The organism is Ruegeria sp. HKCCD6604 (assembly GCF_013110635.1).
GTDB lineage: Bacteria > Pseudomonadota > Alphaproteobacteria > Rhodobacterales > Rhodobacteraceae > Ruegeria.
In genome coordinates, this window is sequence record NZ_WVQW01000001.1 from 911,284 (window position 1) to 968,954 (window position 57,671).

The following is a 57,671-nucleotide window of genomic DNA, read 5'->3' on the forward strand; positions in this document are numbered from 1 at the left end:
CAACGCACAACGTCTGGGAGGACAATATGAAAATAGTCAAGACAGCGGCCGTGGCGGCCGTAGCCACGACAATGGCAGCCGGTTTCGCAATGGCTGAAACAACGAAGCTTAGAATTCAAACCCATTTTTCGCCCGAAACTCTGTCTGGCCAGATGGCTGCAAAATTCGTTGAAGACATTCAGGAAATGTCGAACGGCGAAATCGAAGTTGAAATGTTCTATTCCTCTTCGGTGGTCAAATCGGTTGAAACCTTCGATGCCGCAGCTACGGGAATTCTGGATTGCGACATGACGGGCGGCGGCTATCAGACCGGGAAAAACCCGGCCTTCCAGTTTGCGGGTGACCTGCTCGGCGGATATCAGAACCCATACCAGCAAATGGCTTGGCTTCTTCATGGCGGCGGAAGAGAAGCTGTAAACGATCTATACAACGGCTACGACATGGAGTTCATCGGATGGTGGATTCCCGGGCCGGAGTCGCTTTCTTCGACCAAGCCGATTGCAAAAGTTGAAGACTTCAAGGATTGGAAATTCCGCTCGCCTCCAGGCCTTGCAACCAAAGTGTTCGCGGAACTTGGTGCTTCTCCGATCGTGATGGACTTCAACGAAATCTTTACGGCCTTGGAAACCGGCATCATTGATGGTGCGGATGCTGCGAACCTGACTAACAACGTGGGCCTCGGTCTGTACGAGATCGCAGGTCATACAAACTATCCCGGTTTCCACTCGATGCCCGCAGATCACCTAGCCTGTCGCAAAGACGTCTGGGAAGCGATGCCTGCGCACCACAAGAAGATCATGGAAGTCGCAATGGATAGCTTGGCATTGCACAATGCCACAATCAATGAAGTGCAGAACGCTCAGACTGCAAAAGACCTGAAGGCAAAAGGTGTTCAGTTGTACGAATGGTCGCCTGAAGACCTGGCAGCGTATCGCGCGGCCGTTCAGGTTGGTTGGACTGAATTCGCAACGACTCCTGAGGCACAGGCGCTTTTGGAAAGCCACATCAACTTCCTGCGTGACCTGGGCGCAATGCAGTAATCAGGCTTCGACCGAATTAGGACACTCGGAAAGGCCGCACCAGCGGCCTCTCCGCATCTGCGCCAGGATTCAGAACTTCATGAAAATCACCAGAATTATAAGTCATGTACTGCAGTACGACATGCCGGAAGTTCTGGGCTATTCGCAACAGTATTATGACAGGCGCACAACCCATCTGGTCGAGATTCAGACAGATGAAGGGGTAACCGGTTGGGGCGAGTGCTTTGGTCCCGGAAACGTAGCCATAGCCAACAAGTCCATCGTCGAAAAGGTCATCCAACCAATGGTCCTCGGCTTGGACCCTTTGGACAAAGACGTGATCTGGCACAAGGTGTACAACCTTTTGCGAGACCATGGCCAAGGCGGAATGCCAATACAGGCTTTGTCCGGGGTGGACATCGCACTTTGGGACATCACCGGAAAAATCTCTGGCCTCCCCCTCCATAAACTTGTCGGGGGCGCGCATCGCAAAAGCGTTCCTTGCTACGGCTACGGCATGATGCTCCGGGATGAACCGATTTCTCATCTGGCCAGCCGTTTTGAGGATGAAGCCGCAAAGATCAAGGCAATGGGATTTACCGCCACCAAAATGAAAACGGGCTTTGGCCCGAAGCCTGATGTGAAGCTGTGCGAAGCAGTTCGACGCGGAGTTGGTGACGACTTTCCTTTTATGGTCGATGCGAACCATGCCTATACGACTTCGGACGCGTTTTTTGTCGGTCGGGCGCTGGAAGAGCTGGACGCATATTGGTTCGAAGAACCGGTCGCGCCAGAAGACATTGACGGGTACCGCGAACTGCGCAGTTCGCTTAAAGTCAACATCTCGGGCGGAGAGGCGGTTTTCAATCGCTGGGCCTGGCGCAATCTTCTTGAAAATCGCGGCATTGATATAGCGCAGCCAGAAGTATGCGCTTTGGGCGGTGTTTCAGAGTATCTCAGGGTACTGGCTCTATGCCACGCACATTTCACTCCGGTCGTAAATCACGTCTGGGGCAGCGCCATCGCCGTCGCAACCAATCTGCACCTACTGGCGGCCATGCCATCAATTCCGGGCGGTTTGCATCCATGGGAGCCGATGCTGGAGTTCGACACAACGGACAACAAGTTTCGGGACGATCTGCTGACCGTACCGCTGGAAATTCAAAATCAGGTCAAGGCCAATAATGGTCGTGTCATGATCCCGACTGGCCCCGGACTGGGTGTCGAGCCGGATCGAGACTTTATCGATCACTACAGGATCGAAGGATAGGGACGAGGGTTACGCGATGCACAAGAATTCAGGCGGACCAATTGAATGGCTCATACCGTTGGCCTTCGTCGCGACTGCCAGTTGGCTTGTTTGGCATCTTCCAGCATTCCTGTTGGATTGGCTGCCTTACACCTCTGAATCCCTCAAAAATCAGGTAACGGAAATATATCTACGCAGCGACGTCACGCCAGAATTGCCGGGTGTGTTCGGGGGGTTTGTCGACATCATCGACGTGGCTGCGCTCGTCCTTCTGCCATTTCTTGCAGTGATTGGTACAAAGACCGTGCGCCCGGCGACGATGGAGTTCGAAGGCTCGACGGTTATGGATCGTTTCGCCCTGTTCATCGGCCGAGTTACGATGATGATGATAGCAATCATGACTGTCGTCATGCTCTACGAAGTCTTCATGCGCTATATCCTTGAAAAGCCGACCGAGTGGGCCAACGAAATGACACTGTGGTTCGCCAGCTTTGTGTTTTTGATGTCTGGCTACTATGCCATGCAGCAACGCAGTCACATACGAATATTCCTGCTTTACGACGCAGTTCCACGTTGGCTTCAGCGCGTTTTTGACACGGTTTCAACAATACTGATCGTCCTGTTTGCCTTCTTTCTGGTCTACGGCAGTTACAAACAGGTGTTCGTCAACAAGCTCTATAAATGGGAGCTTTACGGCTCCGCCTTCAATCCTCCGATCCCGGCGACGTTGCAGCCGATGGTACTGATCGTGATTACGCTCGTCGCAATGCAGGCAATTTTGAACTTGGTTGCGGATTGGAACAAAGAACCGGAAATCCACACAGATGAACCGGACGAAGACGAAATTGAAATGATCAAACGGGCGGTGGGACAAGACTGATGGATATTGGAACAATCTCACTCATCCTGATGGTCGCCCTGATCATTCTCCTGGCGATCGGGATGCCCCTGGGTCTGGCCTCGGCTTCGCTTGCGGTTCTGGTTCTTGTCCTGAAGTTCGAACCGACACTTCTTTTGAACCCGTTTTCATTCGGCGACGGGATTCTCACCGGGCGGCCAGGCACTGGGCCACTCTATATTCTGGCGCAAAAGATATACGGGCTCTTAACGGACTACGTGCTTATTTCCGTGCCTTTGTTCATCTTCATGGCGTCGCTGCTAGAGCGGTCCGGGATCGCGCGCGACATGTATTCGTCGCTGAATGTCTGGCTGTCCAGAACGCGTGGCGGTATCGCGATCGTGACCTCGATTATGGCAGTGATCATGGCGGCCATGTCCGGCATCATCGGCGGTGAGGTTGTCCTGCTGGGCCTGATCGCCCTGCCCCAGATGCTGCGCCTCGGCTATGATCAGAACCTCGCAATCGGCGTCATCTGCGCCTCGGGGTCGCTGGGTACCATGATCCCGCCCTCGATCGTTCTGATCATCTATGGGCTGATCACCGAAACCTCGATCAAGTCGCTGTTCACCGCATCTTTCATTCCCGGCTTCATGCTGGCCTCGATGATCATCCTGTACATCATCATTCGCACGCGGCTGAATCCTCACCACGCGCCGCTGCCGGAACCGGACCCGAGCGACCCCGAACCGGCTGAAAAGCGCAAACTGTTTGCGGCCTTCATGAGCATCGTCGTCGCTGGGTTCTCTACTGTTCTTTTTATCCGGGCTGCGTTTTTTGAGCTTTCCGGCTCGAACGCTGCCAGCCAGGGCGAGCCCGCACGGCTGGGTACGGCTGACTACCTGCCTTGGTTTGCCGGCATCACCATCGTCGCCCTACTGCTGATCTTCTTTGTCTTTGGGAGACAGCGCGCAAAAATCGGCTGGGAAATGGGCAAAGGCCTCGTCGCGCCGCTGGTCGTCATCGGCGTCGTACTCGGCTCGATCTATGGCGGGATCACCGGCATCACCGAGGCTGCAGGCATGGGCGCCTTCGCTGTTCTGATCATCGCCATTCTGCGGGGCGAAGGATCATTCGAGCTGGTTTGGGACAGCTTGATGCGGACGCTGAAATCAACAGGCACCATCATCTGGGTCACCATCGGGGCCGCCGCGTTGGCGGGTGCCTACACCATTGCCGGCGGACCTCAATACGTGGCCGACCTGATCGTCGGGCAAGACCTGCCGACCATGCTGGTCATTCTGGTTATGATGCTGATCCTGCTGTTCATGGGCGCGTTCATGGATTGGGTCGGCATCGTGCTGCTAATTATTCCAGTCTTTCTGCCGATCGTCCTGCGCCTTCCTATCGAGGAAATCGGTCTCATTGGCGAGTTGCAACCGAGTCATGTCGCGATCTGGTTTGGTGTCGTGTTCTGTATGAACATGCAGGTCAGCTTCCTGTCCCCCCCGTTCGGCCCGGCTGCGTTCTACCTGAAGTCGGTAGCCCCGCCGCATATCAGCTTGACGGATATCTTCCGCGGCTTCCTGCCATTCATCGGGATCCAGTTGCTGGCACTTTCCGTTCTTCTGATCTGGCCGGGCATCATCGCGCTGCTTTTGTGAGGTTGCACACATGCTGACACAAGATCAGATTGGCAAGTTCCAGACCGATGGATACCTCGTGGTCGAGGATGTAATTCCCGGCAATGTCCTGGATCGGGTGCAGTCCGAATACTCGGATGTCCTGAACCGGCTATATGACGGTTGGTACGATAAAGGGCTGGTCAAGGACGAACCGTCCGGGATGTCCTTCTGGGACAAACTCCTGTCCGCCTATCAGGCCGGTTGCGACTATTTTCAGCCATTGGACATCTCATTGCCCGGCGACCGGATCATGGCGGACACACCTTTCCATATTGGGCCCGCCGTGTTCGACTTGCTGACGGCCCAACCCATGCTGGACATCGTTGAGCAGTTGATCGGGCCAGAGTTGGTCAGCAATCCGATCCAGCACGTTCGGCTGAAGCCCCCTGCCCTCAAGCTGTCCAAGGACGAGGTGCGGGCGCATATCACCGCAACGGACTGGCATCAGGACCGGGCAGTTGCGTTGGAGGATGCGGACCAGACCGACATGGTCACGGTCTGGATTGCCGTCAACGATGCAACGGTCGAAAACGGCTGCCTGCAAGTGCTGCCTAAGGCAAAGGACCAATCCATCCTGCCGCATTGCGCGCGGACTCAGACAGGCATTGCCGACGGGTTCATTGACGAAGACCGCGCCCTGCCCCTGCCTGTCAAGGCGGGCGGGATCATCCTGTTTCACCCTCTGACACCACATGCGTCGCTGGTCAATGAAACGGACCGGTTCCGCTGGTCGTTCGACATCCGCTTCAGTGCAGCAGGCCAACCCACCGGTCGAGACCATTTCCCAAGCTTCATCGCGAGGTCCAGATCGCGCCCCGAAACCGAGCTGCGGGATTGGCGTGTCTGCAAGTCAAATTGGGAGGCGGCGCGGGCAAGGCTGTCCGGGCAACCGCACATAGATATTCACCGGTGGACATCGGACTCGCCCTTTTGCGCTTAGATTCGGCTGCCAGGAAAGCTGATTATGACTTTTGTACGTTTAGATCGAATGGATAGCGTGGTGGTTGCAACTCGGCCCCTGGAGGTCGGCAGTTTGGTCGAGGATGTCACGACCAATGCGCGCATCCCGTCGGGCCACAAGGTCGCCACGCAGATGATTGTACCGGGCGATCCGGTGAGAAAATATGCCCAGATCATCGGTTACGCGACCCAAATGATCCACCCCGGCGATCATGTGCATACCCACAATATCGAGTTCCGCAACACCAGCGTGGACTATGAGTTTGCGACGGATCACAGGCCTATGAGACCCGCCGCTTCGGTCGATACGTTCATGGGCTACCACCGGGACAGTGGTCGGGTCGGTACGCGGAATTACATCGCGGTTCTGACCACCGTGAACTGTTCGGCGACGGCGGCTCGCATGATCGCCAATCACTTCACGCCGGACAAGCTGGCCGAGTATCCAAATGTCGACGGCGTGGTGGCTTTTGTCCACGGAACAGGCTGCGGAATGGCCGATTCAGGCGACGGTTTCGAAGCTCTTCAACGGGTCATGTGGGGGTTTGCGAAACATCCCAACCACGCTGCCGTTCTGATGGTCGGTCTGGGCTGTGAGATGAACCAGATCGACTGGCTGCTGGACGCGTATGGGCTGAAGCAGAACCCCACTTTCCAGACGATGAACATCCAGAACATCGCCGGACTGCGCCGGACCGTGGAAATGGGCATCACCAAGATTAATCAGATGCTTCCCATTGCCAATGAGGCGCGGCGCAGCGAAGCCCCTGCGTCCGAATTGATGGTTGCGCTACAATGCGGTGGATCGGACGCCTGGTCCGGAGTGACCGCGAACCCGGCGCTCGGACGCGCCTGCGATCTGTTGGTCGCCCAAGGCGGCACGGGTGTCTTGGCGGAGACGCCCGAGATTTACGGAGCCGAACACCTTTTGACCCGCCGTGCCCTTGATCGCGCAACCGGGGAAAGGCTGATCGGACTGATCGATTGGTGGCAGGACTACACCGCCCGCAATCACGGTTCGATGGACAACAACCCAAGCCCCGGCAACAAACAAGGGGGGCTGACGACCATCCTTGAGAAATCGCTGGGGGCGGCGGCGAAGGGCGGAACCAGCCCTTTGACCGGTGTGTTCAAGTACGCCGAACCCATCACCGCCAAGGGCTTCACCTTTATGGACAGCCCCGGATATGACCCAGCCTCGGTGACAGGGCAGATCGCGGCCGGGTGCAACCTTGTGTGCTTCACCACGGGGCGCGGCTCTGCATTTGGATCGAAACCGGCGCCCACGCTCAAAATCGCCACCAATTCGGAATTGGCAGCGCGCATGCCTGAAGACATGGACGTTGATGCGGGCGACATCCTGACCAAAGGCGTCAGCGTCGAAGAAAAAGGACAGGAAATATACCGACGACTGCTCCAAGTCGCCTCGGGTGAGCAAACCAAGTCCGAGGCGCAGGGCTTGGGTGATTACGAATTCGTTCCCTGGCAGATCGGAGCGGTGATGTGAAACGGATCCTTGTAGCCGGCGGCGGATTGATAGGTATCCGTCACGTGTGCGCCGTGATCGAGCATCCCGGCTGCATGTTGGTCGGGTTGGCCGATCCAGACGGCTCGATCCAGATCGACGCGCCGCGTTTTGCCAGCATGGACGAGGTGCAGGACCCGGTGGATGGCGTCATCATTGCAACGCCGACCCGCCTGCATGCCGAACATGGCATTCTGGCCGCATCCCGCGGTTGGCACATGCTGATCGAAAAGCCGGTTGCCGCGTCGGTCGATGATGCCCTGCGCCTGAAGACGGCCGTTCGTCAAGCCGAAGTCCGCAGCCTGGTGGGGCACCACCGGCGGTATCACAGCACCTTGCAGCACCTGAAAAAAGTGATCGAGAAAGGTGCGATCGGACAAGTCATCAACGTCTCGTTGTTGTGGGCCATGCGCAAGCCCGAAAGCTATTTTGAACAGAACTGGCGGACTTCGGATGGCAGCCCGGTCCTGATCAACCTGGTGCATGATATCGATGTCCTGCGCTTTGTGATCGGAGAAATCTCGGATGTCGTCGCACTCCCCGGCGCGTCGATCCGCGGATCGGATCGGATAGAAAGCGGCGCGGTCGCGATTGCGTTCGAAAACGGCGCGACGGGCGCCATCAGCTTTGCTGACACCGCGCCCAGTCCCTGGGGGTTTGAAGCCGGAACCGGCGAAAATCCGAACATCGGCACGACCCACCAGGACATGATGTGGATCACGGGAACCAGCGGCGCTGTCAGTTTTCCCTCCATGACCCTGTGGCGCGGAAATGATTGGAGCACTGCGGCCCAAAAAAACCAACTTACACGACCGGAACAGCAACGCGCACCGCTGGAGGCGCAACTGGATCACTTTCTTGACGTGATCGACGGCGCGTCTCCACTGATCGACGTCGAGGATGCGGCCCGGACGCTCGAAGTCACATCAAGGATCGAAATGGGGCTTAAGGCGCGATCAGCTCGAGTGCGGGCGCCGGCCTGATGTACATACGGTCCGGCAATATACCTGCCACTCAAGAACCAGCGATTGTCCTCCGGGCGAATTAGCATCCAAACCGCGAAACCGCACACGCCAGACACAAGAATGAAAACCACACACATTCACGGAAAGGGAAACCAATGAGCAAACCATCAATCGGGTTTATCGGCCTGGGTCTCATGGGCGGAGCCATGGTGAGCCGGCTGTTGGACCAGGGATACTCGGTCACCGTGTTGGGAAACCGAGACCGCACACATCTGGACGCCGCCATTGACCGGGGCGCCCGCGAGGCGCAAAACGCCCGGGAACTGGCTCAGGTCTGCGACATCGTGATGCTGTGCATGGGAACCTCTGAACAGGTCGAGGGCCGTATGCGTGGTGCTGATGGAGTGATCGCGGGACTGAAACCCGGGGCGATCGTCATCGACTTTGGCACCTCGCTTCCGGGCAGCACGCGCGCCCTGGCCAAGGAGGTTGCCGCAGCCGGCGGAAGCTATCTTGATGCGCCGCTTGGCCGGACGCCCTCGCACGCGCTGGAAGGCAATCTCAACATCATGACTTCCGGCGACAAGGCGGCCTTTGACAAGGCCGAGCCGACACTGAAGGATCTGGGCGAGAACGTCTTTTACCTTGGCCCGGTCGGATCGGGACACACCATCAAACTGATCAACAACTTCTTCGGAATGACCGTTGCGAACGCGATGGCCGAAGCCTTTGCCATTGCCGACATCACCGGTGTTGACCGCAAGCAGCTGTACGACGTGATGGCCGCAGGGCCGCTGCATTCCGGAATGATGGATTTCGTGAAGGCCTACGGTGTCGAGAATGATCCAAACCAGCTGGCCTTTGCCATCAAGAACGCTGCAAAAGACCTTGGGTACTATGATCGAATGGCGCGCGAGGCAGGCGTTTCAAGCGTGATGTCGCAGGGTGCGCTTTCGGCGCTGAAGGACGCGCGCGACCACGGTCAGGCGGATGACATGGTCAGCCAGATGGTTGACTACTACGTCAAGCGTTTCAACACCTAATCGATGGGCGTCACCGCCAACCCCACTGCGGACTTGCCGCGCCTTGGCATCGTGCTGATGCTGATGGCGTGGCTGATCTTTTCGCTGGTGGACCTTGGGGCCAAGTGGTTGGCGTTGGCCGGCGTGCCGGCATTTCAGTTGGCGTTCATGCGCTATGCGGGGCACTTCGTGATCTCGGTGGGCGTGATCGCCAAAGGTGGGATTGAGGCCGGCCGGTTCAAAACGGACCATCCATGGCAAGTCATAAGCCGGGCCTTGTTGCTGATCTCGGCGACCGTTTTTAATTTCTATGCCCTGCGGTTTTTGCCTCTGACCGTCGTATCGGCAATCATGTTTTCCAGCCCTGTCATCGTGTGTTTTCTGTCCGTCTTTGTATTGAAAGAAAGCGTGGGCCCATGGCGTTGGGCGGCCATCATCCTGGGCTTTCTGGGAGTGTTGGTTGTCGTGCGGCCGTTTGGTTCGGCCTTTCATCCAACTATGCTGCTGATCGTCTACAACGCCACCGCGTTGGCCTTGTACTCGATCATGACGCGCAGGCTGTCCGGGGTTGTTGCGGTGGACACCATGCAATTCTACCTCGGGCTTACCGGGACTGTGGTTCTGTTGCCCTTCGCCCTCTGGTTCTGGGTCCAACCGGAAAACACCTGGAGCCTGATTGTCCTGATCGGCCTTGGCGTCTTTGGCTGGGGCGGGCATCAACTGCTGACGAACGCGCATCGGTTCGGAACGGCCAACCAGTTGATGCCATTCACCTATTCGTTCCTAGTCTATGTTGCGATTTGGGGCTATCTGTTCTTTAACACGGTACCGGATGCATTCACGTTGGCAGGAGCTGCGCTGATCATGGTCGCCGGGCTCATCATCTGGAAAAGAGAAAAGAAATGACGCGAATTGCCTGCATCGGCGAAGCAATGATCGAATTGTCCATGCTGGAAACCGGCGCACAGGTAGGCGTAGCGGGGGATACGCTGAACACAGCCATCTACATGCGCCGCGCAGCGCCTGACCTGCAGGTGGAATATGTGACATGTCTGGGTGACGACCCGTTTTCGGGGCGCATCGCGGACTTCATCGACAGCCATCGCATCGGGACATCCGGCATCCGCATCATTCCGAACGCCTCTCCTGGATTATACGCAATCACTACATCCGCGGACGGTGAACGCAGCTTTACCTATTGGCGCAGTGAGGCGGCCGCCCGTCAGCTTTTTGCCGATCACAATTTCAGCCCGCTAAATGGTTACGACGTGCTCTACTTGTCAGGTATTTCCGTGGCCATTCTTCCGCATGCGGTTCGGCTTGCACTTCTGGACTGGCTCGAAGGCTCTTCCGTCCGGTTGGTCTATGACAGCAACTTTCGTCCGCGTCTTTGGGACAGCGTTGAACACGCCCGGCAGATCAACCAGCGGCTTTGGCGGCGTGCTGACATTGCCCTGCCATCCATCGACGACGAGATGGCACTGTTCGGGGAAAGCGCGGATCAGGTGGCAGCACGCTTTGCCGTCCATCACGGCATCGGTGCGTTGAAACGCGGTGAGAATGGCCCTCTGTCCATCGGTCAGAACATTGAACAAACCTATGAGCCTGCCGAGAGCGTACTGGATACCACAGCGGCGGGCGACAGTTTCAACGGTGGGTACCTCGCGGCCTTGCTGACCGGGAAATCACAGGCCGTGGCCCTGATGGCTGGACACAATCTGGCATCCACCGTTGTTCAGTTCCGCGGCGCGATCATTCCCGGATAAGTGGCGCGAGGTCTTCGGCCCCGACAAGACGCAAAAGCGGTACTAGCGGATCTGGCTGCTTGGCAGCCAAAGCGATTTCCGACGCGCAAGGATCGTTCAGCGCCCTGCCTTTGGCGGTCTCAGACGTGCAATAGGAAATCCAGGCCCGCACCCCCGTGATCGCCGCCTGAGACCCGGTTTCACGGAGTGTGGGAATAAACCGATAGGGCAGCTTTTGGCTGCCATCCATCGCTATTTGGTCCAAACGGTGCGCCAGCTCGGGGTTTTCAAACCGGCGCAACAGAGCCTCGGCATAGTCCATGACCTGCGCTTGCAGCGCAGCGGGCAGCGTTGCACCCGCATCCTTCATCAACCCGGAAACCAGCGGGCGCAAGACCGGGTCTCGAACCGCTTCGTGAACGTAGGTCAGGCCCCGCTCCAAACCTGCATAAGCCAACAGGGAATGGGCACCGTTCAACATGCGCAGCTTTCGCATCTCGTGCGGTGCCACATCATCGACCAGTTGCACGCCAGGCCATTCCGGGTGCGGACCGGCGAAATTGTCTTCTATCACCCACTCCGAGAACGCTTCGGTCGGTACGGCCATAGGATCGCCGCAGATTGCGCGAACGGCGTCCGTAGTGGCCGGGGTGATCCGGTCGACCATCGCGTTGGGAAAGCGAACGGCATCCCAATTGACGTCCAGACCGGCTGCATTCGCAAAATCGGAAACGGCCATCTCGAGCGTTTTTCCGTTTTCCATGCGGTTGTCGCAACTCAGCACCGTCACTGGCTTGCGCCGTTCCGCAAGGCCAAAAGCCAGAAACCCGATCAGCGTCGCAGGCCCTTGCCCCGCCAGATCGGCGGCAATCGCCGAATCTTGAAGGTTCAGCTTGCCCGCGGCATCCAAATGATAACCTTTCTCGGTCACGGTCGCCGAGATAATTTCGGCATCCGCCATCGCGTCAAAAACCGCTGCACGATCCTTGGGCGCGACCAGAACATCCCGCAGGGCCTTGATGCGCCGGACGCCCTGCCCCTGTACGCACAGGTCGTACTCGAAACCCTGACGGGTCAATCCATCCCGAACCGAGGATGAACGCAGGCTGACGCCGACAACGTCCCATCCGCCCGCTTGATCGGTGTAGTCCAGCAAATGCGCCCGGGCAAAATTTCCGAGGCCGAAATGAAGAATTGTACCCATCTAACTCTGCAATCCATAAACCTGTTTCGCCAGATCGACCGACAGCAGCCGCGCCAAATGCTCGGCACTGTCCCGACCGAAGTAACCGCGCGCAACCTGCTCGGCCAAATGAATCGCCACGCCCCGCCGCCAGAGGTCATGTCGTGCAGGAATGGACAGAAAGGCTCGCGTGTCGTCATTGAATCCGGCCAGGTTGTAATATCCGGCCGTTTCAACGACCTGATCAAAATACCGCGCAATCCCGGCTGGGCTGTCATGGAACCACCAAGGCGGCCCTATCCGAAGGCACGGCCAATGTCCCGCCATGGGGGCCAGTTCACGGGCATAGGTGCTTTCGTCCAGTGTGAACAGAATGATGCGCAGTTCCGCTGAGTTTCCGACCCGGTTCAACAGCGCCTCAAGGCCCGTGACCCAATCCATCGCGATTGGAATGTCGGCCCCCTTGTCCCGTCCGAAGTCCCGCATTACCGCGTGGTTCGTGTTGCGCTTGCTCCCAGCATGTATCTGCATGGTCAGTCCATCATCGACAGACATCTGCGCCATTTCGATCAGCATATGCCCATAGAACCGGTGCGCGTCCTGTTCGGTCCCTTCCCTCCGTCTCAGCCGCTGGTACAGCGCATCCGGATCTTCCAGCCACTTGGTCTGCACGCGTTCGATACCGTGGTCGGTGGCTGTACAGCCCAGCTGGATGAAATAAGCCCGCCGCATCCGCAGCGCATCGAGATAGCCATCATAGCTGCCCAGATCGCAACCTGTCAGTTCGGCCAACTTGTTCAGGTTCTGTACGAACTCCGGATCCGCCCCATCCAAAACCCCGTCTGGGCGGAACGTCGGAACAACCCGCCCGCCCCAACCGCTTGCACGGATCTCCTGATGCTCCACGAGGCCGTCGAGAGCGGAATCCGTGGTGGCCAGAACCTCGATCCCAAACCTGTCGAACAAAGCCCTCGGACGAAATTCGGGTAGCGCCAGCTGTTCTGAGATCCTATCATAAATCAGGTCTGCTGTGCGCGGAGACAACTCGTCAGACACGCCCAGCGTTTCATGCAGCACGTAGTTCATCCAGATCCGGGATGGCGTTCCCAAAAACAGATGCCAGTGCTCGGCAAAAGTGCGGAAAACGGTGCGAGGATCCTTCTTTCGCCCCTCTTCCCCAACGCCAAGTTCGGACAAGGGAACGCCCTGCGAATAGAGCATACGGAAGACGTAGTGGTCGGGAACCACCAACAGCTCTGCCGGGTTGGGAAACGGCGCATCGGTTGCAAACCACCCCGGATCGCAGTGACCATGCGGAGACACGATCGGCAGGTCCTTGATGCACAGATACAGGTCTTCTGCCATCCCATTCAAATTGCCAGTCAATTCTGCCTCCGATACTGCCGCCCGCAATTGTTAACACAGTTTTTAATGGTTGCATCTTTCCCGTTCGAACCCGCAGACTGACCGAGTGATCCGGGGGATTTAATGAATATCGCGTTGATTGGTTTGGGGATGGTTTCTGGCACGCATGTCGCCGCCATTCGGGCATCGGAACAAGGCCTCAGTCTTGCCGGCGTCCTCGGGCGCAATCCTGAAAAAACAGCTGAGTTCGCGCGGCGAAACGATACCCGCGCATTCGGCTCGGTCGAGGAAATTGCAAACGACCCAAACGTTGACTTTGCGATCATCGCAACCCCACCCGATCAGCGCACAGAGTTGGTGCGGGTTCTTTCGACCGCTTCGAAACCGATCCTGATGGAAAAACCCATCGAAAGAACGCTGGACGCCGCGACAGCCATTGTCGAGCAGTGCGAGATGTCTGGCGTGCCGCTGGGCATCGTCTTTCAGCACCGCGCCCGCGCCGCCTCGCAGGCGCTGAAATCAGCCATCGAACAGGACGAGTTGGGCGCGATCGCCACGGTCGAGATCCGTGTCCCCTGGTGGCGCGATCAAAGCTACTATGACGAGCCTGGTCGCGGCACTTATGCACGCGACGGTGGCGGCGTCATGATCTCGCAGGCAATCCACACGCTTGACTTAGCGATGTGGATGCTTGGGCCGATCTCGGACATTCAGGCCGTGATGAGGAAAACTCCACTACACGATCTCGAGGCCGAGGATTGGGCAGGTGCAGTCTTTGAAATGGGTAACGGCGCGGTGGGCACGTTGATGGCAACCACCGCCGAATTCCCCGGGGCCGCTGAATCAATCACCATCCAGGGCACGCGCGCCAAAGCGCATCTGGAGTCAGGTGTCCTGACCGTGACCACTCTCGATGGCCGGAAATCCACGGTCGGCGAAACCGCCGCCACAGGCGGAGGAGCCGATCCCATGGCGTTCACACATGCCTGGCACCAGGCGGTCATCGAGGACTTCGCCAAGGCCGTTTCCAGTGGAACGCTGCCCATGGCCACCGGACACAGTGCCCTTTTGACACACGCCGTCATAGACGCGATGCAGATCGCCAATCGAACCGGCCAGAAAACACGAGTCATCGCATGAGCCTGACCTGCGTCGCCCTTGGCCTGGACCACCGCCATATCTATGGCATGACAGAAAACATGCGCAAAATCGGCGTGGACTGCGTTGGCTATTGGACACAAGGCGATCCGGAAACGCTGGTGGGCTACGTCAAAAGGTTTCCCGATATTCCGCGGCTGGCCCGACTGGAAGACGCCCTGACCAGCGGGGCGGATCTGGCGCTGATTTCAGCGATACCGGCAGATAGGGCCGCGTTGGCGGTCCGCGCGATGCAGAACGGCATGGATGTCATGAGCGACAAGCCGGGCTGTACGACGTTCGAACAACTCGACCAAATCAAGCAATCGGTCGCGGACACCGGTCGCATCTGGTCGGTGAACTTCTCCGAACGGTTCGAAACGCCCGTCAGCACCCGTGCGACCGAGCTGGTCGAGGCCGGTGCCATCGGGCGCGTGATCCAGACGGTCGGGCTTGGCCCACACCGATTGAACCGAGCGACCCGGCCAGAATGGTTTTTTCAGCGTGACCGCTATGGCGGCATTCTGACCGACATCGCCTCTCATCAGATTGATCAGTTCCTGCACTACACGGGTTCGAAAACCGCAGAAATCACGAACGCTTATGTGGCAAACTACGCAAACCCCAAAGATCCCGGATTGCAGGATTTCGGAGAGCTCAATCTACGAAGCGAGAATGGCACCGGGTACATCCGAGTTGACTGGTTCACGCCGGATGCCTTGCCGAACTGGGGGGATGGTCGTCTGACGATCCTGGGCACCGAAGGATATATCGAGTTGCGGAAATACGTCGATGTGGGCGGAGCCGTAGGGACAGACCATCTGATCCTCGTCAACGGCGAAACCTGCCAAAAGATTGACGCCTCCGACGCCGGCCTTCCCTACTTCGCGCGACTGGCCGATGACATCCGCAACCGGACCGAAACCGCGATGACGCAGACGCACTGCTTTACGGTCATGGAACTGGCACTGTACGCGCAGGAAATGGCGGAACGCAGATGATCAACGTTGCGATTCTTGGCGCAGGTATCGGTGCGCAACATCTGAGCGCACTGGAACGGCTTGACTGCACCTTCCGGGTAACCGCCGTGGTCGACCAGAATACGGACCGGATCAATCAGATCCGGCAGAACTCAGATTTTCGAGCACTGACCAACATTCAGGACGCGCTGGATGATCCGGCGATTGATGTCATCGACATCTGCCTACCGCCCCACCTGCATGTACCGACTACCCTTGCAGCGCTGGCCGCAGGAAAACACGTTGTCTGCGAAAAGCCTCTTGCGACCTCGATGCGGGATGTGGATCGGATCACGGCAGCCGCACGCAGCGCGGGCAAGCATGTGTTTCCGATTTTTCAATACCGGTGGGGCCCGTCACTGGCCCAACTGCGCCACCTAAAACGCGCAGGCCTGACCGGAGCGGTCCAAACTGCTGCGCTTGAAACCCATTGGTCCCGAGGGGCAGACTATTACGCGGTGCCGTGGCGCGGAACATGGGCGGGTGAACGCGGCGGCGCAGTGCTGGGCCACGCCATCCACAACCATGATCTGCTGACTCATATCGCGGGCGATATCGCCTGGGTGTCTGCAATGACAGCAACCCGGGTCAACCCGATCGAGACCGAAGACTGCGCCGCAATCTGCTTTGGCATGAATTCCGGCGCTTTGTGCACAAGCAATATCACCCTAGGCGCCGCCACGGACGAAACCCGCCTGCGGTTCGTCTTTGAAAAACTGACCGCCACTTCTGGCACCGAACCCTATGCCCCGGGTCAAACGCCCTGGTCATTCGTCGCACGGGATCCGGCGGATCAAGCCGCTATCGACGCGGCTCTTGCCGCTGCCGCTGCCGAGCCAACGGGGTTCGAAGGATTTTTTACCGAAGTCGGCAAGGCGCTGCGGTCCGAGGCAAATTCGGCCGTTACGCTGAAGGATGGCGCTGCGTCCATCGGCCTTGTGACGGCGATTTATCACGCGGCGCGCACCGGGCAGCGCGTTACCCTTCCCATCAAGCCCGATCACCCTCTGTATGAAGGATGGCTGCCATGAAACAATGTTGGCGTTGGTTCGGACCCGATGATCCGATCGCCCTGGCCGATCTCCATCAGGTCGGGGTTCAGGGCATCGTCACCGCGCTGCATCACATCCCTCCGGGACAGCCCTGGGACGAACCAAGCATAGCCGACCGGCAAGCCGTTCTGGCCGCTGCCGGGTACAGTTGGGACGTTGTCGAAAGCCTACCCGTCTCCGAGGCGATCAAGACGCAGTCGGCGGACATGGCCGAGCATCTGAAGGCGTACAAATCCAGCCTCCGGGCCCTGTCCGCCCGTGGCGTCAAAGCCGTTTGCTACAACTTCATGCCGATCCTGGATTGGACGCGCACCGCCCTTCGCGCCCCGCAGCCGCATGGCGGAACGGCCATGCTGTTCGACCTGACCGACTTTGCTGTATTTGACATACATATTCTCGAACGTCCGGGCGCGTCCGAAGACTATTCCAGCGCCGTCCAGCAAACGGCCAAGGATCGCTTCTTGCACATGTCGGATGAATCCAAAGCCCATTTGCAGCACAATGTCACTGCGGGATTGCCCGGCGCCAACGATCAGTGGAGCTTACAGGACGTGCGCGCCTTGTTGCAGACATATGCCCGCATAGACCATGACCGGCTGCGCGCAAACCTTGTCGATTTCCTGTCCGAGGTCGCTCCGGTGGCCCAAGAACTGGGGCTGCGCTTGTGCTGCCATCCTGATGACCCGCCATTCTCGTTGCTTGGCCTGCCGCGGATCATGTCCAGCTCCGATGACTACGGCGCCGTTTTGGATGCCGTTGATATACCGTCGAATGGCGCAACGTTGTGTACCGGGTCTCTGGGTGTTTCCCCGGAATTCGATGGGCCGGATTTCGTGCGCAGGCATGGCGGCCGGATTCACTTTGTTCACTTGCGAAATACCCGACGCATCGCCGGATCAGACAGCCAGAAACCGGATTTCTACGAGGCCCCGCATCTGGAAGGCGACACCGACATGGTCGGCACCATTCGCGAGCTGATGAACGAACAACGCCGCCGCAAATCTCAAGGACGTAGCGACTGGCAAATTCCGATGCGGCCTGACCACGGACAAGAACTGCTGAGCGATCTGGGCGGACACAGCACTCCGGGCTATCCGCTGATCGGGCGCATGCGCGGGCTGGCGGAACTGCGCGGCATTATGGCGGCGTTCTCATAACGCGTCCGGTCAGGCGGTTTATTCCCGCCGGAACACTTCTTTGCTTGCCTGAACGCCGCGTTCTTCGTTTACTTACGGCACGTAAACGGGCAGCGGGGTGTCTTCCGGACTCGCCCGACGTCTGTTCAAGACGCGTGAAACTCCCGCGAAAACCGATGCGATTGGGCATCATTTTTCGAAACGTCTGCCATACGGAAATGGCGAAAAAACGGGAGAACTCCAAATGAAAACTGCAGGCGTAATCGGTCTTGGCGACATGGGCAGCGGCCTTGCCAAGAACCTGATCAAGAATGGCTTTGAAACATCAGGTTTCGACCTGAGCGAGACGCGCATGACGGCATTTACCGACATAGGTGGCGTGGCCAAGGACAGCGTGGGACAGGTTGGTCGTCACGCCGACAGCGTATTTGTCATGGTTATGAACGGAGATCAGGCACGCGATGTCATTCTGGGTGAAGACGGGCTGGTTGCGAATATGGCCAAAGGCGGAACGGTCATCCTGTCGGCGACCATTACCGCGGCCGAAGCCCGCGCTATCGGGCAAGACATGGAGGGCTCGGGCATTCATCTGATCGACACGCCGGTCTCGGGTGGGTTTCCCGGCGCGCAAAACGGCACATTGACGATGATGGCTGCCGCCGCAGCGGATGTGCTGGACCGAAACGCCGAAGTCATGCAGGCAGTGTCAGCAACCATTCATCGGGTCGGAGAAAACGCCGGCGACGGCCAAACCGTGAAAGCCTGCCTGCAATCCCTTATCGGATCGATCTTTTCCGCGACGTTCGAGGCTGCGGCCCTGGCGGCCAAAGCCGGTGTCAGCGGTCAAGCATTGCTTGACGTGTTCTCATCCTCCAGCGCGGGGTGCGGTGTGGTGAATACCGCCCTTGAAAACATCATTGATCGCAAGTTCGAAGCTACCGGCAGCCACATCGCAACCATGCACAAGGACCTGACGATCTCTCTGGCACTGGCCGGTACGTTGGGCGTTCCGATGCATACAGCCTCGTCCGCAATGCAGATCTTTCACGCCGGAAAAACCAAATACCCGAACGGCGACAATTGGGTGTGTACCCGCGTCATCGAAGAGATCGTTGGCGCAGAATTGCATCGCTGAGGGGGCTGAACATGAAACTAGGTGTGATTTGCGACGGCATTTCCCGCGATTTGCGGCATGCCGTTGACGTGATGGACGAATTCGGTCTGGACTATGCAGAGCTTCAGTTCGTTGGTGATACGGAGGTTGGGGACCATTCCCCGCAGCAAATTGCCGAGATCGACGCGCTCTTGCGTGACCGGGGCAAGCCTGTGTCCTGTCTGTCGCGCCATATCTTTGCCGGGATGACAGCTGCAAACAGGCCCGGTGACGACCTGCACACCGGGCACATGGACGCCTTGAAACGCGTAATCGACATGGCGCATGTTGTTGGGTCTCCGCTGGTTCGGATCATGACCCAACGAAAAGAGCAGATACTCTGGGGAAAAAACGGCGCCGAAAAGTGGAACGTAGCACATGGGGTATGGGACTCGATGCCTCCGTTAATCGCGCCAGCGGTTGAACTGGCAAGGGCCGAGGGCGTGACGTTAGTCGTAGAAACCGGAAACGGCACCCTAGTCAACTCCAACTATACAGCCCGCAAGCTGATTGACGAGTTGGACGCAAAAGATGCTTTGAAGGTGCTGTGGGACCCCGGAAACAACTGCTGGTGCCATGAACTGGCATATCCGGACGGTTATGAAGAGTTGCGCGGTGGTTATCTGGGTCACATTCACATCAAGGACGTAAAGGTCGACACACCGCGGGCAACGCTGGAAGTGCGCCGCATGGGGGAAGGTCAGCTTGCGCCTCTGTTCCAACCCATCGCGGGCGCGCTCAGGTCCGACGGCTATGATGGCGTCATTTCCTTCGAGAGTGTTTATCACCCCGGCAACGGAAATTTCGAAGATGGTTTTCGCCTGTGTGTGGGCAGGTTCAAAAGCCTGTTTGCATGACTCACAGTCAATATGCGTTACAAATCAGAATTTTGAACCCCGCAGCTGAACGCGAAATGGGGTGTGTGAGACTGGGCGCGTTCGCGCGGGATCAAAGGAAGGGCTTGCCGGATGAAACAAGAGTTTTTTGACCTGTCCATTGAAACGCCCGGCAAATCCCTCACCGACATCAGCGGAATTGTTCAGCGTGCGGTGTCCGAACATGAGCTTGTCTCGGGCCTGCTGACCCTTTGGTGCGTCCACACAGGTGCCGCGCTGTTGGTGCAAGCCAATGCCGATCCCGAAGTGGTCAAGGATATCGAGACGTTCTTCGAGAAACTCGTACCCAAGTCACCAGGCAAGTATCACCACCGCCCGACCGAAGACGACAACGCCCCGTCGCATCTGCGGGCGCTGTTGACACAAACTCAGGTATCGATCCCGGTCGAACAGGGGCAGCTTCCGCTGGGCCGCGTGCAAAGCCTGTACCTGTTCGAACATCGCGAGGCACCTAAAACCCGCCGATTGAAGGTGCACTACATCGGGGATTGATGCCTTGGGTCCCATGGAGGGTTGACGGTGCTACCGCCCCATCCAGCCCCCGTCGACAACAAGGATTTCACCGTTGACGTAGTCCGACGCTGCAGAAGCCAAAAAGACTACAGGTCCGGCGAAATCACCAGGCGTACCCCAACGGCCTTGGGGTGTTCGTTCCAGAATCGACTTTGATCGGACCGGATCGTCCTGCAGGGCTTGAGTATTGTCGGTCGCGATGTAGCCGGGGGCGATCGCATTCACGTTCACACCCTGCCCGGCCCATTCATTGGCCAAGGCCTTGGTCAGCTGTCCAATCCCGCCTTTCGACGCCGCATATCCGGGCACGGTGATGCCGCCCTGAAACGTCAGCAGCGAGGCGGTGAAGATGATCTTGCCTGAGCCGCGCGCCAGCATGTCCTTGCCGATCTCTCGGGACAGAACGAACTGCGAGGACAAGTTGACCTCAATCACTTCGTCCCACCAGTCGTCCGGGTGTTCGGCGGCAGGCTTGCGTTTGATCGTACCGGCATTATTGACAAGGATATCAGGGGTTTGTCCATCGGCTCTTAACTGATCAATAAACCCATGCAGTGCAGAGCGGTCCGAGAAGTCGCATTGGTAAGCCCGGAAATTGCGCCCCATCGCGGTGACGGCTTTTTCGACCTCCGAGCCGGACAGCTCGAGCGAGGCGGACACTCCGATGATGTCTGCTCCAGCCGATGCCAATGCCTCGGCCATGCCGCGCCCGATGCCGCGTTTGCATCCGGTCACAAGCGCAGTCTTTCCCGTCAGGTCGAAACTTTGCAAAACACTCATGAACGCGGTCCTACTTCGATCAGGCTTTTCATTGCGGTTGGGCTGCGATCCAGTGCTTCGAACGCAGCCTGAATGTCTGACAGAGGACTGACGTCGGTAATCACAACATCCGCGTCCACTCCGCCCGAGGCGACAACTGCGATGGCTTTCTCGTAATCCTCCGGCTCATAGACCCGAGCACCGATCAGTTGCAGCTCTCGCCAGAAGAATTGGAACAGGTCGATCTGGGGCTTTTGGGCATGGATCGCGACCATCACGATCCGGGCCCGCGTCGCGGCAACGGCGGTCATCGCATCAACACCGGGCTGCGTTCCCGATACCTCGAAAACCACATCCGCCCCTTTGTCGCCCGTGCGCGCGTTGATCGTCGTCACCAGATCGGTTTCGATTGGGTTGATCGTGTCAAAACCAAGCTTTTCAGCAATCGCCAGACGGTTCGGATTCACTTCGGAGATCAAGACATTGCCACCCGCGTCCCGCGCGACCATGGCAACCAGTATGCCGATCGGGCCGCCGCCGATGACGACAACGTCCTCGCCAGGTTGCAGGCCGGATAGCCGCACATCGTGGCAGGCAACGGCGACCGGCTCGATCAGCGCCGCGTGATCCATGCGCAAGTCATCCGGCAGAACGTGCAACGTATGGGCCGGAACGGTCCAGATCTCTTGCATGGCGCCGTCAGTGTCGAGGCCCAGGAACTTGAGATTCTGACAAATATGCTGATGCCCCCGTTTGCAGGCTGGGCATTCTCCGCAGTGATCAAGCGGTCGGACAACGACCTTCTGACCGGGCGTTATCGTATCGACGCCCTCGCCCACCGCTTCGACGACACCGGACATCTCGTGCCCGATTACCCGGTTCAGACCGACACGGGCATCCATGTTACCGTGGTAGACGTGCATATCCGTCCCGCAAATCCCGCAATAGGCAACGCGAATGGCGACCTCGCCGGGGCCCGGAGCTGTCGCCGCGGCCTGTTCTACGGCAAAGCTCTTATTGCCCCGGTAATACGCCGCAGAGATCGTCTGGGTCGTCATGTATGCATCTCCTTGTGTTCCTCATTCAGTTTGTCCCAGTCGAACTCCACTCCGGTTCCCGGCGTATCCGGGGCCACGGCCAGGCAGTTTTCCACAACCAGCGGACGGGTCGTGTACTGGTCTATCGGGAATGAGTGTACTTCCAGCCACCCCGCGTTGGGTTGCGCCGAAACGAGGCTGACGTGCAATTCCTGCATGCCATGGCTGCAAACCGGAATGCCATGCTGAGCGCTCAGCGCGGCCACGCGCAACCAGCCGGTGATCCCGCCGCAATTTGAGGCATCGGGCTGGATGAAACTCAGCTTCGCGTCATCAAAGGCGTACTCGAATTCGTGAATGGTGTGCAGGTTTTCACCCATGGCAAGGGGAACGCCCGTGGCTTCGGCAATTCGGCCATAGCCTTTGTAATCATCTGGAATAGTCGGTTCCTCGAACCACAGGATATCGCAGTCGGCGAACCCTCGGGCGGCCTCGATGGCCTGTTCGACGCTCATGGAGTAATTCGCATCGACCATGAAGAACCGGTCCGGTCCCAGCATCTCGCGCACTGCCCGGGCGCGCGCCAGATCATCGGCCAGATCCGGTTGACCGACCTTGATCTTGACCGCGTTGAACCCACGCGCAAGGTAGCCTTCGGTCTGGCGCAGCAGTTTCTCTAACGAGAAATTCAGGTCGATCCCGCCAGCATAGGCCTTGCACTGTTTGGACGCTCCGCCGGCCATTTGCCACAGCGGTGCATTCTGCGTTCTGCCGCGAATGTCCCAAAGGGCAATATCCACGGCCGAAATAGCGAACGAGGCGATCCCGCCCCGTGCAACGTAGTGCACATGCCACTGCATGGCATCGTACAGGCTTTCGATCTGTTCGGCGTCTTGTCCAACCAGGAATGGCGCAAGGTCATGCTGGATCATCGCCAGAATGGCATGACCGCCTTTGCCGCCCGTATAGGTGTACCCAACCCCATCAACCCCATCCGACGTTTGAATGGTAACGGTGATCAATTGAAAGAACGTGTGATCCCCGTGTTTGGCGTCAACCAGGACTTCGGCGAGCGGGACGTTGAACAGCCGCGCTGAAACACTTTCTATGCGATTCACGAACCCAAGACCTTCTGCTGCCTGGCAATAACCCGAGACTGTAAAAGGATGACCGCAAAAAGAAAGCCTCCACGTATGACCATCTGCCAATAGGCGCTGAAACTGATGGTCCCCTGACCGTTTTCAAAGTTCAGAACGTTGAAGACCAGCCCCAGCAGCAGCGCGCCGGCCACCGTAGCGGGGATCGACCCCATTCCACCCGTCAACAGAGTGCCGCCCACAACGACGGATGCGATGGCCGACAATTCCCATCCGATGCCCTCAAGGGGTTGTCCGGCTCCAAAGCCCGAGGCCAGAAAGACGCCAGCCAACCCTGCGCAGCCGCCCGAAAGCAGGTAGACGAAAGCCTTGGCACGATTCACCTTCAGACCCATGAGGTTCGAGGCATCCTCGCTGCCACCGATCGCCAAGACGGTCCGCCCGATGGTTGTTCTTTCCAGCACCAGCCACAGTACCAGCGTCAGTCCGGCCACGATGACGATTGCCCATGGAAACAGACCAAACGCCTGCCCCATGCCAAGCTTGGTAAAGTTCGACCCCCAATCAACCGAAATTGTCTGGGCGCCCGAAATCACCAATGCGCCGCCTTTTGCGGCAAGCATGGTCGCCAGTGTGGCGATGAAGGGCGGAATCCGAAGGATGATGATGCAAAAGGCGTTGATCGCTCCGAAGCCCACCCCGGCAAGCACGGCCCCCGGCAGCGCAACCTGAATCCCGTATGGGCTGAGATAGGCCGCAACAACCGACGTAAAGGCCGCAACGGATCCAACCGACAGATCAATCCCGCCGGTCATGATCACAAAACACATACCCAGCGCAATCGCGATGAACATCGCGTTGTAGTTCAGGAAAGACGAGAAATTGTAGGCGCTGCCAAAGTTGTCATAGCGCATCAGCCCAAACAGGATCAAAGCCAGCAGTGCGATCCACACCGTCACCGAAGCCGAATTGCGCCGAAGGTACTTTCGCAGGTCAAAAGCCGTTTCATCCAACATCGATCAAGCCCTCCGGAACTGCTGGACCCAGACGGCCAGGATAATAATGACCGCTTTGGCGATCAGTGCAACTTCGTCCTCTACCCCGTTGGCCAGCAATGTATATTTGACCAGCTGGATGATCACGGCGCCCAGTATGGCACCAAAGATCGGCGCCCGTCCGCCTTGTAAAAGAGCCCCGCCAACGACAGCGGCCGCGATGGCGTCAAGCTCCATCAGATTGCCGTTGCGCGCGGCGTCCGAGGCCGAGTTGATCGCAACCACGATCAGACCAGCCAAGCCCGCAAGCACCGCGCAGATGACATAGGCCCCGATCTTGACCCGCCGGACGGGACCACCCGCCAGATAGGCCGCGCGTTCATTGCCGCCGATCGCCAGCAGGTAGCGGCCCCAAGTGGTTCTGGTGATCACCCAGAACAGCACACAGGCAATGGCCAGCGCCAGCCAACCCTGGAACGGCAAGCCAAGCACCTTGCCGGTTCCAAGATAACTGAATGAAGGGTTTGAAAATGTCTGCAGGTTGCCATTCGTCAAAACCTGGGCAATACCGCGACCCGAGATAAATAGAATGAGCGTCGCAATAATGGGCTGCACGTTCAACACGGCAACCATCACGCCGTTGAATACCCCGCATAAACCCGCGACGAACAGTGGCAGGACAATGGCCAAAATGACGCCAAGCATCGGATTGGCGGCACCCAGATCCGACAGAAAGATCAGTGGGGCCAACGCCCCCGCCAGAGCCATGACAGCGCCAACCGACAGATCAATTCCACCCGTGGCGATGACCAGCGTCATACCCATGGCCACGATGGCGATCGTGGCAACCTGGCTGATATTCACGAACAGGGTCTGCAGCTGCAGGAAATTGGGGGTGAAAAACGCGTTGAACACCAGCAGGGCGACCAACGCGGCGATGCCGCCATGAAAGCGGAAGGGCATCGATGCAACCCGTTGCGGCAACTTCATTGCGCGGTCCATGAACCAGTTCCTTCTTCATGATGCGCAAGCGCACGCACCAATATGTTCTCGGTAATCCCGGGGTTGGTCAGTTCCTTGACCGAGCGCCCTTCGTGCATGACCACGATGCGGTCGGCGCCTTCCACCAGTTCTTCGAATTCCGAACTGATGAGGACGACGCCAAATCCTTTCTCGACATAAGACCGAATGAACGATTGGATCTCTCGCTTGGCGCCGACATCTACGCCTCGGGTCGGTTCGTCCAGTATCAGGATGTCTGGCTGCGTCGCCAGCCAACGGGCGAGCAGTACCTTCTGCTGGTTGCCGCCGGACAACTCGCGAATGGGTTGGTCCATATGCGCCGCCTTGATACCCAGATCGTCGATGAAGGCCTGAACGATCTCGCGCTCGCGGGCAAAGTCGATCTGACCACGGCTGGCCAGTTTCGGCAGCAGGGCCAGCGTCATATTCTCGCGCACGGACATGGCAGGAATGATCCCTTCGGCCTTGCGATCTTCGGTCAGAAAGCCAACCCCGTTTGCGATCGCGTCACCCGGTCCGGACGGTTGCCCGACCGCACCGTGCAGCTCGATTGCGCCGCCGCGTGCACTATCCACTCCGAACAATGCGCGCGCGGCCTCGGTCCGGCCAGAGCCCAGAAGCCCGCCCAGCCCAACGATCTCTCCGCGGTGGAGCGTGAGGTCGAAATGCGTCAGTCGCGGGCCTGTCGAAACAGAGTCGGCCCGCAAAACGATATCGCCTTTCTTGGCCTTGGCGCCGGCAAAGTCCGTGAGTCCGTCTGCCGCGATCTCGTCCTTGTTGCGGCCCAGCATGTCCGCGATCATTTCCAGTTTGGTCGTGTCCTGCACGTTGCGCGTGCTGACGGTACGCCCGTCTCGCATCGTTGTGACCCGGTCGCAGATCTGGAACAACTCATCGAGAAAATGCGACACATAGAGAACGGAAACGCCCTGTTTCTTTAACTCGCGCACCACACCGAACAAAACCTCGACCTCGCTGGCATCCAGTGACGAGGTGGGTTCGTCCATGATGACCAGCTTTGCGTCCAATGACACAGCCCGCGCAATCGCAACCAACTGCTGGATCGCTGTCGAGAAATTTCCCAGCGGCTCGGTCACGTCGATATCTATGCCAAAGCGCGCAAGAACCTCGCGTGCGCGCCTGTTGCCCTCGCGCCAGTCGACCAGAAAGCCGAGACGTTTGGGCTCGTACCCCATGATGATGTTCTCGGTCACTGACCGCAGAGGCACAAGGTTGAGCTCTTGATAGATCGTAGCAATTCCGGATTCCTGCGCTTCGCGCGGGGTGGAAATGCGGCTTGGCAAACCGGCCAGATGGACGTCACCGACATCCCGGTCGTACACTCCGGTCAGAACCTTGATCATCGTCGACTTACCCGCACCGTTCTGGCCGATCAGCGCATGAACCTCGCCAGGTGCGATCTCAAGGCTGGCCTGGCTGAGTGCCGGTACACCGGCAAAGGACTTTTCAATTCCCGACATCGAGACGAGCGCATTCATGAGATGTCTTCCTCCGATTGCTTGCAGGCGGCGCCGACCACAGGCCAGCACCACCCACCAGGGAGAATCAATAGGCTTCGTCGATGTGATCGGCCGCGTTGTCCTTGGTAAAGATGCGATCTTCGACCTTCACCCATTCCGGGATCGTCTCGCCAGCCGCGTATTTCTTCATGACTTCACAGGCCAATGGGCCAAAGAAGGGCGAGCTTTCCACCGTTACCCCCATCTTGCCATCGATAATGGCCTGAAGCGCGTCGCGTGTCCCGTCGATCGAAACGATGGTCACGTCCTCGCCGGGCTTGCGGCCAGCCAGTTCCAAAGCCTGAATCGCGCCGATCGCCATCTCGTCATTATGGGCGTAAACCACGTTCACGTCGGGATGCGCCTGAAGCAGGGTTTCCATCACTTGTCGACCCAGGTCGCGTGCAAAATCACCGGTCTGAGAGGCCACGATCTCAAAGCGGTCATCCGCTGCAATCGCGTCGTCGAAACCCTTTTTGCGGTCATTTGCAGGTGAAGACCCTGTCGTGCCTTCCAACTGTACAATGATGCCTTTGTCGCCGTCGAAATTCTCCATCAGCCATTGTGCGGCCCGGCTGCCCTGATCAATGAAGTCGGACCCAAGGAATGCCACGAAATGCTCGCCCGGCTTGGCAACGGCCGGATCAACCGAGCGGTCCACCAGAAAGGTTGGGATTCCCGCAGCACGGGCCTTCATAACGGCAGGGATCAGCGGCTTTTCTTCCCGCGGGGGCAGGAACAGAACGTCGATACCTTGCGCGATCATGCTGTCCACATCCGCAACCTGCTTGGCAGCAGATCCAGCCGCATCCGTCGCGATCAGATCCCAGCCACAGGCCTCGGCCGTGTCATGGAACGATTTCGTCTCGGCAATGCGCCACGGATTGTTCGACTCCATCTGCGCAAAGCCGACCTTGTAGCGATCCTTCTGCTCAAGCGGTGGTAGATCCTGTGCCATCGCCGTAGTGCCCAAGAGCGCACCCGCGACAACAGTCGAGATCAAAAGAGTTCTGCGTTTCATGGTTATTCCTCCTCCATTGGTGCGGTCGCCTCCGTTTTGACCGCAAGTTTTCAGGTCATGCCCAATTCATGTAAGTCGTCTGTTTCCTCAGATAGCCATCGAAGCCATAAGCGCCGTCTTCACCCCCAACACCGGACAGCCCCCAACCGGTGTGAAATCCCTGCACGGCTTCGCCATTCGAGCGGTTCAGGTACAATTCGCCGAACTTCAAACGGCTCGGGGCCTCCATCAATCGGCGGTGCGATGCCGTAAAGAGATAGGCAGACAGCCCGAATGAAGTGTCATTCGCAAAACTTATCGCCTGATCAAAATCCTCGACTCGCATGGCTGTCGCGACGGGACCAAAGACCTCCTCTTGCATCGCGACATTGCCGTTGTCGGAGACCTCGAGAACGGTCGGGGACATCCAGTGCCCCTTGCGATGCGCGCCGTCCGTCAAGGGCCCACCTTCGAGATGGACCGTGGCACCTTCGGCGATGCTGCGTTGGATGATATTAGCGACCTTGGTCACCTCGACTTTACTGACTTTGGGACCCAGATCGCAGTCTTCCATGGGATCCCCGATCGACAAAGCGCGGGCTGCGGACACGAATTTTTCAAGGAACTGATCCGCAATGTCGTGATGCAGATACATCCGCTCGTTGCAGGTACAAATCTGGCCGCAATTGGCAAACCGGGCGCCAATGGCGGCCGAGACTGCGGCATCAATATCCGCATCCTCCATCACTATGAACGGAGCCTTACCGCCAAGCTCGAGCCGGACGACCTTGATTCGGTCGGCCGCGGCGCGAAATATCTCTTTCCCGGCGCGTGTGCTGCCGGTCATCGTGATCAGTGATGTATCGGGGTGTTCGACCAGCCGCTGCCCCACCACCGGCCCCTTCCCCGTCAGAACATTCAGAACACCGGGCGGAAACCCGACCTTGTCGGCAAGCTCGGCGACCGCAAGACCGGACAACGGCGTGATTTCATGCCCCAACAGAACAACGGTGTTGCCCGCGACCAGCGCGGGTCCGACCTTCCTGGCGGCCAATGCCAAGGGGTAGTTCCAGGCCGTCAAAGCAACAACAACGCCATAAGGATGACGCCGGATCTGGATTTCCTCGGACTTGTTGTCCGATGCCACTATGTCACCCGAAATCCTCCGGGCCTCTTCAGCTGCATGGCAAAGAAAAGTGACGGCGGCATCTACTTCACCTCGGGCTTGCGAGATCGGCTTGCCCTGCTCGGCCGTGATCAGAGCTGCCAGACGACCGGCGTCCGCCCGGATAGCCTCGGCGAGCTTCAGAACCAATCGCGCCCGCTCGATCGCCGGGCGCGAAGACCACGCGCCAAAAGCGCGGCGAGCCGCCTCGACCGCTGCATCCGCATGAGCGGCAGTGCCATCTGGAACTTGCGCAACGATCTCTTCATTTGCAGGGTTCTCGACATCAACCGTGCCCGCGCCAAAGTCGGCAAAGCGGCCATCGACAAACATCGAATGGCGAATGACTTGACCCAACTCCCCCACTACAGATCGCAATTTCGCCTCCCGCGCTTGCTCGGCCAAACCACAGTGGCGACCGCACCGTCGATCAAAACACTAATAATATTATTTCGTCAACACTAATATTAATTATTAGTCACTAATATTAGTTGCGCACCTTCTGCATAGTCGATAAAAAGGATGCGAACAAAAAGGTTGAGCGATGAACAATCAAGCGAACAAAGCCGGGCAGCACAGGGGTGTGGGACGAGTCGCGGGCCGGCAGCGCGTAACGATGCACGACATTGCACGCGTCGCCGGATGCTCGCAGACGACAGTATCGCTGGTCCTCAACAAAAACGATTCCGTCAAAATCTCCGAGGACACCAAGCAACGAGTCCTGGATGCCGCCAACACGCTTGGATACGCCATGCCCTCTCAACTCAGGAAACCCCAGGACAGCGCGCGCCGGCCCGCGGCGTTGGACGGAACCATCGCTTTTGTCGTGGATGATCTGGCGTCGAGCCCCGAAATGGTAAACGCGTTCAATGGCGTGAAACAGGCCGTTCGGGACACCGGAAATCTTGTATTGCTGGCAGAAACCCAAAACGACCCCGAGGTCGAGCCCAGAACGCTTAGATATTTCCTCGACCAACAGGTTGCGGGCATCATTTACGCAACTGTTTTCACCCGGCGGGTGGTTGTTCCGGAAATCCTCAGGCAGACCGCTACCCCGGTTCTGCTGCTGAACTGTTTTTGTGACGACCTCTCTTTTCCTGCGGTGATCCCCGGCGAAGTCGCTGCTGGACATACGGCGACCAACGCCCTGATCAAGGCTGGGCACAAGCGAATCGCCACCATCACCGGCGAGCCGTTCATGGAATGCGCCGCAGGACGAACGACCGGGTATAGAAACGCCTTGGCTTCCGCCGACATTCCATTTGACGAAGACTTGGTCATCGAAGGCAACTGGCTGCCCAGCGCAGGCTATGCTGCCACGCGGGAATTGATGGACCTGCACTCTCCGCCAAGCGCCATTTTCTGCCAAAATGACCGCATGGCGATCGGCTGCTATGAAGCGCTCAAGGAACTTGGCCTGTCCATCCCCGAGGACATCTCGGTCATCGGATTTGACGATGACGAAACCGCGCGACACCTGTCGCCGCCCCTGACCTCGATGATCCTTCCTACTCGGGCGATGGGACGCTGGGTCGTCGAACAACTGTTCCACGGACCAACCGATGGTCAGCGGCACCCTCTCGTGAAGCTTGAATGCGAACTGGTCGAGCGCGACTCGATCAGCGAACCCAAACGCCGGACCTGAAGGCGAAATCATGACGGAAACCTTCGATCACATCGTCATCGGCGGCGGCTCTGCCGGCGCCGCAGCCGCAGCGCGACTGGTCAACCAGGGCAAGTGCAGGGTTCTGGTGTTAGAGGCCGGTCATTCGCATCGCCATCCGTTGCTGGACATGCCGCCGGGCATCTTCAAGATGATCAACGGGTCAAAGTTCATGACCTATCACAAAACTGAACCGCAAGACCATCTGGACGGTCGTGTGCATGACATTCCGCAGGCCAATGTGTTGGGCGGCGGGTCTTCCGTTAATGCGCAGGTCTATATGCGTGGTCGCCCTTCTGATTATGACGCGTGGGACGACCTGCTACGACAGACCAACGACGGGGTCGGCTGGGGATGGGACGATGTGCTGCCCTATTTCCGCAGGATGGAAGACAATAACAGGCTTCACAATGACCTGCATGGCAGCGATGGTCCGGTGCAGGTTTCGGATCCAGGGCATATCGATGACATGTCCCGTTGGTTCGTCCAGTCGGTTCAGGCCCTTGGCGAACCATTCAACACGGACTTCAACGGCGCAACGCAGCGTGGTGTCGGGTTCTATCAGTTCACCAATCGCGCTGGAAAGCGCAGCTCGTCGGCCTATGCTTTCCTCGCCCCTCTAGAGATGAACCCGAACTTGACCATCCGACTTGGCGCAACGGTCAGCAAAGTCATCATTGAGAACGACAGGGCCGTCGGGGTGCAGTACCGAGACAAACGCGGAGCAAACACCGTCCGGTGCGATGGCGAGGTTGTCCTTGCTGCGGGCGCTCTGGTCACGCCGAAAATCCTAATGCTGTCAGGTATCGGACCGGATGCACAACTTGCAGAACACGGTATTCCCGTCATCTGCCCATTGCCCGGGGTCGGACAGAACCTAATCGACCACCCCGAAGTTCCCATCACCGCCTTTGCCAATGGTCCTTACGGATATTTCAAACAAGGTGAGGGCTGGCGGATGCTGCGCAACGGCATCCAGTTCAAACTGTTCGGCAGCGGCCCGGTGACTTCCGCCGGGGTCGAAGCCGGCGCTTTTGTCAATCCGTCGAACCCCGACGGAGAACCGACCATTCAGGCCTTTTGCGTGCCCATCGTCTATCTAGATCGCGACGCGCTGGACGAGGTGCAGGATGACTTTGGCCTGACCGTTACGACCGTGGTGGTCAAACCGAAATCACGCGGAGAGGTTCGGCTTCGCTCGGCCGATCCTCACGCCCTGCCGGTGGTCTCGCCCAACCTTCTGAAGCATGAAGACGACATGCAGGAGATGATCCGGGGGCAGCGGTTCTTTCGCCGGGCATTCACGTCCGGCCCGCTTGCGCGAAGGATCCGCGAAATCGTCATTCCAACAGCGGATGACGATCAGACGCTGCGAGCACATTGCAAGCGGTTCGTGAAAACCAACTATCACCCGGCGGGCACCGCGAAAATGGGCCGGGACGGCGACGGAATGGCCGTGCTGGACGCCAGAATGCGCGTGCGCGGGATCGAGAGCTTGCGGGTGTGCGACATGTCCGCCGTGCCGGACATCAACGCCGGCAACACAAACGCACCTGCCATGATGCTGGGTGAACGATGCGCCGACCTGATCCTTGGCATCGGTTCGGCCCGCGAGATACGCAATTCCTGACCTGAGCTGCGACGTCACCATTGGTTGATCCAACTTCTGGCGCAATGAAATGGCCCCCGCCCTGCCCGTTGCACCGAAAACAGAATACCCTCCTGCCACAAGCCGTCAGGACGTTCCCCGCCAAAGGTGCAGGAGCGTGTGGCATACGCCCTACAGAAAGTTGTCCCGCCTGGGCGTGAAACAATCGATCAACTCTCCGGCAGTAAGGCAAACACACCCATGGCTTGCACCGGACGGAATGATCAGGCTGTCAACAAGTCCCACCCAAAGCGACCCTGCCAAAACGCGACAATGAGCCCGGGGGTGCTGTCAGACGAATTCGAACCAGTCTCAGTTTGCCGCGGAAACCGTGAACCTATCCGGAACAAAGTTGACGCCACTCGCTAAGAGCGGCGGCGCGGGTCAGCTTGAAGATGTCTCGGTTGGTGAGCGATCGTTCCTGGTTGAAGTGATTGTAGACAGAGGAATGGACGGAGGCGAATTTCTGTAAACTTCGCATGCGCCTGAAACGTTGCATGGCGCGTTCGCGTCGTCGAAACGGCAGGTGCGAATTCTCAACCCGGTTGTTGAGCCACCTGCCCGTCTGTTGTTTTTCGAGCGCGCCCATTTCTCTGAGCGCAGCCTTGTAGGAAGCGAAGCGATCTGTGACGATCTCTTCGGCGCAACCGTGCCGCTTCATCAATTTCTTGAGGAATTTCAGTGCTGCAGCTTTGTTTCGACGCTTCGTGCCGACGGCCTCAAGCACTTCACCTTCGTGATCGACGGCACGCCAGAGGTAGTGGCGTTTGCCGTTCACTTTCACGAATACTTCGTCTACGTGCCACTTCCATTTTGAAAAGGCTCGGAGTTGCTGAACACGCTTCCGCCTTATCTCAGCTGCAAACACCGGCCCGAACCTATTCCACCAATAACGGACAGTTTCGTGGCTCACGTCGATGCCTCGCTCGTGCAACAGATCTTCGACATTCCGAAGCGAGAGCGGGAAACGGATGTACAGCATCACTGCAAGGCGGATAATCTCGGGACTGGTTTTAAAGTATTTGAAGGAGGCAGGTCTGGTCATGGACAAAAGCTACGCAACCGCCCTGCCCGCCTCAAGCCAAGTTCTTCTGACAAGTCCCTCTCGACTATTTAATGCAGCTACGCTGCTCCAGGATTGGACTTCAGCGGCCACTCTCAATTCCCACTGTATGTGTTGCACTCATCTGTTTACTCCTGAAGCCGAGCGTCACAAACGTAGTCGCTTAGGCCGGAGAAAAGGTAGATTTATATTCAGATTGGATTGAGTGTTAGGGTGCAGTCACAACAATGCACCCGCACCTTCAAGCAAAGGTGCTCTTGGATTTTGGGGGATCGAGTGATCGAATTTTACAAGGTGCTGTCAGACGAATTCGAACCAGTCTCAGTTTGCCGCGGAAACCGCGAACCTATCCGGAACAAAGCTGACGCCACTCGCTAAGAGCGGCGGCGCGGGTCAGCTTGAAGGTGTCTCGACTGGCTAGCGATCTTTCCTGGTTGAAGTGATTGTAGACGGAGGAATGGACGGAGGCGAATTTCTGTAGACTTCGCATGCGCCTGAAACGCTGCATCGCGCGTTCGCGTCGTCGAAACGGCAGGTGTGAATTCTCGGCGCGGTTGTTGAGCCACCTGCCCGTCTGTTGTTTTTCGAACGCGCCTATTTCTCTGAGCGCAGCCTTGTAGGAAGCGAAGCGATCTGTGACGACCTCCTTGGCGCAACCGTGCCGTTTCATCAATTTCCTGGGGAATTTTAGTGCTGCAGCCTTGTTTCGGCGCTTGGTGACAACTGCTTCCAGCACTTCACCTTCGTGATCTACTGCACGCCACAGATAATGTCGCTTGCCATTCACCTTTACGAAAACCTCGTCCACGTGCCACTTCCATTTCGAGAACGCGCGCAGCTGCTGCACACGCTTCCGTCGGATCTCAGCTGCAAACATTGGACCAAACCTGTTCCACCAATATCGGACGGTTTCGTGGCTCACGTCGATGCCTCGCTCGTGCAACAGATCTTCGACATTTCGAAGCGAGAGCGGGAAACGGATGTACAGCATCACCGCAAGGCGGATGACCTCGGGACTGGTTTTGAAGTACTTGAAAGAGGCAGGTTTGGTCATGGGCAAAAGCTACGCAACCGTCCTGCCTGCCTCAAGACAAGTTCTTCTGACAAGACCCACAAGGTAGCAAGGTCGGCAAAACGGATAAAGTGGGTGTTCAAGGAACCTTTTAAAGCGCCTTTTCAATGAACTTTGAAAAAAGCTCACCCTGCGAGTTGATCCTAAGTTTCGCGTAAATGTTGCGTCTGTGGATGCGGACTGTGCCTGGAGAGATGCCGAGAATTGTGCCAACAGCTTCTGCCGAATGGCCCTTCAATGTGAACTCAACGACTTCTCGTTCTCGTGGCGTCAGAACGCCATCGCCAAATGCCTGGAATGCTAGATCAACGCGACGACTAACGCCATTCGCTGCGGCGCCGCGGGCCATCGTTGGAAAGTCACTCCAATGTTTGCAACAGGCTGCCCGAACGAGCGGCCATAGAGCGTGCAAATGACGAATTTCCTTGGCGGAAAAAGGCTTCTCTGCTCGCATGAGCGAGACCACAACCATCCCAGCGCCTGGGATATCGATAAAGTAGCCAATCTCCTCTGCTAACCCAGTCCTTTTGTAATAGCTGCGATAGTATTCGCCCTGATAGAACCTGTCCGGTGCGATATCGCGCATGCGGTACAGACCCGGTGTTATTGGTTTTGTCGCGGCCAAAAAAAATGGATCAAGTACGTAGGGCCCGGCTTGGTAATCCTCAACAAAAATACGCCGTTTGCTTTTGGGGAAATCGTCGTGAAGGTCTATTGGTGCTTCGGTTCCAACATGGCCAAACACCACCGTAAAATCAAATGGTGCGACCTGCCGTAAGCCATCTGCCAAAGCACATGGAAATTCTGGGGTTCCGATCTTCTCCACGACCCTGCCGGCCTCTTCCATCCAATCGTACACACGCCGCTCCAGATTTTCGAAAAGCACCTCTATACCCCAATTGTGGTATATACAGTTATTCCGAGTTATTGTTACTTTTTCCTTGTTTGAGTGGTATGCCAACAAATGCCAAAAAATCAAGCAAAAGGAAAACGGCAGTATATGAGCTTTGACATGAGCGTCACCATGCAGACGATTGCGGAACTCCGAGGAGTGACCAAGACCTTCGGGAATGTGGTCGCCGCCAAAGACCTGAATCTTTCCATTGGGAAAGGAGAGTTCCTGTCGTTCTTAGGCCCATCTGGTTGCGGCAAAACCACTGCGCTTAGAATGTTGGCAGGTTTCGAGAAGCCAACCGAAGGTCGGGTGTTGCTCGATGGAGAAGTCGTCAACGACTTGGATGCGCACCATCGCCCAGTCAACATGGTGTTTCAGCACTATGCTCTTTTTCCTCACCTAAGCGTGTTCGACAACATCGCGTACGGCCTGCGCCAACAACGACCACGCGTAGACAAACAAACAATCGCGACAAAGGTTGAGCAAGCGCTGGAAACTGTCCGTCTTGGTGGGTTTGGCCCACGTCGCATCTGGGAGATGTCTGGTGGTCAGCAGCAACGCGTCGCTTTGGCGCGTGCGATCGTAAACGAGCCCAAGCTTTTGCTGCTTGATGAACCAATGGCTGCTCTGGATCGAAAGCTTCGAAAAGAAATGCAGTTTGAACTGCAGAACCTGCAACGACAACTAGGGATAACTTTTGTCCTCGTCACGCACGACCAAGAAGAAGCGCTTTCAATGTCCGACCGAATTTGTGTGATGGAAGGCGGCAGTATTGTGCAGGTTGGCAGCCCACGCGAACTCTATGACATGCCCCGCAGCCGCTACGTGGCTGGATTTGTAGGCACCTCAAATTTCTTTGATGCAACTGTGACTGACTCAGCAACCGACCAAATCACTGTGCGTTTAGCGAGTGGCCAAAAGGTGCACGGAACTCCGGAGGTTCCAATAGATGCAGGGCAGGAAGTGTGCGTTAGTATCCGTCCTGAACAGATCACGCTGACCCGCGCGCTACCCACAGCTGAAATCGCTCTGCCAGTTACCATTCAAAATCGGATCTTCCTTGGGGAGCACACAGAATACCTTGCGCGCAACGAAGCACTGGGTGATTTCCATGTACTTGTGCCAAGGCAAGCGGAATTGAACGAGGGGACGTTCAATGCAGGAGAGCAGGCCTTTGTTTCATGGGGCGAAGGCGCACTGCTGATCCTGGAAAAATAACAAATCCCGCAATCCAACAACAGAGAGGTTCACAATGACCAAGGATAATGGGACTATTTCCAAGCAAAAGTTCATGGAAGAGCTTCGCCGGTACCAAAAGGGTTCGGTTACACGGCGACATTTCTTAGGCGTGACAGGTCTTGGGATGGCAACGGCCGTTCTGGGCACGGCCATTCCTGGGTTGCGTCCACGCCCGGCATTTGCTGCCGGGGACATTGGCGACCGAGTGATCCTCGCCACATGGCCGAACTACCATGACGAGATGAACTTCGAAGCCTTCACGAAAGCCACTGGCGCCCATGTTCAGGTCAATGTTTTTGGCTCGAATGAAGAGATGTTGGCAAAACTACAGGCTGGAGGGTCTGGCTGGGACGTTTTCGTTCCAACCAACTACACGATCACTACGTATGTGGGTGAAGATCTGATCATCCCGCTCGATACGTCCAAACTGCCAAACTACGACGCAGGTTCATTCGAACAGCGCTTTTCCGATGCCGGTTCTGTCGATGGCCAGCTTTACGCGGTGCCAAAAAACTGGGGCACGACTGGCTTTGCAGTGAACACCAGCAAGCTTGACGGCGCTCCGACTCCAACCACATGGAAAGAGTTCTGGGACCTTACTATGGAAGGTTACTCAGGCCGGACAATGGTGCATGATTACCAACTCACCACCATCGGTAATGCCCTGAAATACTTCGGCTACTCCTTCAACTCGGTCGATGAGAAGGAACTGGCGGATGCCGAGAAATTGTTGCTGGATGCCAAACCGCATCTGTTTGCAATCTCGTCGGATTATCAGCCACCGATGCGTAACGGTGACGCCTGGATGACGATGTGCTGGACAGGTGACGGCAAGCAGATGAATGTCGACATGCCTGAAATCGCCTACGTTCTGGGAACTGAGGGCGGTGAGCTCTGGTCCGACTACTACGCTATTCCTAAGGGCGCACCCCATATGGATGCCGCTTATGCCTTGATCGACTTCCTGCTGAACCCGGAAGTTAATGCGAAAGAAGTCCTCGCTCACGGCTATCCATCGGCTGATGCTCGCACCAATGCGTTGCTGCCGAAGGAACTACTGGAAGATCCGATCCTTTATCCGGCAGCTGACCTTCTGAATGCACTCGAGTTCGGCGCGGCGGCTACACTAACCGATCCAAACCGTGCCGAGTTGCTCGCCCGCTTCAAGTCGGCCTAAGCGGCAAGGCCGCCAATATCGGAAAAGACGAGGACAAAATGACCGAACGAGGCAGAAAAGCACTGTTGCTGGCTCCAGCAGGAATATGGCTTTTGGTAATGCTAGCCCTTCCTCTGCTGGTCGTCTTCGTCTTTTCCTTTGGCGAACGGGGTGCCGCCGGAGGCTACGTTCCAGCGTTCACGTTGGAACAATATGCCAACCTTCCTGCGCGATGGACGGCGTTTAAGAACACTTTGATCCTTGCACCTCTGGGGACTATCGCTGCGTTGGTAATTGCCTACCCGCTCGCCTACTTTCTTGCGGTGCGTTGTTCACCAAAGTGGAGAACTTCGCTGTTGATCCTAGTGATCGTGCCGTTCTGGACATCGATCCTGATCCGGTCATACGCTTGGATTTTCATCCTTGGGGGGCGTGGCTTGCCCGCTTTACTGGAGTCGATCGGCATCGATGATATCCGCCTGATAAATACGCCGTTCGCTGTGCTTGTCGGGATTGTCTATGGGTATCTACCTCTGATGGTTTTCCCGATTTTTGTAAGCTTAGACAAACTGGATAAACGCCTTCTGGAAGCATCGGCTGATCTCGGCTCTACCCCATGGCGTACGTTCCGTCAGGTGACACTTCCTTTGTCGGTACCTGGTATCGCAACTGGCTGCATGCTGGTCTTCATCTTGCTGATGGGCGAGTTTCTGATCCCAGCGATCTTGGGCGGCGGAAAGGTCTTTTTCGTCGGAAATGCGCTGGTGGACCTGTTCCTGCAGTCTCGGAACTGGGCGTACGGATCGGCGGTCGCAATGACTCTGGTTGTCGTAATGCTTGTCACTGTCTCAATTTACATGAAATTCATCTCGCGCCTGGGTGGCCAGCGCGAAGATGTCTCGCTGATGTGAGGGTCCGATGCGCTTATACGCGATTTGCGTCTACCTTTTTCTCTATATTCCAATCGGCATCATCGCGTTTTTCAGCTTTAATGCCGGACGACACGCAAGCCAGTTCATGGGGTTCTCGACCCAATGGTATGGTAAAGCGCTGAACAACCCATTTGTAATGGACGCGCTCGAGACCAGTCTGCTTGCGGCATTCATAACTGCTTGCCTCGCATCCACTCTCGGAACCATGGCGGCCATCGCTTTACAAGGGGTTAAGGGATGGCTCCGAACTTTGTTTGATGCGATGATTTATATTGCAATAATGATACCCGGTATCGTCATCGGCATCGCGACACTCATTGCCCTGGTCACCGTATTCGGCTGGCTAAACCCGCTTCTTGCAAGCCTATGGCCCGATGGAGCAAATCCCCCGCAACTTTCCATGGGGATGCCCACGCTTGTCGCCGCACACACCATGTTCACAATGGCGCTGGTCATAATCATCGTACGTGCAAGGCTATCGGGTATGGACCGCGCGCTCATGGAAGCTTCGGCTGACCTCTTTGCGACGCCCTGGGGCACCTTTCGACAGGTGACCCTGCCGTTGATAGCACCGGCAATTTTGGCAGGCTTCCTGCTCAGCTTCACTTTCTCATTTGATGATTTCATCATCGCGTTCTTCGTAGCTGGCTCAGAAACAACCCTGCCAATCTACATATTCTCATCCATCCGGCGCGGCGTAACACCCGAGATCAATGCCATCGGCACTATGGTTATGGGCGCGTCGCTCTTGTTGCTCGTAGCAGCGCAGCTGCTATTGCGCCGAGGCGCCTCAAAATCGAATAATTAAATAAAGGAGCCAAGTGACATGCGGCTTGCAGGTAAGGTCGCGCTCGTGACGGGCGCGGGATCAGGAATTGGTCGGGCGGGTTCAATGGCAATGGCACAAGAGGGTGCGCATGTTGTGGTAACCGATCGCGATGCAACCCTTGCTGAAGCCACTGTGGCCGCGATCGTAGCGCAGGGAAATCAAGCATCTGCCATACAGCTTGATGTGACCGATGACGATGCCCTTACCAGAACCATAGACGAAGCAGTTAAAAACTTCGGTCGGCTTGACGTGTTGCACTCTCACGCTGGGTTGCAGATCGAAGGAACGCTGGAAGAAGTGGAACCAGATGGAATGGATGCTTCTTGGGCATTGAATGTCCGCGCTCACTTCATTGCCGCGCGTGCAGCCGTCGCCCATATGAAATCACAAGGTGGAGGCAGCGTGATCGTCACGGCCTCCAATTCTGGGGTTCAATATGACCGGGGTATGATCGCCTATGCGACTACAAAGCACGCTGCTGTTGCGATGGTCCGGCAGATGGCAGCCGACTACGCTGTCCATGCAATCCGTTTCAATGCCCTATGTCCAGGATTTGTAGACACCCCTTTCAATGCAGGCTTCGAAAAGCAGATGGGAGGCCGTGCCAAACTGGAAAGCTACATCGAGCAGGCGATCCCCATGAGTCGATGGGCGACAGTTGAAGAGATTGGCCATGGGATTGTCTATTTAGCTTCAGATGAATCCGCTTTTATGACGGGGCAAGCCCTGGTTATCGATGGCGGTGAATGCATTTAGTGATGGGTTAGACCGCTCAAGAGAATGTCTATCGCCGCAATTCATTTTGGCGAGCACATTTCAGTCCGCTTTGGGCTCGAGGCAGACGTTCGCTCACCTACGCTCAATGACTGCATTGCGGACTTTCCCGCCGTTCGCCTTGCGCCCCTATACGGCCGCTATCTGCGCATTGCGGTCGTTGGTCGAGCACCGCACTTCGCAAGCGCAGCACGATCTCAGACCCTCGTGAACGGCCCAGAGCGGACTTTTAAGTAGCGCGCCGAGAATGGCGGCTTCGAAAGCCACAGCGAACAAGCAAGCTGCCCAACCCGGACGATGTGCGCCGCTACTCGGTGTGTCACACCGCACGGATCTCGAGTTACTCGCGACCGACGTCGCGCCTACCTTGGTGGCGAGTGTGTGAAAGGCACTGCGGGTATTGAACGAAACGGGCGTTGCGTTGTTCGAACGTTGGCTTTGGCAACTGGCAAGAAGGTCAGACGGGCCTTAACGTGGCGCAACACGTCAGACACCGAGACTACGGACCAGAAATGAAATCCGAGATTCCAAAACACAGCGCAATCTGGGGACAGATCATTGTCGGTGAGTTGAAGAAAACAGGCCTTTCCGAGCGGGATATCCGAAAGGAGTTCGGGATAACCAGATCTCAACTCGAAGACCCGGATGCTCGCTGGTCCTTCGACAAGACTGCCTGGTTGTTTGAAAAGGCGAGCGCTTTGACCAGGGACGACCTTGTCGGATACCGCCTGGCACAGTCGCCGGACCTGGTCAGGAAGGCCGGGTTGCTCGCCTATGTCGGCGTTTCGGCACCTACCGTTGGCGGTTACCTTCGAAACATCACCCGTTTTCAGCGCGTGATCGGTGACGCGAGCAAGACGGCCATGGAAGAAGGCCCGGAAACCACCCGGCTGACCTGGCACTACGATGTGCCAGCAAGCATTCCGACCGGGCAATATGCCGAGTTTGGAGCCGTTGGCACGGTCTTCGCCCTGCGGGACTACTCCAATCGGCAAATCCGTCCGACGCATGTTCGGTTCGCGCATCAGCGGCTGACCGGCACCGAGGCCCTCGACAGGTTCTTTGGCTGCAATGTCCTGTTTGGTGCCGCGGAGAACAGCATTGCCTTCAAGGCGGCTGATATGGATGTGCCGCTGTTGACGGCCGACGACAACTTGCAGCGGACGCTTTCGGTCGTTTGCGAGAACACGCTGGCTCGGATGCCGCAGACACCCAACAGTGTGGCCCGGGTTGTTGAGAGGCAGATCACGGCGCGTCTTGCAGCCGGCACGGCCCAGCAGGACGCAATTGCGGCGGAACTTGGGATGAGCGCCCGAACGCTGGCCCGCCGACTGACCGACGAGGGCACGAGCTTCGCAGCGGTCGTCGCCAATCTGCGAAAGGCTCTGGCCCGGGACTATCTGCTCAACAGCACGCTTCCGCTCACCGAGATCGCCTATCTTCTCGGATATAGCGACGCCAGTACCTTCAGCACGGCATTCCGAAGATGGTACGGACAGCCCCCCAGCGACTTCAGGGAGCAGCCAGCAACAGAAGCGCCCCTGGCATAGGGCGAACGATCTGAGTAGAGGCCGGACTGCTCGGATCATAGGCCCGCACTTTCACGTTTCTCCGTCTTCCTGAACCACCCTGACGCAACAAACCCGGCAGGCATGAGGCCTAACGGGTTTGAAGCAGATGCCGGATCTCTCCAGCGTCGGTTGGAAGGGGTAAACCGTTCCGGTTGTCTCGTTGCGGGATCAGCGCTTGTGCTTGTTGCCACCCTTCTTGCGATCGTCCTTGCGATCTTGACGATCCCGGTCTTCGGCGATCTTGCCACCGAGCGCACCGGCGGCTGCGCCGAGGGCCAGGCCGTCCTTGGCGTCGCCGCCGGTGATTTCGGTCAGCACGGCGCCGGCCACAGCGCCCTTGAGGGCTTTCTCACCGATGTCACCGGCATTGGCGGCCATCGGGGCAGCGAGGGCGAGTGAGGCGGCAAGGGCGGCGAATACGGTGTTCTTGAGGGTGTTTGTCATCGGTTCCAACCTTTCTGACGGTGGCGACCTCCGTGGCCGCCTTCTGTGGAAAGATCTAAGCGAACCGCCATGCCCCCGCTTGAGAGCATCCGACAGCTTCATTGGAATGGCTGACATTGCAGAGCAACAAGCCAAATTCGACGGTTGTTCTGCCGTCAAGACTTTCGCCTGACGCAATGCCAATCATCCAAGGGGTCGCCTCCTTGGCCGCGATGGCTGCATGGGCCGTTCCGGCGCAGGCACGACACTCCCAACCAGACGGCATTCTATCCGCCGCTACTCAGGTCAAAGATTGATCCGCAGCCTCAAGCCGAAAACGGTCGTGTCCTGATCGTTGAAGCCCGGGTTGATCATGTGCTGGACGTCCGCCGTCAGGGCGACATTGTCCGACAGGTCCAACCGATAGAAGGCCTCCATTGTGGTCTGGGTGTCGAGCGTTTCATCTACCGGGTCCGCAACGGTCGCGCCAAACCCAAAGAGGTCGTCATAGAGGCCCGGCCGCCATAGAAGTCCAGCGTTGGCTGCGCGTCGGGCGATCGGCGCCTCACCCTCCGACCAGCCGAGGCGTCCGTAGATCATGAATTCCTCGTTGATCGTGTGGTTGGCAGACAGGATCGCCCCGTAGCTCTCCGGCACGCCTGCCTCGGTGCGTTCATCGACGTGAAATACCCCGAGGTGAACGTTGGTTAGAAAGCGCTTCGAGCGTTCGGGCGTCCATCCGATCTCGGCGTATTTGTAGAACTCGGGGCCACCGGGAAACCACTCGACATCGGTCAGCGAGCCGTTTGCATCCGACAGGACACCGAGGGCATAGATCTGGTCGGTCAGGAAACCGCCCCCCGCAATGCCGAAGCCGGGATCGGGGATCGGCAGGACCGGGCTGAACAGGATCGAGAAATTGGAGAAAGTCGTGCGTGGGTTCACGTAGCCGAGGATGTCCGAGTAGTCTCCCGGATCGATCCGGCCGGCCACGAAACCGGCCTTCCCGCCAGCGAGCGTCTGGGACCAGTAGGCGACGGAGAGGGTCGTGTCGGTGTCACTGAATGTCGTTGCGGTGACGCCCGCATAGCCGATTTCCCCGGCAAGCCCGCTTGGCGCGATGTCCGTGCCGAGCAGATGGCGGTTCTCCAATGTGAAGACCAATTGCCCGGGATTTTCGCCGCCGCGATTGAGCAGCGTCCACTGGCCCAGAATGCGCGCCTGGCCCAAGGCGGCCTCGTCGATATCGGTCAGGCTCTCGGTCGCGGACTGGTAATAGGCCTGGTAGTCGAAGGAGAGGTTCAGGCCGGTGCGTTCGGCAAAGCGTTGCCGCGATGCCTCCAAGGGGTCCAATGCCGCATCCAGCCCCGGCCAGCGAGAGTCCTGCAACCGCCGCACTCGGTCTTGTTCCAGTTGGGCCTGCGTGGATGCCGGGCCACCGAGCGAGACCGCTGCGGCGGCCTCCAGGGCGGACGTTGGCCGGCTTTCCTGCGCCAAGGCTCCGGTTGATAACCAGAAGCCAGCGACGATGACCGTACCGAGAAGCCTTGCCTGTCCCATATGAGGTCTCTCTTGTTGCTCTTGATTCTTCTTCGGCCCGCTCATGCAAGTATCGCCAGTACGACATCCCGGCCCGTCCAGAGGACGAAGGCCGAAAGCGTAGCCGTGATCATGGCAGGCACACCGTCTTTCCAAGTGTCCCAGATCAGATGACAACCGATTGCGCCAAGCGACGTGCCCAGAAGGGCAGCGGCCCCGAGCGGCCCGAGCAAGCTGCCTTGAAACCAGATCGCCACCGCCCCGAAAAGCTCGACACCACCGACAAGCGCCATGATCTGACGGTTCAGCCCGTATTTGACGAACATCGCCAGTTGCGTTTCGAAGATGAGCTTCTGCCAGCCAAGGATCTTGATCGAACTGGCGAAGAGAAAGAAGGCGGACAGCAGGCCAATGGCAACTATTTGCATAATACGACTCCGCCGACACACACAGGGCTGAAGTTCATTTGATGTTCCCTTCTGGATCGTCCCGAGTGTGCAGTCCGGTTACTTGAGATCGTCCTGCGCCTTGATCTCCGGCACACGGGCGAGGGCTTCGGCCATGTCGGCGCTGCTCATCAACTCGATCATCTGGTAATCCTCCAGCAACCCGTCACCGAGACGGCTGACATAGAAGGCCTGGATGAAGGTGGGGTCGTCCGGCAGGGCGACGGTGATGTAGTTCTTCCCGTTCCCAAGCCCCCAATAGTAGCTCAAAAGCTCGCCGCCGAGCGCCTCGATCCCACCCTTCACCGAGGCCGCGCGGTCCCCGGGATTGGCGATCTGCATCTCCCAGGCGGCGCTGTTGGATGCGCCGATAAACAGGAAGGTGCGCATGTCTTTTGTGTCCTGCGCCGCTGCAACTGTCGCAGAGACGCAAAGGGCTGTCGAAAGAAGGATCCTGTTCATCTTGCCACCCGGAATTGCTTCGATGTTGTGGTCAGTACAGCATGGCTGCCCTGACCGTTCTTGTGGGTTCAATGCCCCGGAGCTCCGGGAATGGAGTGTTCCAGCTCGGCAGGGCGGAGCGGGAACTCGGAATGCTCATCCTCTGGCGTTTCGATGTCGGCGTGCCAGGTGAATTCCTTGTCCCCGAGGTCCAGATCGATCTCGCCCCCTTCGATGACCGGGTAACGGATCGGCTGCCCGGGCCGCAGGTCGATATTAGCGACACCGTCGTCGATAATGACCTGCCCGCTCACCAGAACGTAGGGGATTCCCTTGGTGAAGGAGCCGTTCATGCCCTTCTTCATCGATGATGTTTCGGTGATCGTGTCGGGGTCGAAGATCGTGATATCCGCGATCATGCCTTCCTGCATCCGGCCGCGTTCCTGCATCGCCTTCAGGCCCACCTTGGAAAAGTACTTCGCGGGAATGTAGGAGGCGTTGTTCACCATCTCCATCAGCGCGATGCCCTGTTCACGGGCCTCGCGGAACACGATGCCATAGGTGCCGGCATTGCGCGGGTGCCCCCCGTACTCCGTGAAATCGGCCTCGATCGGCAGCGGTTCGCCATCGACGGTGAAGCCGACGATGTCGTTGGCGATCGCAATATCCTTCATGTGGATCCAGCGCTCCAGGTCTGCTTCGGGGCGGACTGTGATGAAAATCGGCTTGCTCGGATCCTCCTTCTGCTGCCGGAAGAACTCCTCGTCGGACTCGTAGAGTTCGCCGGTGCTGGTATCGAAGATATCGCGGGTCGGAACGATATTGTTCGCCTCGATCTTGTCCGGCAGCAGTTGCGGTGTCGCGATGTTCGGATTGCCGGTGATGGCCGGGTAGTATTCCGCGAAGATGGTCATTCCGCGCATTTGCAGGCGGCGCGCAAGCTCGTAGATTTCTTCCCACCCCTGGTTCTGGATGTGGGAAAGGATCAGGGCCCCGTCGAGCGCAACGGCGTTTGCGATCACCTCGTTTGCGCCCAGGGAATAGTAGAGCGGCAGGCTCTCGGTCGGACCGAAACGGGTATGGGCGCCAAAGAAGCGGTCATACTTCTTCGCCATTTTCTGAAGCGCGAAAATCTCCTTCGGATAGGTGTTGTATCCCATGTATCCCACCGTCGTGTTGACGGTGATCGCCCCGGCGCGAAGACCCTTTTCATACATGGTCATGACTTCGACGAGCTGATCCGCAGTCGGAATATCCAGCGCCCAGCTGGCATGTCCGTCTTCTTCCTCGGCTGCACCGCGTGACTTGAGGATGTAGGTCGGATCGGATGCCAGCTCGACTGAAACCCCATCCATCACGACACGCCGGATCTCCTCGTGCCCCATCCCGGAACCGAAGTTGAGAAAGGAATTGCCCTCGTATTTGTCGTAGAACAGGTCGGCATCCGCCACGCCGCTCTCGGTATCGAGGATCGTCGTCGTGCCATCATGGGCCATCATCTTCTGATCGAAGCCGCCAAAGGAATGCGAATGGGTGTTGATGAATCCCGGCGCGACTACATGCCCGGAAACGTCGATCTCGCGCTTGCCCGTCAAGGCATCTTCGGTGATCGCGGTGATCCTGTCGCCGGTCACGCAGACATTGCGCACGGCATCAAGATTGGTTTCCGGGTCCATGACGCGGCCGTTGAGAAGCGCGACGTCGCACTCCTGAGCAACCGCCATCGAACTGCAGAGGGCCATGAGAGTGGCAAGAGTGAGGTGTTTCACGGTCAGTCCTTCCGGGATGATTGCGTCGGGCAAAAAAACGCGGGGCGGACGAGGGAGACCGCCCCGCGCTCTCCTCAGTCCAGCGTGTTCTTGTAGATCACGCCGTCCTTCATGATGACCTTCAGGTTGGGATCAGGATCGGCCAGAAGAAGGATGTCTTCGAGCGGGTTGCCATCGACCAGCAGGAGATCCGCGTAAGCGCCTTCCTCGACCACGCCGAGCGGGCCGTCTTGATACGGATTGTTCAAGCCCGTAAGCCGGTTCATGCGGGCGCCGTTCGATGTGGCCATGCGCAGAATGTCGAAGGGTTTGAACTTGGCCTCGTGCAGGTATTTGAACTCGTCGTTCATCTTCTTGTCCTGCTCAAGCGTCTGGTCCCAGTTGTTGATGAGATCGGTGCCCAGAGTGTAGAGGTCGATCATGCCCGGTGTCGTCTGGATCACCTCGATCATGTTGGCGGCGGCGTCACGGACACTCTTCCATTTGGCGAACGAGGCTGGCGTGTAGAAGGCTTCCGCCTGTTCGGTCGTCACCGAGTAGACCGGGGCTACCGCCGTCGCGAACATGATCTGCTTTTCGACCATGATCTCGGCGGCCTCCTTGGTCAGGAACGGGATGTGCTCAACGGTCTTTGCACCGTTGTCGATACAGTTGCGGATCGCCTGCTCGGTGAACACGTGGCAGGTGACGTAGGTGCCCCATTGCTCGGCGGTCTTGACCGCCATCTGGATCTCGTCCGCCTGGTACTGAAGCGAATGCAGCGGGTCGAACTCGGACGTGACCCCACCGCTGACCATGACCTTGATCTGGGTTGCCCCGCGCCGCAGGTTCTCGCGCACCGCCATGCGGATCTGCTCCGGGCCATCCGCGATGAAGCTCATGTCCGTGTCGACCCAATGCGATGGGCCTTGCCCCGACAGGGTTGGATGCCGGTCGTTCAGCTTGCGGAAATCGGCATGGCCCGATGTCTGCGTGATGAAGGCCTCCGAGGAATAGATCCTCGGGCCGGGGAACATACCGGTATCGATGATCCGCGCGATGGACTTTGCCGGTCCGCCGAGGTCACGAACCGTCGTGAACCCGTTCATCAGGATGCGCTCGGACCGGATCGTTGCAACGCCACCAAGATGGAAGGGCGTGATGTTCTGGCGCAACCCGTCACTGAGCGGGTTGAACACCAGCAAATGCACGTGCTGGTCATGCATCCCCGGCATGAGCGTGCGCCCGCCGCCGTCAATCATGGTTGCGTTGGGCGCTTCGATCCCGTCCGTCGAAATTTCCTTGATCAGGTTGCCTTCGACCAGAACGCTGGCGTTTTCGATCCGCGCCTCGTTCACGCCGTCAAAAACATGGACATTGGTGAACAGGGTCTGCGGCAGCGCTTCGTCCTGCGCAGAGGACATGCCGGCAGCGAGCGACACCACGCCCGCCAGTAATGTGGACTTGAAAAGATGCTTCATAAGTTTGCCCTTCCGCAATGTTGACGGCGGAGCCAGCGCCCCGCCGAAAGTTCAGTTCAACGTGTTCTTGTAGAACTTGCCGTCCTTCATGATGACGCGAATGCTCGGCACGTCCTGCCCGCGTGGCTCGGCATCGAACCATGTATCGACAGCGCCGATGGCAGTGATGTCTTCGAGCGGGTTTCCGTCAACGATGAGGATATCGGCATAGGCACCTTCCTCGATCACGCCGAGCTTGCCTTCGGGATAGGGGTTTCCGCGTCCCGTCAGTGCGGCCAGTTCGCCGCCATTCGAGGTCATCATCTGCAAGGCCCAGAGGTTGCCGAACTCACGCGCCATGAAAGCCTTGGTGAAGTCCATCGACTGCCGGTACGGCACACCGGTCAGCAGCACGTAGTCGGAATCGAACACCATCTTCGGCTTGTACTTCCGCACCAGATCAAACAACTGCTCGCTGTTTTTCCGCAACCAGAGGAACTTCGCCGTCGGCGGGAAGGTCGGGTCCTGGTGCATCGGATGCTCAAGCGCCTCGGGCGCCAACGCGGTCAGGTTGGGCGAGAAGAACGCTTCCTTCTCTACCAGCTTCTGCATCGTCGGTTCCGTTATGGTCAGGCCGTGATCCACCACTTTGACCCCGAGATCGAGCGCGCGCGACAGGTCGCTATCCATGAAGACATGCATGGCGACATAGGAATCCATGTCCCCGGCCACCTCGACGGCAGCGGCGATTTCTTCGTCTGTAAAGGCGGACTGGTAGATCGGGTCCTTGATGGAGGTCACACCACCACTGACCATGATCTTGAGGTAGTTGGCCCCAAGCGCAAAGTTCCGCCGCGCGCCGTGGAGCACTTCGGCAGGGCCGTCGACAAGCCGCGTGATCTCCAGCCGTTCAAGATTGCTTTCGTTCTTGCGTTGCCCGGCGATCCCCCAGTCGCCATGACCACCGGTCTGGCTGAGGCAGGCGCCGGACGAGTATATCCGCGGGCCCGGAAGCGAACCCTCGTCGATTACCGCACGAAGTCCACCATGTGCACCGCACATGTCGCGCACGGTTGTGAAGCCCATCGCCAGCATTTCCTGCGCAAAGGCCGCAGAACGTGCGCCGATCTCCTCCCATGTCGTGTCCTGAAGGCCCGGGATCGTGCCATCCTTGTACATATTCACATGCACATGGCTGTCGATAAGTCCCGGCATCAAGGTGCGTCCGCCGCCGTCGATCACATTGACCTCGACCTCTTTGGTCTCGATACCGCGTTCGGTCTGGATGGTGAAAGAATAGCCGTCGATACCGCCAACAGGATCGGGCAGGCGCTTGCTCCCGCCCGTTCGAACTTCGACTTCCCACGTGCCGGATTCGGGAATGTCCTCTGCAATCTTGTGAATCTTGTTCTTGACGACGAGCACGTCGACATCTTTCAAGCCGTCATTCACCCCGTCGAAGACCATCACGTTCTTGAACAGCGTGACCTCCGAGGGAATGTTGGGGATATCCTGCGCAATGGCAGGCGTCGTGAGCGCAATTGCCATTGACATGGCCGGCAGCAACGCCTTCAGGTTGAGTGTTGTCATTCGGTGTCCTCCCAGGGGTCGGTCTTCCTGCGGACCGATCCTCCCACTATGCACATGTGCCCCGAGATTCTTTTGACCCGCTGATCCCGTGGTGCATTTTTCTGACCCGATCCGGTCAATTTCAGCCAATTTCTGCTTGGCCGTCAGGCGCCCGCGCCCGTAGCGTGTCGGAGAGCGAAAGGGTGATGTGGATGCCGCAAGGAGAACAAAAGGACGGTTTGTCCCTCGTACGTGCTACGGTCCTCGGCCCCGTCGTAGCGATGATGCGGCGGCTCGATGCGGATCCGGCCTTTGCGCTCGGGCTGCATGGATTGAGCGAGGAACAGGTCCTGAACCCGGCCGAGTTCATCCCGCATGACACGGTCTATGCGGCGCTGGCCTCCATCGCCGACATCACCCGGCCGGATATCTGCGCCTTGGCGGGACAACAGACAGACCTGTTGAAGTTCCTGCCGCGTGGGGCGCTCCTCGGCCAGTCGGTGACCCTTGGCGATTTCTTCACCCGGTTCACCCAGATCGTCTCGAAGGAAAGCAACGCGGTGTCCTTCCGGCTCCTGATCGAGGAGGAACACGCCTACTTCACCACCAGTCGCAATTTCGAACCCGAGGTGTCGCCGGGCCATTCGGACGCCTTTCTCGTCGGGATCTGGATCTCCCTGCTGCACCGTGTTCTCGATTTCCGATGGGATCCAACCCAGGTTGTTCTGCGCCTCTGCGATCCGACCCTGCTGCCGGAGCAGTTTCATGGCGTGCGGGGCATCAAGTGCAACAACAGGGGATTCTCCATCCGCTTTCCGGCGGCCTGGCTGTCGCTTCCAATCAACCCCGAACTCCTCGTGAACCACGACAATGATATCGAAGAACCGGTTCAGGTCGATGTGCCCCTGGACTACCTCGAAGGCTTCGAAATTCTGGTGCGATCAAGGCTGTCCGATCCGGCGCTGACGGTGAGCGAGGCCGCCCGGATGTGCAGCATCACCACCAAGGTGCTGAACAAGCGCTTGTCCTCCTACGGAACAACGGCGTCCAAGGTGATCAACCGGCTGCGGATGGAAAAGGCCTCCGAACTGCTCACCACATCTGATCATTCGATCAAGGAGATCGCCCAATTGGTCGGCTTGTCCGAAACATCGGCACTCACCCGAGCCTTCACGCGGAACTTCGGCATATCCCCGAAAGATTGGCGCAATAAGGAGGCACAAGAGGCCCAAATTGCCGGAGCGCCTGCAGATTAGCCTGACCCCGCTGCGACTTCTCGACTACCGCAATCTCTTGGAACCTCGGTCGCCAATGGTAATGCCGAAGAGATGCATGAACCGGCGAGCCCTTCGCGGGGAGCAATCGATGGGAAAGGAGACCTCCATGCTATCCGCAGCGAACTCCCGCTTGCCGCCCATCTTGACCGCCTTGGTTTCTGCGAACTCTGACTTCTCGTGCCCGCAGCGAAGGTCCGTAAGGTCGGCATTCTGCCCGTTCGTGACAAAAGCTGCATCGGTCGGGAAGGGCTCAAAGCCGTCATCCGACGGCATTAGCGATTAGACCGGTTTGTGGTTGCGAGCGGTCATTGGGGCCGCTCTCAGGATTGGTCCGACATCGGCCCTCCCAGTACTATTCAACGAGTTTTCAAGCTCAACTCCGAGATCCTACCGTCGCCTGACCCTCTCTCGATTACGCTCCCGACGTTCGATGTTGATCCGGTGGTCGCGGCCCAATGCCCGGTAGAAGCCCGGTCCCTTGGACCAGTTCAGAAAGTGGGCAAAGCTGTCGACCTGATCGTCGTTGCGTCCGCGTGGAAAGGACTGAAGCTCCCGTTTGAATACCGGCAGCCAGGGTGCATCTGCAGGCAGATAAACCTTGCCCTCTTCGACAGGACCGCAAGCGGACTGGAACCGGGTTTCCTTGTCCTTGTCGGGTTTAATGCGTTCGTAGCGCCGACGGTCATCACGAAACAATTCGTCCAAAAGAGGTTTGCCGGAGGCCGCATCTTCGATCAGGACACGATCGGGATCCCAACGGCCGACAAGTTGCAGTGCCTTGGCTTTCAGGTCTGGGTAGTCTACCTGCCCGCGCCAGACGTCGATAAGATGCCACGCATTTTCGCGGAACCCCCAGGTTGTACAGACAGAGAAATCAGACCGGGGGTCTGCCGACATGCCCGTATCCCAGCTCTGAACCACCAGTTGGAACCAGCGGCGATCTTCGATGGTCTCGTAGGTGCCAAACCACTCCCAGCGCAAGGGCGACCCGTCGGGAGCAATTGGGTTCTGCTGATACTGGCAATTGAACACGGCCGCGCCCATTTCGCGACGCTTGGTATCCAGCGTTTGCTGATCCAAACGGGACGGGCACAGGAGATCACCCGGTTTGCGGCGCATGACCCTTCCACGCCCAAGAGGAACCACCTCATGGCCTTCTGCGATGGCAGGCAGATTCAGATGCCGGTAGGTCCCGCGTTCGAGCAGATAACCCGGCGGATCCATCTCGTGCAACCGTTGCGCAACCATAACCACACGCCCTTCGGCCGGATTGTCGAAGCGCGACAACAAGGTCCCCTCAATGAACTCCTGCGCCTTGACCAGCTCGGCTTCGGAGCCGGCATCTCCGGCTTTCAGCAGGTCATCGATGATGATGTAATCGGCGCCATGACCGGTGACAGAACTTCCAATGGAGACAGCCTTACGGCTGCCTCCCTTTGTGGTGCGGATTTCTTCTGAGGTGTTGCCCTTTTTAGCCAAGACCGTTTCAGGGAACATTTCCCGGTACCAGCGCGCAGACATGATCCGACGACAATCTTCGGAATGTTTGCGCGCCAGATCCAACCCATAGCTGGCAACGATGATCTTGGCGCTGGGGTTATGACCGAGAAGATAAGCGACATATGCGACGGCCACGGTGACCGATTTCAGGCAACGTGGCGGGATGTTGATGATCAGTCGCTTGTTTTCGCCTCGACGGACATTGTCCAACTCATGGCACATGGCCCGCACATGCCAGGCCGGATCAAAGCTGCGGTCAGTTCCCTGGTGCAGCGTGCCAAACACACGCCAAACGAAGGGAAAGAAATTGTCCCGGCAAACCTCGCGAGCGGCTTGCACGACGATTTTTGGATCAGGAGTCGTCATCTTCCGCCTCCTCGTTTTCCAGATCACCGTCACCGTCCAGTTGGCTGGAAAAGAAATCCCGGAGGATGTCGTAGTCGACAGCGTCGGGCTCAACCGTACGGACGCTTTCTTGCGCGTCCAATTCACTTGCGTTGAACAGATCTGTGTCCAGCTTAAGCAGCGCCATCAACAATTTCGTGTCGCCCTTCAACGCGCCTGCCGTGAACCGCTTGGCAATTGCCTCAGCCTTGGAAATCCGGATTTCGTGGCTGCCTTCGCGAACCGTAATCTTGGTTTCCAATTCACGTTTCAAGCTGGCATTCACCCCCTTGGCACCTTTCGGCCGCCCTTTCGGATTGCCGGATCGGCCTTTTTTGAATTGGGTCGCCTTGGGCGGTTTGCCGTAGCCGACCTCATACTCTTTCGTATCGTCAGACATGACCCACCTCCTGTTCTGAAGTGGTATCGTTGGCCGCAAAACGCGCATCGAACGTCTGGCCTGTTACCGCGTGCACGGCGCTATCACCGGTCATCTCCTGCCAACGGCGGATGGCCACATCGACATAAGCCGGGTCGAGCTCAATAAGCCGCGCTTGGCGCCCGGTTTTCTCAGCTGCCAGCAGAGTCGCGCCGGACCCGCCAAAGGCGTCCAGCACGACATCGCCGCGGTGGCTCACATCCATGATGGCATCTGCAACCAGAGCTGTCGGCTTCACCGTGGGATGATCCGCGAGATCCGCCTCGCGCCCTGCCCCAAAGCTGTTCACACCGGCGTAATCCCAGACGTTGGTCCGGTTGCGCCCGTGTTTGCCCAGCTCGACGTTGTTGATGTGCGGCGCACCAGGCTTCTTGAAAATGCAAATCAGCTCATGCTTTGAGCGATAAAGGCTGCCCATGCCTCCGTTCGTCTTGTTCCAGACGCAGAGATTGATGAGGTCCAATCCAGCTGCTTTGCCCGCCGTAATCAGTTCTTCGATATGACGCCAGTCCATGCAGATCATCGCGATGCCTCCGTTCGGCAGGCAGTCAAACAACTGCGTGATCGCGCCTGAAAGAAAGCCGCGGAACTCGCTATCCGTCATTTCTCCCGACGCCATGGCAAACTCGCGGTGTTCGGCGCTATTGCCGGACCGCACATGCCCATTGACAGGCACGTTGTAAGGCGGATCGGTGAAGACTATCTGCGGGGTCTCGCCTTCCAGCAAGGTGTCGTAGCTCTGGGCTTGAAGGGCGTCCCCGCAGAAAATGCGATGATCTCCGAGAACCCAGAGGTCGCCCGGCTCCGTGACTACGGGTGCCGCAGGGTCCGGCGTCTCAACAGTTTCCGCTACAGATTCCGTCACCTCACCGACGCTGTCGACAATGATGTCGATCTCCGGTGTTTCGAACCCTGTGATGTCCAGATCAAAGTTCAACTCGCCATCAAGGCTGAGGTCCATCAGCTCGGCAAATTCGATCTGCAACGCCGCTTCGTTCCAGTCCGACAATTCCGCCAGCTTATTGTCCGCAATGCGCAGAGCGCGCACTTCCGCTTCTGACAAGTGATCCACGACAACAGTCGGCACGGACATCAACCCCAGGGCTTTAGCGGCCTCATAGCGGCCATGACCCGCGATGATTGTGCCCGAACCATCCAACAGGATCGGAGTGACAAAGCCAAACTGGGCCACCGATGCCTTCAGTTTGTCGACATTCTTGGCCGCGTGCACGCGGTTGTTGTTGGCGTAGGGCTTGATCTGGCTGATCTGGGATTGGATGACTTTCTCCGCCATCCAGATCGGCGTATTGGACGCCAGAGCGTCACTTTGTGTTTTGTTGGCAGGCATAACCGCCTCCTTTTGCGTGACGCCGCGCGGACGTCGATATGGAGGGATCGCGTTGGAAAATCGGAGAGAGCACAAATCGCAACTCCCCGGACCAATCGATCCGAGACGTTGCTCCTTTGAATGCTCTCTGCGGAAACCTGTGTTTCCAATGAGTGCTGCCTGCGGGAGCAGTTTCCCGCCCTGATAGTCCGGGCGATTAGGTCGAATGTAGGTGCCATCAATACGAGACGCAACCCCCCAAACTAAAAGTAACCAATTAAGATTGTTGACGAATAATCGGGGGTACGGCAGCGTCGCACTTCAAAGCACACGCCTCCAGTAATCGTTTCAGAAAGAGCTGGACTGTTGCCGTCAACCACGCATCACTGAACCCACGCCCGAGCCATTCGGGCGCTCCTCGGTACCGGGGTTCGGCATCTCGCTGACCCAAGATCAGAGGAGACAGTTAATGTCCAAACGGAAGCAAACCAAAATTGACAAGGTTCAAGCTTTGTTGCGCCGCCCGAGCGGCGCCAGCCTTGAGGCGCTCTGCAAAGCAACGGGGTGGCAGCCTCATTCGGTCCGAGCGGCTCTAAGCGGCCTGCGGAAAAAAGGCGTCACAATTGAAAGGCGGGCACCCGACAAACCAGATATTTCTTCCACCTATCACCTGACGGTGGGAACAGGAGAAGAGTCATGACCAAGACTGGCGATGCTGCCGATCTGGCCGTCATGCGACGATCGGATCTGGTCACGCTTTGGCAGCAACTGTTTGATCAACCCGCCCCCGCCATGCTCAGCCAACCCTTCCTGCGCCGCTTTATCGCCTTTGAGATGCAGTCCCGCCGTCATGGCAGGCTGCCCCGTCAAGTCAAAGCCACGCTGGAAAAGGGCTCTGGGAAGAAACCCCGGCCTACATGCCCTGCCCTAAAACCCGGTGGGCGCCTGCTACGTGAGTGGAATGGCGTGACACATGTAGTCGACGCCACAGAGGACGGTTTTACTTGGAACGGTCGGTCCTATCGCTCGCTCTCCGCCATCGCCAGAGAGATTACCGGCGCGCATTGGTCAGGGCCGCGTTTCTTTGGGCTCACCGGCAAGGCGGCCAAATGAGCCCGCGCCGTAAAATCCGATGCGCCATCTACACGCGCAAGTCCTCAGAAGATGGGCTGGATCAGGACTTCAATTCGCTGGATGCGCAATATGAGGCCTGCGCGGCCTATGTCGCAAGCCAGCGACATGAAGGCTGGACCCTGCTGTCCGGACGCTACGATGACGGTGGCCTGTCGGGCGGCACCCTAGAGCGCCCCGCCCTTCAGCGCCTTCTTGAAGAGATCGATGCCGGGCGTATTGACATGGTGGTGGTCTACAAGATTGACCGGCTGACCCGGTCGCTTGCCGACTTCTCGCAGCTGGTCGAACGGCTGGAAAAGGCGAACTGTTCTTTTGTGTCCGTCACACAAGCATTCAATACCTCCTCATCCATGGGTCGGTTGACCCTGAATGTGCTGTTGTCCTTTGCTCAGTTTGAACGGGAAGTCACCGCCGAACGTATTCGCGACAAGATTGCAGCGTCGAAGAAGAAGGGGCTTTGGATGGGTGGCAACCTGCCTCTGGGCTATGATCGCCACCCCGATCCGAAGGCAAGAACGCTGGTGGTGAATGAAGAGGAGGCCAGAACGGTCCGGCATCTCTTTGGGCTTTATGACGAGCTTGGTTGCCTGCGCAAAGTAGAAGAACGGGCAAAGGCAGAAGACCTGCGGTCAAAACGGGTTGTTCGGACAGATGGCAGTGTGAAGGGGGATTGTCCGCTGTCACGGGGTCAAATCTATTACCTGCTGCGCAATCCGGTCTATCTCGGAAAAATCCGCCACAAGGATAAGATCTGGGACGGACAACATCCGGCGATCATCGATCAGGACATCTGGGACCGGGTGCAGGAAAAAATGCGACAGGCCTCCAACCGCTCGCGGGCACGCGGCGACTCCGATGCGCGCCAACACTCCACTGACCCCGGGGCCTGGCTCACCGGTCTGCTGTATGACGAAACTGGTGATCGGTTGACGCCGACCCACACCACGCGCAAAGGCCGACGGTTGCGCTACTATATCTCCAATCGACTGATCTCAGGCGGCAAGGATATCTCTGGCTGGCGACTGCCCGGCCCTGCGCTGGAAAACGCGGTCATTGATGTCATCGTCAGACATTTGCAAGACGCCGCCGCGGCGCACCAAATACTGGCGCAGCCGGAGGCCGGGTCAGCCGAGGCAGTTCAGACTTCAGTTGCGGATTTAGTAACCCGGCTTCTAGGCCATGGCTGTCAGATCGGCGCTGCTCTTCTGGCCAAAGGCAAACTTGCACGAGGACAGATCGACCTCGAATTTAACCCCAAAACTCTGGCAAGCGTACTTGGCATCGCGGCCGATCATCTGCACCCGGATCTCACCCACGTCACCGCATCTTTCGATCTGCGCCGCCGCGGCGTCGAGGCCAAGGTCATCGCCGGAGACATGGCACCCCAACCTGATCCCCACCTCCGGTCCATGCTGATCCGCGCACATGGCTGGGCCCGTGATCTGAAGGCCGGAGTTCAACTGATGGAGATTGCCCGCCGCGAAAGCGTCCCTGACGCCTTCATCCGCACCCGTGCTCAGCTCGCCTTTCTCTCACCAAAGATTCAAACGGCGATTCTCGACGGGAGCCAGCCGCCCGAACTCACACTCAAGCGTCTGGTCAGCGTGACCCACCCACTTGAATGGTCCGAACAGGAACGCCTGTTCGGCTTCTGACATCTCCAGCTCCTGCGTCCCTGATACAGACTTCGCCCTCCCTGATCCGGCGGAACAATTCCCTGTTCGCACGAGGAAATTCCCTGTTCCACCATTTAGGGAATTTGCAACATAAACCTCTGAGAAACATACAGTTCTGATAGAAGAAATGACGGAAGTCAGTCCCGGTTTGCGAATATTCCCTGTAAATTGCAGGTTATCAGGGAAATCCAGCCCAAAGCGACCCCGCTAAAATGCGACACTGAGACTCGCGCCTGAATTGTCCTCTGAATGTACGGTTTGCTTCGTCTCTGATTGAAAGCGCATGCGCCAACGCGCGGGAATTGCGTAACAATTCCGGATCAGAAAATACAACTGAAGTGAGACAGGTATGAGTGGCGGGGAGACAGGGATTCGAACCCTGGGGACGCTCTCACGCCCAACGGTTTT

51 protein-coding genes, 1 tRNA gene and 1 pseudogene (1 of these 53 running past the window's edge) are annotated in these 57,671 nt (G+C 57.9%); 29 read left to right on the top strand and 24 right to left on the bottom strand.

The features are described 5' to 3' along the window. The first annotated feature begins 26 nt into the window (after positions 1-26). From GS614_RS04550 to GS614_RS04595, 10 genes and pseudogenes are all read left to right on the top strand, one after another. Positions 27-1,040, top strand: a complete 1,014-nt coding sequence (locus tag GS614_RS04550; RefSeq protein ID WP_152458529.1) for a TRAP transporter substrate-binding protein — start codon at positions 27-29, stop codon at positions 1,038-1,040. A 79-nt stretch (positions 1,041-1,119) separates the two neighbouring features. Beyond that, positions 1,120-2,289 carry a mandelate racemase/muconate lactonizing enzyme family protein gene (locus tag GS614_RS04555; RefSeq protein ID WP_171725597.1) on the top strand — a complete coding sequence of 390 codons (1,170 nt, stop codon included), beginning with the start codon at positions 1,120-1,122 and terminating at the stop codon, positions 2,287-2,289. A 58-nt stretch (positions 2,290-2,347) separates the two neighbouring features. Beyond that, positions 2,348-3,148: a TRAP transporter small permease subunit gene (locus GS614_RS04560; RefSeq protein ID WP_253285285.1), complete on the top strand. Its 801-nt coding sequence runs from the start codon at positions 2,348-2,350 to the stop codon at positions 3,146-3,148. Continuing rightward, positions 3,148-4,770 carry a TRAP transporter large permease subunit gene (locus tag GS614_RS04565; protein ID WP_171167410.1) on the top strand — a complete coding sequence of 541 codons (1,623 nt, stop codon included), beginning with the start codon at positions 3,148-3,150 and terminating at the stop codon, positions 4,768-4,770. The genes GS614_RS04560 and GS614_RS04565 overlap by 1 nt, the downstream gene beginning before the upstream one ends. A gap of 10 nt (positions 4,771-4,780) precedes the next feature. Beyond that, the gene (locus GS614_RS04570; RefSeq protein ID WP_171115133.1) at positions 4,781-5,731 is read left to right on the top strand and encodes a phytanoyl-CoA dioxygenase family protein; all 951 of its coding nucleotides are present in this window, start codon (positions 4,781-4,783) and stop codon (positions 5,729-5,731) included. A gap of 24 nt (positions 5,732-5,755) precedes the next feature. Further along, positions 5,756-7,258, top strand: coding sequence for a UxaA family hydrolase (locus GS614_RS04575; protein WP_171725598.1), 1,503 nt, complete (start codon positions 5,756-5,758; stop codon positions 7,256-7,258). Beyond that, complete coding sequence (locus GS614_RS04580) at positions 7,255-8,259, top strand: Gfo/Idh/MocA family oxidoreductase (RefSeq protein ID WP_171725599.1); 1,005 nt, start codon at positions 7,255-7,257, stop codon at positions 8,257-8,259. The genes GS614_RS04575 and GS614_RS04580 overlap by 4 nt, the downstream gene beginning before the upstream one ends. Before the next feature lie 98 nt (positions 8,260-8,357). Next, positions 8,358-9,284 (top strand): annotated as a pseudogene (locus GS614_RS04585) (NAD(P)-dependent oxidoreductase); the annotation flags it as partial. Between the two features lie 3 nt (positions 9,285-9,287). Continuing rightward, entirely contained in the window at positions 9,288-10,169 is an 882-nt protein-coding gene (locus GS614_RS04590; protein WP_171362585.1) for a DMT family transporter, read from the top strand. Further along, entirely contained in the window at positions 10,166-11,029 is an 864-nt protein-coding gene (locus GS614_RS04595) for a sugar kinase (protein WP_171725601.1), read from the top strand. Before GS614_RS04590 ends, GS614_RS04595 begins: the two co-directional genes overlap by 4 nt. On the opposite strand, the gene GS614_RS04600 is transcribed toward GS614_RS04595, so the two are convergent. Together GS614_RS04600 and uxaC are read right to left on the bottom strand one after the other, a co-directional pair. Beyond that, positions 11,016-12,212, bottom strand: coding sequence for a mannitol dehydrogenase family protein (locus GS614_RS04600; RefSeq protein ID WP_171725602.1), 1,197 nt, complete (start codon positions 12,210-12,212; stop codon positions 11,016-11,018). The genes GS614_RS04595 and GS614_RS04600 overlap by 14 nt on opposite strands. Continuing rightward, positions 12,213-13,556: a glucuronate isomerase gene (uxaC, locus tag GS614_RS04605; protein WP_171725933.1), complete on the bottom strand. Its 1,344-nt coding sequence runs from the start codon at positions 13,554-13,556 to the stop codon at positions 12,213-12,215. Between the two features lie 123 nt (positions 13,557-13,679). Between uxaC and GS614_RS04610 the strand changes: the two genes are divergently transcribed. From GS614_RS04610 to GS614_RS04640, 7 genes are all read left to right on the top strand, one after another. Then, on the top strand, positions 13,680-14,696 hold the full coding sequence (locus tag GS614_RS04610) for a Gfo/Idh/MocA family protein (RefSeq protein ID WP_171725603.1): 1,017 nt from the start codon (positions 13,680-13,682) through the stop codon (positions 14,694-14,696). Continuing rightward, a complete protein-coding gene (locus GS614_RS04615) occupies positions 14,693-15,694 on the top strand; it encodes a Gfo/Idh/MocA family protein (RefSeq protein ID WP_171725604.1) in 1,002 nt (333 codons plus the stop codon). The genes GS614_RS04610 and GS614_RS04615 overlap by 4 nt, the downstream gene beginning before the upstream one ends. Beyond that, complete coding sequence (locus GS614_RS04620; protein WP_171725605.1) at positions 15,691-16,743, top strand: Gfo/Idh/MocA family protein; 1,053 nt, start codon at positions 15,691-15,693, stop codon at positions 16,741-16,743. Before GS614_RS04615 ends, GS614_RS04620 begins: the two co-directional genes overlap by 4 nt. After that, positions 16,740-17,921: a mannonate dehydratase gene (uxuA, locus tag GS614_RS04625; protein WP_171725606.1), complete on the top strand. Its 1,182-nt coding sequence runs from the start codon at positions 16,740-16,742 to the stop codon at positions 17,919-17,921. The genes GS614_RS04620 and uxuA overlap by 4 nt, the downstream gene beginning before the upstream one ends. A 97-nt stretch (positions 17,922-18,018) precedes the next feature. Further along, a complete protein-coding gene (locus GS614_RS04630) occupies positions 18,019-19,035 on the top strand; it encodes an NAD(P)-dependent oxidoreductase (protein ID WP_371809377.1) in 1,017 nt (338 codons plus the stop codon). A gap of 11 nt (positions 19,036-19,046) precedes the next feature. Then, the gene (locus GS614_RS04635) at positions 19,047-19,910 is read left to right on the top strand and encodes a sugar phosphate isomerase/epimerase (protein ID WP_171725608.1); all 864 of its coding nucleotides are present in this window, start codon (positions 19,047-19,049) and stop codon (positions 19,908-19,910) included. Positions 19,911-20,021: 111 nt separating this feature from the next. Further along, complete coding sequence (locus GS614_RS04640) at positions 20,022-20,441, top strand: secondary thiamine-phosphate synthase enzyme YjbQ (RefSeq protein WP_171205486.1); 420 nt, start codon at positions 20,022-20,024, stop codon at positions 20,439-20,441. A gap of 30 nt (positions 20,442-20,471) precedes the next feature. Here the strand turns inward: GS614_RS04640 and GS614_RS04645 are convergent, their stop codons facing one another. From GS614_RS04645 to GS614_RS04680, 8 genes are all read right to left on the bottom strand, one after another. Then, on the bottom strand, positions 20,472-21,242 hold the full coding sequence (locus GS614_RS04645) for an SDR family oxidoreductase (protein ID WP_171205485.1): 771 nt from the start codon (positions 21,240-21,242) through the stop codon (positions 20,472-20,474). Next, on the bottom strand, positions 21,239-22,279 hold the full coding sequence (locus tag GS614_RS04650; protein WP_171725609.1) for a zinc-binding dehydrogenase: 1,041 nt from the start codon (positions 22,277-22,279) through the stop codon (positions 21,239-21,241). Before GS614_RS04650 ends, GS614_RS04645 begins: the two co-directional genes overlap by 4 nt. Further along, complete coding sequence (locus GS614_RS04655) at positions 22,276-23,376, bottom strand: mandelate racemase/muconate lactonizing enzyme family protein (protein ID WP_171115101.1); 1,101 nt, start codon at positions 23,374-23,376, stop codon at positions 22,276-22,278. Before GS614_RS04655 ends, GS614_RS04650 begins: the two co-directional genes overlap by 4 nt. Next, positions 23,373-24,371: an ABC transporter permease gene (locus GS614_RS04660; RefSeq protein WP_170586048.1), complete on the bottom strand. Its 999-nt coding sequence runs from the start codon at positions 24,369-24,371 to the stop codon at positions 23,373-23,375. The genes GS614_RS04655 and GS614_RS04660 overlap by 4 nt, the downstream gene beginning before the upstream one ends. 3 nt (positions 24,372-24,374) lie before the next feature. Beyond that, positions 24,375-25,352, bottom strand: a complete 978-nt coding sequence (locus tag GS614_RS04665; RefSeq protein ID WP_093961696.1) for an ABC transporter permease — start codon at positions 25,350-25,352, stop codon at positions 24,375-24,377. Further along, on the bottom strand, positions 25,337-26,872 hold the full coding sequence (locus GS614_RS04670; protein WP_253285286.1) for a sugar ABC transporter ATP-binding protein: 1,536 nt from the start codon (positions 26,870-26,872) through the stop codon (positions 25,337-25,339). Before GS614_RS04670 ends, GS614_RS04665 begins: the two co-directional genes overlap by 16 nt. 67 nt (positions 26,873-26,939) lie before the next feature. Continuing rightward, positions 26,940-27,914: an ABC transporter substrate-binding protein gene (locus GS614_RS04675; RefSeq protein WP_152458551.1), complete on the bottom strand. Its 975-nt coding sequence runs from the start codon at positions 27,912-27,914 to the stop codon at positions 26,940-26,942. A gap of 55 nt (positions 27,915-27,969) precedes the next feature. Continuing rightward, positions 27,970-29,436, bottom strand: a complete 1,467-nt coding sequence (locus GS614_RS04680) for an aldehyde dehydrogenase family protein (RefSeq protein ID WP_216601089.1) — start codon at positions 29,434-29,436, stop codon at positions 27,970-27,972. 166 nt (positions 29,437-29,602) lie between these two features. On the opposite strand from GS614_RS04680, the gene GS614_RS04685 reads away from it, so the two are divergent. Both GS614_RS04685 and GS614_RS04690 read left to right on the top strand, forming a co-directional pair. Then, positions 29,603-30,703, top strand: coding sequence for a LacI family DNA-binding transcriptional regulator (locus tag GS614_RS04685; protein WP_253285287.1), 1,101 nt, complete (start codon positions 29,603-29,605; stop codon positions 30,701-30,703). Positions 30,704-30,713: 10 nt separating this feature from the next. Next, positions 30,714-32,351, top strand: coding sequence for a GMC family oxidoreductase (locus GS614_RS04690; RefSeq protein WP_171167370.1), 1,638 nt, complete (start codon positions 30,714-30,716; stop codon positions 32,349-32,351). Between the two features lie 355 nt (positions 32,352-32,706). On the opposite strand, the gene GS614_RS04695 is transcribed toward GS614_RS04690, so the two are convergent. The 3 genes from GS614_RS04695 to GS614_RS04705 form a co-directional block, all read right to left on the bottom strand. Beyond that, the gene (locus tag GS614_RS04695; RefSeq protein ID WP_171725610.1) at positions 32,707-33,414 is read right to left on the bottom strand and encodes an IS6 family transposase; all 708 of its coding nucleotides are present in this window, start codon (positions 33,412-33,414) and stop codon (positions 32,707-32,709) included. A gap of 364 nt (positions 33,415-33,778) precedes the next feature. Then, entirely contained in the window at positions 33,779-34,486 is a 708-nt protein-coding gene (locus GS614_RS04700) for an IS6 family transposase (RefSeq protein ID WP_171725611.1), read from the bottom strand. Positions 34,487-34,595: 109 nt separating this feature from the next. Next, a complete protein-coding gene (locus tag GS614_RS04705) occupies positions 34,596-35,363 on the bottom strand; it encodes a helix-turn-helix transcriptional regulator (protein WP_093962973.1) in 768 nt (255 codons plus the stop codon). A 153-nt stretch (positions 35,364-35,516) separates the two neighbouring features. Between GS614_RS04705 and GS614_RS04710 the strand changes: the two genes are divergently transcribed. From GS614_RS04710 to GS614_RS04735, 6 genes are all read left to right on the top strand, one after another. After that, complete coding sequence (locus GS614_RS04710) at positions 35,517-36,617, top strand: ABC transporter ATP-binding protein (protein WP_253285288.1); 1,101 nt, start codon at positions 35,517-35,519, stop codon at positions 36,615-36,617. Between the two features lie 34 nt (positions 36,618-36,651). Then, positions 36,652-37,815: a PotD/PotF family extracellular solute-binding protein gene (locus GS614_RS04715; protein WP_171725613.1), complete on the top strand. Its 1,164-nt coding sequence runs from the start codon at positions 36,652-36,654 to the stop codon at positions 37,813-37,815. A gap of 38 nt (positions 37,816-37,853) precedes the next feature. Continuing rightward, positions 37,854-38,705, top strand: a complete 852-nt coding sequence (locus GS614_RS04720; RefSeq protein WP_093962199.1) for an ABC transporter permease — start codon at positions 37,854-37,856, stop codon at positions 38,703-38,705. Between the two features lie 7 nt (positions 38,706-38,712). Next, positions 38,713-39,534 carry an ABC transporter permease gene (locus GS614_RS04725; RefSeq protein ID WP_170443912.1) on the top strand — a complete coding sequence of 274 codons (822 nt, stop codon included), beginning with the start codon at positions 38,713-38,715 and terminating at the stop codon, positions 39,532-39,534. Positions 39,535-39,552: 18 nt separating this feature from the next. After that, positions 39,553-40,311, top strand: a complete 759-nt coding sequence (locus tag GS614_RS04730; protein ID WP_170343551.1) for an SDR family NAD(P)-dependent oxidoreductase — start codon at positions 39,553-39,555, stop codon at positions 40,309-40,311. A gap of 530 nt (positions 40,312-40,841) precedes the next feature. After that, positions 40,842-41,879, top strand: coding sequence for an AraC family transcriptional regulator (locus GS614_RS04735; RefSeq protein ID WP_171725614.1), 1,038 nt, complete (start codon positions 40,842-40,844; stop codon positions 41,877-41,879). A gap of 189 nt (positions 41,880-42,068) precedes the next feature. On the opposite strand, the gene GS614_RS04740 is transcribed toward GS614_RS04735, so the two are convergent. The 7 genes from GS614_RS04740 to GS614_RS04770 all read right to left on the bottom strand — a co-directional run bounded on the left by GS614_RS04740 (position 42,069) and on the right by GS614_RS04770 (position 49,547). After that, a complete protein-coding gene (locus tag GS614_RS04740; RefSeq protein ID WP_170343544.1) occupies positions 42,069-42,344 on the bottom strand; it encodes a glycine zipper domain-containing protein in 276 nt (91 codons plus the stop codon). 285 nt (positions 42,345-42,629) lie between these two features. Then, entirely contained in the window at positions 42,630-43,928 is a 1,299-nt protein-coding gene (locus tag GS614_RS04745) for a carbohydrate porin (protein WP_170364430.1), read from the bottom strand. Beyond that, positions 43,925-44,290, bottom strand: coding sequence for a DoxX family protein (locus GS614_RS04750; RefSeq protein WP_170342826.1), 366 nt, complete (start codon positions 44,288-44,290; stop codon positions 43,925-43,927). The genes GS614_RS04745 and GS614_RS04750 overlap by 4 nt, the downstream gene beginning before the upstream one ends. Before the next feature lie 78 nt (positions 44,291-44,368). Then, positions 44,369-44,770 (bottom strand): hypothetical protein, encoded by a 402-nt coding sequence (locus GS614_RS04755; RefSeq protein ID WP_170364433.1) that lies wholly within the window; start codon positions 44,768-44,770, stop codon positions 44,369-44,371. Positions 44,771-44,838: 68 nt separating this feature from the next. Beyond that, positions 44,839-46,518 carry a hypothetical protein gene (locus GS614_RS04760; protein ID WP_170392031.1) on the bottom strand — a complete coding sequence of 560 codons (1,680 nt, stop codon included), beginning with the start codon at positions 46,516-46,518 and terminating at the stop codon, positions 44,839-44,841. Between the two features lie 74 nt (positions 46,519-46,592). Further along, complete coding sequence (locus tag GS614_RS04765; protein WP_170342821.1) at positions 46,593-47,978, bottom strand: amidohydrolase family protein; 1,386 nt, start codon at positions 47,976-47,978, stop codon at positions 46,593-46,595. Positions 47,979-48,029: 51 nt separating this feature from the next. After that, positions 48,030-49,547 (bottom strand): amidohydrolase family protein, encoded by a 1,518-nt coding sequence (locus tag GS614_RS04770; protein WP_170343540.1) that lies wholly within the window; start codon positions 49,545-49,547, stop codon positions 48,030-48,032. 191 nt (positions 49,548-49,738) lie between these two features. Between GS614_RS04770 and GS614_RS04775 the strand changes: the two genes are divergently transcribed. Further along, entirely contained in the window at positions 49,739-50,782 is a 1,044-nt protein-coding gene (locus GS614_RS04775; RefSeq protein ID WP_170357385.1) for an AraC family transcriptional regulator, read from the top strand. A gap of 408 nt (positions 50,783-51,190) precedes the next feature. Here GS614_RS04775 and terL read toward each other — a convergent pair whose 3' ends face one another. From terL to GS614_RS04790, 3 genes are read right to left on the bottom strand one after another with little or no spacing between them, the layout of a single operon-like run. Then, complete coding sequence (gene terL / locus GS614_RS04780; protein WP_170352647.1) at positions 51,191-52,669, bottom strand: phage terminase large subunit; 1,479 nt, start codon at positions 52,667-52,669, stop codon at positions 51,191-51,193. Beyond that, a complete protein-coding gene (locus GS614_RS04785) occupies positions 52,656-53,087 on the bottom strand; it encodes a DUF5681 domain-containing protein (protein WP_093964947.1) in 432 nt (143 codons plus the stop codon). The genes terL and GS614_RS04785 overlap by 14 nt, the downstream gene beginning before the upstream one ends. Further along, a complete protein-coding gene (locus GS614_RS04790) occupies positions 53,080-54,474 on the bottom strand; it encodes a DNA methyltransferase (protein WP_253285289.1) in 1,395 nt (464 codons plus the stop codon). The genes GS614_RS04785 and GS614_RS04790 overlap by 8 nt, the downstream gene beginning before the upstream one ends. A gap of 448 nt (positions 54,475-54,922) precedes the next feature. Here GS614_RS04790 and GS614_RS22400 point away from each other — a divergent pair, with 448 nt between their 5' ends. The 3 genes from GS614_RS22400 to GS614_RS04805 are packed head-to-tail and all read left to right on the top strand — an operon-like array spanning position 54,923 to position 57,242. Beyond that, a complete protein-coding gene (locus GS614_RS22400; protein ID WP_171725615.1) occupies positions 54,923-55,153 on the top strand; it encodes a DUF3489 domain-containing protein in 231 nt (76 codons plus the stop codon). Next, positions 55,150-55,566: a DUF2924 domain-containing protein gene (locus tag GS614_RS04800; RefSeq protein ID WP_216601090.1), complete on the top strand. Its 417-nt coding sequence runs from the start codon at positions 55,150-55,152 to the stop codon at positions 55,564-55,566. The genes GS614_RS22400 and GS614_RS04800 overlap by 4 nt, the downstream gene beginning before the upstream one ends. Further along, positions 55,563-57,242 carry a recombinase family protein gene (locus tag GS614_RS04805; RefSeq protein ID WP_171725616.1) on the top strand — a complete coding sequence of 560 codons (1,680 nt, stop codon included), beginning with the start codon at positions 55,563-55,565 and terminating at the stop codon, positions 57,240-57,242. Before GS614_RS04800 ends, GS614_RS04805 begins: the two co-directional genes overlap by 4 nt. 375 nt (positions 57,243-57,617) lie before the next feature. Here GS614_RS04805 and GS614_RS04810 read toward each other — a convergent pair. Beyond that, positions 57,618-57,671, bottom strand: a tRNA-Ser gene (locus GS614_RS04810) (it continues 36 nt past the right edge of the window).

Coding starts and splice junctions, on each gene's coding strand:
- GS614_RS04620 (WP_171725605.1), top strand. CDS start 15,691: ATGATCAACGTTGCGATTCTTGGCGCAGGTATCGGTGCGCAACATCTG.
- GS614_RS04665 (WP_093961696.1), bottom strand. CDS start 25,352: ATGGACCGCGCAATGAAGTTGCCGCAACGGGTTGCATCGATGCCCTTC.
- GS614_RS04720 (WP_093962199.1), top strand. CDS start 37,854: ATGACCGAACGAGGCAGAAAAGCACTGTTGCTGGCTCCAGCAGGAATA.
- GS614_RS04745 (WP_170364430.1), bottom strand. CDS start 43,928: ATGAGCGGGCCGAAGAAGAATCAAGAGCAACAAGAGAGACCTCATATG.
- GS614_RS04770 (WP_170343540.1), bottom strand. CDS start 49,547: ATGACAACACTCAACCTGAAGGCGTTGCTGCCGGCCATGTCAATGGCA.
- GS614_RS04610 (WP_171725603.1), top strand. CDS start 13,680: ATGAATATCGCGTTGATTGGTTTGGGGATGGTTTCTGGCACGCATGTC.
- uxuA (WP_171725606.1), top strand. CDS start 16,740: ATGAAACAATGTTGGCGTTGGTTCGGACCCGATGATCCGATCGCCCTG.
- GS614_RS04805 (WP_171725616.1), top strand. CDS start 55,563: ATGAGCCCGCGCCGTAAAATCCGATGCGCCATCTACACGCGCAAGTCC.
- GS614_RS04660 (WP_170586048.1), bottom strand. CDS start 24,371: ATGTTGGATGAAACGGCTTTTGACCTGCGAAAGTACCTTCGGCGCAAT.
- uxaC (WP_171725933.1), bottom strand. CDS start 13,556: ATGGCAGAAGACCTGTATCTGTGCATCAAGGACCTGCCGATCGTGTCT.
- GS614_RS04755 (WP_170364433.1), bottom strand. CDS start 44,770: ATGAACAGGATCCTTCTTTCGACAGCCCTTTGCGTCTCTGCGACAGTT.
- GS614_RS04685 (WP_253285287.1), top strand. CDS start 29,603: ATGAACAATCAAGCGAACAAAGCCGGGCAGCACAGGGGTGTGGGACGA.
- GS614_RS04730 (WP_170343551.1), top strand. CDS start 39,553: ATGCGGCTTGCAGGTAAGGTCGCGCTCGTGACGGGCGCGGGATCAGGA.
- GS614_RS22400 (WP_171725615.1), top strand. CDS start 54,923: ATGTCCAAACGGAAGCAAACCAAAATTGACAAGGTTCAAGCTTTGTTG.
- GS614_RS04590 (WP_171362585.1), top strand. CDS start 9,288: ATGGGCGTCACCGCCAACCCCACTGCGGACTTGCCGCGCCTTGGCATC.
- GS614_RS04575 (WP_171725598.1), top strand. CDS start 5,756: ATGACTTTTGTACGTTTAGATCGAATGGATAGCGTGGTGGTTGCAACT.
- GS614_RS04750 (WP_170342826.1), bottom strand. CDS start 44,290: ATGCAAATAGTTGCCATTGGCCTGCTGTCCGCCTTCTTTCTCTTCGCC.
- GS614_RS04715 (WP_171725613.1), top strand. CDS start 36,652: ATGACCAAGGATAATGGGACTATTTCCAAGCAAAAGTTCATGGAAGAG.
- GS614_RS04675 (WP_152458551.1), bottom strand. CDS start 27,914: ATGAAACGCAGAACTCTTTTGATCTCGACTGTTGTCGCGGGTGCGCTC.
- GS614_RS04570 (WP_171115133.1), top strand. CDS start 4,781: ATGCTGACACAAGATCAGATTGGCAAGTTCCAGACCGATGGATACCTC.
- GS614_RS04710 (WP_253285288.1), top strand. CDS start 35,517: ATGAGCGTCACCATGCAGACGATTGCGGAACTCCGAGGAGTGACCAAG.
- GS614_RS04670 (WP_253285286.1), bottom strand. CDS start 26,872: ATGAATGCGCTCGTCTCGATGTCGGGAATTGAAAAGTCCTTTGCCGGT.
- GS614_RS04650 (WP_171725609.1), bottom strand. CDS start 22,279: ATGACGACCCAGACGATCTCTGCGGCGTATTACCGGGGCAATAAGAGC.
- GS614_RS04740 (WP_170343544.1), bottom strand. CDS start 42,344: ATGACAAACACCCTCAAGAACACCGTATTCGCCGCCCTTGCCGCCTCA.
- GS614_RS04765 (WP_170342821.1), bottom strand. CDS start 47,978: ATGAAGCATCTTTTCAAGTCCACATTACTGGCGGGCGTGGTGTCGCTC.
- GS614_RS04690 (WP_171167370.1), top strand. CDS start 30,714: ATGACGGAAACCTTCGATCACATCGTCATCGGCGGCGGCTCTGCCGGC.
- GS614_RS04700 (WP_171725611.1), bottom strand. CDS start 34,486: ATGACCAAACCTGCCTCTTTCAAGTACTTCAAAACCAGTCCCGAGGTC.
- GS614_RS04790 (WP_253285289.1), bottom strand. CDS start 54,474: ATGCCTGCCAACAAAACACAAAGTGACGCTCTGGCGTCCAATACGCCG.
- GS614_RS04565 (WP_171167410.1), top strand. CDS start 3,148: ATGGATATTGGAACAATCTCACTCATCCTGATGGTCGCCCTGATCATT.
- terL (WP_170352647.1), bottom strand. CDS start 52,669: ATGACGACTCCTGATCCAAAAATCGTCGTGCAAGCCGCTCGCGAGGTT.
- GS614_RS04645 (WP_171205485.1), bottom strand. CDS start 21,242: ATGAGTGTTTTGCAAAGTTTCGACCTGACGGGAAAGACTGCGCTTGTG.
- GS614_RS04640 (WP_171205486.1), top strand. CDS start 20,022: ATGAAACAAGAGTTTTTTGACCTGTCCATTGAAACGCCCGGCAAATCC.
- GS614_RS04550 (WP_152458529.1), top strand. CDS start 27: ATGAAAATAGTCAAGACAGCGGCCGTGGCGGCCGTAGCCACGACAATG.
- GS614_RS04595 (WP_171725601.1), top strand. CDS start 10,166: ATGACGCGAATTGCCTGCATCGGCGAAGCAATGATCGAATTGTCCATG.
- GS614_RS04555 (WP_171725597.1), top strand. CDS start 1,120: ATGAAAATCACCAGAATTATAAGTCATGTACTGCAGTACGACATGCCG.
- GS614_RS04775 (WP_170357385.1), top strand. CDS start 49,739: ATGCCGCAAGGAGAACAAAAGGACGGTTTGTCCCTCGTACGTGCTACG.
- GS614_RS04635 (WP_171725608.1), top strand. CDS start 19,047: ATGAAACTAGGTGTGATTTGCGACGGCATTTCCCGCGATTTGCGGCAT.
- GS614_RS04800 (WP_216601090.1), top strand. CDS start 55,150: ATGACCAAGACTGGCGATGCTGCCGATCTGGCCGTCATGCGACGATCG.
- GS614_RS04615 (WP_171725604.1), top strand. CDS start 14,693: ATGAGCCTGACCTGCGTCGCCCTTGGCCTGGACCACCGCCATATCTAT.
- GS614_RS04735 (WP_171725614.1), top strand. CDS start 40,842: ATGAAATCCGAGATTCCAAAACACAGCGCAATCTGGGGACAGATCATT.
- GS614_RS04600 (WP_171725602.1), bottom strand. CDS start 12,212: ATGGGTACAATTCTTCATTTCGGCCTCGGAAATTTTGCCCGGGCGCAT.
- GS614_RS04785 (WP_093964947.1), bottom strand. CDS start 53,087: ATGTCTGACGATACGAAAGAGTATGAGGTCGGCTACGGCAAACCGCCC.
- GS614_RS04695 (WP_171725610.1), bottom strand. CDS start 33,414: ATGACCAGACCTGCCTCCTTCAAATACTTTAAAACCAGTCCCGAGATT.
- GS614_RS04725 (WP_170443912.1), top strand. CDS start 38,713: ATGCGCTTATACGCGATTTGCGTCTACCTTTTTCTCTATATTCCAATC.